This window comes from Enterococcus sp. HMSC072F02, from assembly GCF_001837725.1.
GTDB lineage: Bacteria > Bacillota > Bacilli > Lactobacillales > Enterococcaceae > Enterococcus_B > Enterococcus_B lactis.
Map to the genome: position 1 here is coordinate 57,933 of NZ_KV833963.1, position 57,671 is coordinate 115,603.

Consider the following 57,671-nt stretch of genomic DNA (forward strand, 5'->3'; position numbering starts at 1 on the left):
GATAGTAAAGTTGTCTTTTTCAATGCGCAAATCGGCCCTTACAAAGTAAGAGATAAAGTTGAAACTGTTTATTATGACAGTAGCCGAGTGTCGTACACACTGATCGATGCGTTTCTACAAAAGGTCGGTGAATTTGAAGCATGGTTCAGTTTCGCCGACAGCGAAGAACCGGAATCTGATTTATTTAGTACGATGCGCTTCAATTATCGAGTTCTTCCTGGTATTCGCAAAAACATTTGGGAAGGAAATTACTTTTGGGATTTGCAAGAGTTGGTCGAGTACTATAAGAGGTACAAATCTTTGATTTCAAGCATCGTGGAAAACAAAGATTTCAGTGGATTGATCGATGAACTTTCAGAAATCGATGGACGTACGAATCAACTAGATAATTTTGCGACAGCTTCAAAGACGGATGCAGAACAGGGAATCGCTACAAATAAATTTATGACCCCTCAACGCGTAACACAGCAAACTGATGCACGATTAGCAACCGATGAGGAAGCAAAGCTTGGAGTTAATAATACAAAGTTAATGACCCCAGAAACTGCCAAGAATTTTTACGATTCAAATAAAGTGACAAAACATTTTGCTACAGGTGACTTGTCAGAAGTGAAGTACGGCAATATTTATCTAGCACGCATGGGAGATATTGTGATTATGCACGGAGCCATGACAACCTTAGACGATGCAGTAGAAAAAAATAATAATACCTTTACACCACTTGTTATTCCTGACGGATTCAAGCCAACAGTAGAAACAGCAGTGCAAAATTATGTGCCGGCGATGTTCAATGTATATTTTGGCCGTGCTAAAGTCGATGGTTCGCTTGAATTGAAAGTCGCAATGGATGGCAGTCATTATCACAATATTGAATCATCATGGACAACGGCTGATGAATTTCCCAGATGAGGCCGGGGAGACGTTGCCTCGGCTGTATTTCGTGAAAGCACTAGAACAACTAAAAGAAAATTTAAATCCTAGTGCTTTTAATTTAGGTATTGTAACAGACTCGCATTTTGATGAAGGGACATGGCGAACTCAAGCTTTCCGTTCATTGAAAAATTTGAATAATATTCTGTACATTCAAAATGATTTAGATGCTATCGCTGCTTTAGGCGACAACGTGGATAGCGAACACAAAGACAAATCAGTGAATATTCGAAATTTAGAGCGTTACTGTGAGCGATTCTCGCAAGGTAATAATTCAAATAAATTTATCATACGTGGTAATCATGACGAGGGTTCAGCTGTATGGGATCCCTCAAACGAAGGGAATAAGGTGCTGTTAGAAAACATTTTGACCGGAGAAGAGCAACAAGAAATTTTTGATCAGTATCTAAGTCGAGAAGGGAAAAACTACAACCATGAAGGACAATATCACTATAAAGATTTTCCAGATAAAAAAGTACGGCTTGTGCTTATTGATACCCTAGATAATCCGTTGACTAAAAATATAAATGGAACACTTAAATATGTGGATCAATGGCATTATGGAATTCAAGAAACTCAATTAAAATGGATAGCAGAACAAGCGCTAGGAACATTGCCGGAAGATTATCATGTATTATTTACTTCGCACGTTCCGATTATGCCTGAAACAGTTACAACAGATCCGATTGTTAATGGTAACTTATTAAAGCAATTGATAAAAGCTTTCATCGAGAAGAAGGAAATTCAACTTACATCTAATGTAGAAGATTTTTCTGTCAATTTTTCGGTAGACTTCTCCAGCCGTGCAGAAAGTCTTTTAGTTGGATTTTTTGCAGGACATCGACATGCAGAATACTTCTATGCTGCTGATGAAATGGATGGCTTTTATTCTACTGTTTTGGATTGTGCGTTTGTTCGTGATGATGCCACTATCGGAACTGTTGAAGAAGATGCCTTTGTCGTTCTAGAACTCGATACAGAAAAGCGCAGAGTCAAATTGCATGGATTTGGACGAGCTACTGATCGAGAATATACTTATTAGGAGGGAGCGTATGAATAGGAAGACAGGAGAAATTGTAGTACCGACAGAACCAGCCAGTCATGCTACAAAAATCACTGGATTTACGTTTAAGTCTTACGACAAGAGCGCTGGTGTATTACAATTTCAAATTAAAAATCAAGACGGAAGTCCTACCGATTTAATCGATGCGACTGTTCGTCTTTTTATGTACATCTATCAAGGAGAAGAGAAAAAAGAATTTCCTATTTTTGATAACCAAATCATTACTGATAGCTATATGCAAGGTATTGTAAAATACCCGATTCCTGACATGTTACTTTCTTACGAAGGTAAAGTTGATGCGAATGTTTACATCGATTTTCCAGACGGCAGTCACACTGACAATTTAGGCTTTACATTCAATATCGAGAAATCAGTGATTGATGGCGATGTTCAATTAAATGGAGAATATTATTTAAAAGATTTCAAGCAATTACTCGATGGTGTACAACAAGAAGCGGACGAGGCAGTGGCAAAAGCTTTAGAAGGACTTGATCAAACCGTCAATGATGCCAAAGCAGATGTAGATAAATTTGTGCAAGAAGCAACAGGAACAGTTAACCAAACAATGGAAGACCTCAATGAAAAATTAAAAACGACTCAAGATCAAGTAGTAAAAGTCTCACAGACGGCAGAAACTATTCAAACGGATTTAGCTACTGTACAAGGTGAGCTTTCAGAGGCAGAAAAATATTTTGTTAAGCAAGAAACCCTTGAAAAAGGATCGATGATTTTCAAAGATACAATGCTAACTACTCAGGACTGGAATGACATAACAGAAAGCGGCATTTATTATTGTGCAGCTGCAACTGGTGAAAATATGCCTTACAGCGGTAAACTATACGGCTTTTTGACTGTCTACAATGAATTAGCGGTGATTATACAGAAGTATGAGTTCCAAGGCGCTGTATATATGAGAACTTTTGCCGGAAACCCTGCAACGTGGGGGAGTTGGCTTAAATTTGTAACTTCTAAAGAGATGAAAGAAACGTTAGAAGTGGAAATAAGCAAAGCAAAAAAAGATATCTATTCGTTGGGCGAGTGGAAAATATTGACATTGGCGAGTGGCTATAAAGGTGCGGAAGGAACAACTCCAAAATATAGAATTAACACGGTAAATGGGCGCCATAATGTAGTTTTTAATGGTGCTATTACTACCACAACTGAAACATTGCCAAGTCAAGGCCAACAGCACGTAATTGCAGTGTTACCTGATGAACTTATTCCCACTATTACAAAAATGGGGGTAGGTGCGACGGGTCTTTTTACAACAACGTGTAGAATAGCTGTTGCGACTAATGGAAATTTGTATATAGGAAATGATAGCGGTAAGGATGTTAAATACTGTTATTTAGATTTATTTCAATACTGGTTAGATTAATATTAGCGTACTCAAAGTAGCTTGTTTTTTAATACAAGAAAAGTTGGTGAATCATGGAAAAATTATTAGGATCGTTACTCTCAAACCCCGAACAAATCAGCTTCGCTGTTTTGTTTGTGGGTTTATTTATTTGGGTAATGCAGCAGAACAACGCACGAGAAAAAAGATATCAAAGTACTATTGATAAATTGACAAATGCATTGGGCGATGTGGAAGCAATCAAAAGCACTGTGGAGAAAATCCACGAAAAACTACAGTAGGAGGTGAAAGAAATGAAAAACATTAACTGGAAAGTACGAATGAAGAATAAATCATTTTGGCTGGCGATTGTGTCAGCAGGGCTATTACTATCACAAGTTATCGCCGTTCCATTCGGCTATAAATTTGAAATTGACGTAATCAATAAACAATTGCTAGATATTGTCAATGCAGCATTTGCATTTCTATCTATTCTAGGTGTTGTGACTGATCCAACAACTAGAGGTGTGTCTGACAGTGAACAAGCAATGACTTATAAAAAACCGAAAATTGACCCACTTCCGGATTATGGTGATGGTCAGGAATTTACAGAACGAAAGGATGTTAAATAATGAGTAAAGAAAATATGATTAAATGGATGCAGGCTCGCAAAGGAAAAGTCACTTATGATATGTACCATCGGCTTGGACCTAATTCTTACGATTGCAGTTCTGCAGTTTTTTACTCAATGATCGCTGGAGGTTTTTTACCGTCTGGATCAATGGGAAATACTGAAACCCTCTTCGGTATGGTTGGGACGAAACTGAAAAAAATTAGTCGTTCGGAAGTAAAACGAGGAGATATCTTTATTTCGGGTACTCCTGGAGGGTCAGATGGATCGGCTGGTCATACAGGCATTTTTCTAAGTAATGGATCATTTATCCACTGCTCTCATACGCATAACGGAATCGCGGTTGACACTAACGATGCTTATATGAGTACACGATTGCAACACAATTTCTATCGTATTATCGATGGCGGAACTGCTAACACAGACAATAAACCACAGATGATCCAATTGGCTCTTGATGGTCAGTTTGGCAATGCAACTGCTAGACGTCTGCAAGAATACTTTGACACAGCTGGCAAAGACGGAGTAATCAGTCATCAATTCAAACAAACATTTAATCAAAATATTTACGCTGCTCAATTTGACAATACGTTGACTGGGTCGAATGTCATCAGAGCTTTACAAGGTTTCTTAGGCATTGCTCAAGACGGATTGTGTGGGCAAGGTACAATCAAAGCATTACAAAGACATTTAGGCACCACGCAAGACGGAGGAGTAATCAGTCCTGTATCTAATGCAGTGAAAGAATTACAGCGGCGGTTAAATGCGAATAAACTATAAATTTAATATTGCAGAAATAAATCCTTCTTTCTAGAGAAGGATCTACATAGACTTGTATTACCCCATTAATTAGTAAAATAGTTTCAAACGACTTATAAAGTTATGCTATACTGATTACTGAAAATATTAAAAAGGAGTATAAAATGAATAATATCAAAAGAAAAATAATGCTGAATAGAGAATTAATTTTGCTGATAATAGGGATTTGGTTTGTTTTTTTTCTATTTAATTTTTACATGCCGACTGTCAGATCAGATGACTTAGTTTATGCAGAAAGGTTAGACAAGTGGGGTTATTTAGGAGCTTCTTTAGATCATTATAGAACTTGGAGTTCAAGAATTATTATTGAACTTTTTCTGATGTTTTTTTCAAAACATTTTACGCTGTGGAAATTATTAAATTCAACTGTTATGTTAGGAAACGTAATATTACTTTGTAAGTATGTTTTTGAAAAAATTGGTGTGAAGAATTTAATGATAGTTTCTTCTATTTATTGTCTGATACCGTTGACGGTAATGGGAGAAACAGGATGGCGGGCAACCACGTTAAATTATCAATGGCCAGTGACATTTTGCTTGTTAGTTTTTTACCCTTTTTACCAACTTTTAAGAGACGAGAAAATCAATATGAAAATATATTGGATTAGTATTCCTCTATTGATATTTTCAGCTAATCAAGAGCAAGTTAATGTATGTTTCTTTGCGTTGACGAGTATAGTTACTGTTTATTTACTGTTCAAAAAAAATTATAGTTATAAGTTGCTGGTTTTTTCTGTAATTAGTTTTATTGAATTAATTTTTTCCCTAACAACTCCTGGAAATTCCGTAAGAGCTACACAAGAAGTAGGTAGATGGTTTCCTCAATATGAACACTTTAATTTTTTAAATAAATTAGATTTGGGTATTTCTTCGTTCGGAAAACCCTTTTTCTTAGATACTAATATTTTATTTTTATTATTATTCTTTTTAACATTTACAATGACTTATATGAACTGCCATAATTATTATTTGAGACTAGTATCCGCATTACCTCTATTTTTAAATCTCATTATTTACTATGGTAATACAGTATCTACAGGGTTTATTAATGTAGGAGGGAATAGTAGATCTTTAATTTGGAGTAGTAGTAATTTAAATAATCTTTTTACTAAGACAGGTACTAAGCTATCATTTTCTTATCCTGGCACATGGGTAGCGACTTTACTAATTTTAGGTTTAATGATTTGTTTGCTCCTAGGAATTTATTTAAGTTTTACCAATAAAAAAATAGCTTTATTTTTATCTCTTTTAATGGTGATGGGATTCTGTTCAAGAGTAATTATGGGATTTTCTCCAACGGTTTGGGCTTCAGGAATGAGAACATATTATATACTTTATGTTGTTGTAGCCATAGTAGTGTTAATGTTTATCAGAGAATTGATAAAAAAATTAAATTATCAAAAGACTGAACTATTACAAATTAGCTTAACCATGCTAGGAATCTGTACTATCATATTGACAGTAATAAATAGATAACATATGAATTTGTAGATTAATTATTTACTCATTCTGTGCCAAATTATGTGCCAAATAGTTTTTGAAATCGTTCGAATTGTTTGAAGTCTCGGATTAGAAAAGCTTTATTTATTAATTAAATAGAATTAGTTAGAGCTATGATTAGTTCTCCTGTGACGCTAAAAAACCGTTAGAAACCTCAGTTTCTAACGGTTTTTCTTTGTTTTTTGTGCCAATATTGTTTGTTTTCAAAGGCAAATAAAATAAAAAAAACATCTTTATCTAGTACAATTATAGGAAGTAAAAATAAAATCCATCAGAAAGAGGAAGCAAATATGTCAATATTATCAAAAATTTTAGTCACTCTAGTGGCCATCGAATTTTTTTATATCATGTACATCGAAACAGTAAGAACTGATTCCGATACGACAAGCAGAGTTTTTAAAATGAATAAAGAAGAATTAAGCAGAAAATCTGTTCAAACATTATTTAAGAATCAAGGAGTATACAATGGACTATTAGGGGTGGGACTACTTTACGGAGCTTACCTTTCTTCCGCACCTAAAGAAATTACAAGTATGCTGTTGCTATCAATTTTTATTGTTGCATTGTATGGAAGTCTGACTAGCGATCGCTGGATTTTACTAAAACAAGGTGGGTTAGCTCTGTTGGCCTTGCTTTCTATTTTCTTCTAAATGTAGAAAAACAAGGATCTATTGGACAGGAAACTTTGTGAAAAATATTACTTTTTCTCATGAAATATGCTATTCTAATGAATGGTATTTTAGAAAATTTCATGAAAAGGAGTTAGATAGGTGTTCAAAAATTATGTTTTATCACTAAAAAAAGAATTTTTAGGTTATGATCTTTCAAGATTTCAGAAAGATCTTTTGGCTGGAATCACAGTAGCTGCTGTAGCATTGCCTTTAGCTTTGGCTTTTGGGGTATCAAGCGGAGCCGATGCGTCCGCAGGTTTGATTACGGCTATCATTGCCGGTCTCGTTATTGGCGGTTTATCAGGCGGTTTTTATCAAATATCAGGTCCGACAGGCGCAATGGCAGCTATTCTAATGTCCATTGCGGCAACAAAGGGAATGCAAGGTGTGTTGCTTGCTACTTTTTTGGCAGGTCTATTTTTACTTGCAGCAGGACTTTTCCGATTAGGAACACTAACTTCTTTTATCCCAGCACCAGTAATCACAGGATTTACTTCAGGTATTGCTATTATTATTGCATTAGGTCAGATCGATAATTTGTTTGGTGTTCATTCGGAAGGTACAAATGTTATTGAAAAGCTAAGTAGTTATCAAACACTAGGTTTTCCAATAAACATAGCATCTTTGATTATGGGAGGACTAGTCATTTTAGGGATGTTCATCTATCCGAAAAAATGGGCGAAACGAATGCCTAGTTCGCTGTTGGCCATCATTTTAGCAACAGTAGTTACGCTACTGTGTCATTTACCAGTAGACACTGTTGGTAACATCCCACAAACACTGATCAGCAGTAATCGCTTGGGCTTGGGAGATTTTAGCTTTTCTGCCTTGCAACAAGTAGCCGTTCCGGCCATTAGCATTGCTCTGTTAGGGATGATTGAGAGCTTATTATGTGGTGCTTCTGCTGGTCGAATGGCGAATAAGTCATTAGACAGTAACCAAGAATTAGTGGCACAAGGGGTGGGAAATCTATTGCTTCCTTTTTTTGGCGGGATTCCTGCTACTGCAGCCATTGCTCGTACAAGTGTGGCCATCAAATCTGGCGCACAAACCAGATTAGCTGGCATGATCCATGCAGTTGTCTTGTTGCTTTCCATGCTTGTTTTTGCGCCAGTGATGTCACAGATTCCGATGCCGGCACTTGCAGGTGTTTTGATCGTGACGGCTTGGCGTATGAATGAATGGAGAACGATTAAGGAGCTATTTGTTCATAAATATTGGTCAGCTATTCTATTGTTTGTTCTTACAATGATTTGTACAGTCATCTTTGATTTAAGTATTGCTATTGTAATTGGGATTATCGGCGGTTGTGTATTTTTTGTTGTAAAAAGTGCGGCTATCACGATTTCATTAGAAACAATCGATTGGCAAAGAATGGGGCTGCCAGAAACGGAAAAGCTGAATAATTGGACAGTAGTGTACATCAGCGGTCCGCTATTTTTCATGTCTTCAGAGAAACTAAAAAATAAATTGGAAGAACTAAACCATCACGACGGTGTCATCTTCTCCATGCGTGGCGTACCAAGTATTGATTTGACGGCACGCGCAGTTTTTGATGAATTTCAAGAAAAAGCAGAACAGAGAGGACAAACGATTATCTATACTTCCTTGCAGCCGGAAGTAGAAAAACAACTTTCTCACTTATGGGAATATACATCCACACATCAACATCAAACAGTTGCTCATGCGTTGACAGCATTGCATGCGAAATATACTGCAATGAGCCATTAAAACAATGAAAAAGAACAGACAAGACTGTAAACTAACAATTTCACCGTCTTGTCTGTTCTTTTTAATCTTGTTGTAAAAGTGAAGCTAGTACTTGCCAATCTTGATGGATAACAGGTACAAGGGAACGATTATAAAAAATAGCTGCTGGATGAAAAAGTGGAAGGATACGATAGTTTTTTTCTGACCATTCGTAGGCATCTTTTTGTTTTGTTAGCTGTAAGACGGGACCTGTATAGAGTTGACCATGGTTTTTGGTAACAGTATATTCTTTACCAAGTAATCGTTGCAGGCCAATATTTCCAAGTGTCGCAATTAATTTTGGCTGGACTTCCATCAGTTCGTAATCCAGTATCGGTGCGTGTGCAAATACTTCGGATCGCGTAGGTGTACGATTTGGATAAACAGTTTCTGTCTGTTGTGTCCGTTTATTGATCCGATGAGTCACGCGATACGGGCGACTCCGTACAGCACTGGTGATATAGACATCTTCTCGTGTTAAACCAGTGGAAGAAAGTGCCTGCATCAATTCTTTTCCAGCTTGTCCGCTAAAAGGGATGTGTGTATCAATCTCTGTTTTCCCTGGGGCTTCTCCTACAAGCATTAATTTAGGATGAAGAGGTCCTTGCCCAGTGACAAACCCTTCTACAGGACGGTCGTTCATCCTTAAAGAAGCCTCTTGTATCAATTCTGTTGGGTATTCCATTTGTGCTCCTCCTTTTTCTTTTATTATAAGAAGAAAAGAAACGCAATGCGACTATTTTATTTGGCAGAAACGAAGAGGAAAGAAAAGCAGGAGAACGATTGTTTAAATCTTTATTTCATTTTTTGACTTTAAATTTAGTTGACGAACAGCGGCTGTTCTGGTAAGCTAGTACTGTTGTAATTGTGGACTCCACAGCTACAACCGCTCAGAACAAGTAATAAGCACAGCAGATGCTGTCACTTCGGATGGCGAGTCTAAGTATATCAGAAGGAGGTGCTTTATAGCATGTACGCAATTATTAAAACTGGTGGTAAACAAGTAAAAGTTGAAGTTGGACAAGCAATCTATGTTGAAAAACTTGACGTTGAAGCAGGAGAAAAAGTTGTTTTTGACGAAGTTATCTTAGTAGGTGGCGAATCTACAAAAGTAGGCGCTCCAACTGTTGCAGGTGCAACTGTTGAAGGTACTGTTGAAAAACACGGCAAACAAAAGAAAGTCGTTACTTTCAAATACAAACCTAAAAAACATTCACACCGCAAACAAGGTCATCGTCAACCATATACAAAAGTGGTTATCGACGCGATCAACGCTTAATCAGCGTTTGAGAAAGAAGGCCTATATATGATCAAAGGAACATTTAAGCGAAATGACGCAGGTCAGATCGTTTCATTCACTTTGACCGGGCATGCTGATGCTGGTCCTTATGGAAGTGATATCGTTTGTGCAGGTGTTTCTGCGTTAGCGATCAGCACTGTCAACGGGATTGCCTCATTAGCCGGTTTTGAACCGATTGTTGAAATGAATGAAGAAGAAGGCGGTTATCTTTATACCGAAGTCACTTCAGGAATGACACAAGAACAAAACAATATTGCTGAGATTCTATTAGAAAATCTTTTATTAGGTTTACAATCAATAGAAGCTGAAAACTCAGAATATATCCAAATTAAAACAATCAATGATAAATAGGAGGTGCAGACCATGTTGTTATCTATGAATCTACAATTATTTGCCCACAAAAAAGGTGGCGGTTCTACATCTAACGGCCGTGACTCAGAATCAAAACGTCTAGGTGCTAAACGCGCTGATGGACAAACAGTTACAGGTGGATCAATTCTTTATCGTCAACGCGGTACAAAAATCTATCCAGGTGTAAACGTGGGTATCGGTGGAGACGACACTTTATTTGCAAAAGTTGATGGCGTAGTACGTTTCGAACGTAAAGGCCGTAACAAAAAACAAGTGTCTGTTTATCCAGTAGCTCAAGAAGCTTAATTGAAGCTTGCGATTAAAGAGGTTGTGACAAGATTTTTGTCACAACCTCTTTTTTGTTTATAAAAAAAGTTGGAATGAAGGATGCGAAGGTTGCCATGTCTTTTTACGCTTAAGATTTTTTTGCCATTTTGTAATCAGAATGTTTTGATAACTATTGTTTTTATTGATGAAAGCGATATCGTTTGCTATCAGCAGCATCATTGTAGGATAAATAGTGTTCTTTTTCTTGTTTCCGATATAAAAATGGAGTTGATATTTTGTGTTCTTTTATCTTCATTACGCTTGTCCCTTCGCTTGTTGTCAACGAAACAAAATCAGGTAAATAGTTGACGAAACGGAAATAAATACATAGTATTATGTTTTGAAGCCTAAGAACAACAGTCTATAGAAAAGGAGCGATACCATTGGCAAAACGCATGGACCGAATTTATATGTATGTCAAAGAAAAAACCGCTCATTTAACAAAGGCAGAATATGACCAAGGAGTAACGACACAAGAAATTGCTGAAGTGTTAGGAATCCAAAGAACGAATAGCAGTAAAGATCTGAATCAGCTAGTGCGCGAAGGAAAACTGATAAAGACAGATGGACGACCAGTACGTTACATATATCAAACACTCGCTACGCACGTAAAGCCAGCTGCAAAACATGTGGTCAGTTACAAAGAAACGCCGGTCTCTGAAGAAAAAAATACGCTCCAGATAGATACTAAGGATATCTTTGCAAAAATCATTGGAGCTAATGGTAGCATGAAAAACTCAGTGGAACAGGCAAAAGCTGCGATCTTGTATCCGCCAAGAGGATTAAATTGCTTGATTACAGGACCTACCGGATCAGGAAAGACTTATTTTGCGCACGCGATGTATCATTTTGCCAAAGCACATCATGTAATAGATGAGGAAACGGAACTGATTGTTTTCAATTGTGCTGATTACGCGAATAACCCTGAGCTTTTGATGAGCCATTTATTTGGGTATGCAAAAGGAGCCTTTACAGGTGCAGATGAAGAAAAAATGGGAATTATCGATCAAGCGGATGGTGGTATGTTATTTCTGGATGAAATTCACCGATTGCCTCCAGAAGGTCAAGAAATGATCTTTTACTTTATGGATCACGGGACTTACAGTCGACTTGGAGAAACAACGAAATCTCATGAAGCAAATGTACGAATCGTAGGTGCGACCACAGAAGATCCAGGCTCTTCGCTATTGGAAACTTTTGTTCGGCGTATCCCAATTAATATCAAACTTCCGGCTTTTGAAAAACGCCCTGCAAATGAGAAAGTCGATTTAGTAAAAATTATGATTGCCCACGAAGCGAACCGCACGCAACGAAAGATCTCTTTGACAGAAGATGTAGCAAAAGCACTGATTGGCAGTGTGACTTATGGGAATATAGGTCAATTGAAGTCGAATATCCAGTTAGTATGCGCACGAGGATTTCTAAATCATATGCAATCTCCCGAAATATCGATTACGATTGATGATTTGACAGAAGGGATTCGTAGCGGATTGATTCAATTAGCAAGCAACCGCAGTGCAATGGCAGAGCTTTCTAAAATATTGGAGCCAAAGATAACTGTAGCACCAAACGATACAATCATGAAAATCCAATCAGACTCCTATGAATTACCTTATAATCTATATGATATCATCGGAGATAAAGCAGCTTTGCTGAAGTCGGATGGGTTGGACCAAGAAGCAATCAATCACTTTATTTCTACAGATATCAACATCCATCTGAAGTCTTTTTATAAAGACCATGGGTTTTCTTTTAATGCAGATAGCAAATTAGCAGAATTTGTAGATCCAAAAATCATAGAAGTGACCAATCAGATTTATGTAATGGTCAAAAGATCTTTACCATATGACTTTCAGCAAAACTTTATTTATGCTATGAGCTTGCATATCAGTTCGTTTTTGAAAAAGATCAATTTAGGAGAAGAACGGCATACGAATGATAATATCCGTGAGATGGCATTTGATTTTCCAGATGAATATGCTGTTGCGAAAGAAGTGCGTAGTTATATAGAAACGTATTTTCAAGTGGATATTCCAGAAAGTGAAGACTACTACTTGACTGTTCTACTCGTCTCGTTACGGGCGAACCAAGCAAGCGGCAGAATCGGTGTAGTCGTTGCAGCTCACGGAAACAGTACAGCGAGCAGTATGGTTCAGGTTGTCCAACAGTTGTTAGATGCAGAGAACGTACGAGCAGTAGACATGCCGTTGGATATGGATCCGAAAACAGCTTTAGACCGCATTGAACGCAATGTACAAGAAGTAGATGAAGGAAGCGGGGTCATACTATTAGTGGATATGGGGTCCCTCGCCTCATTTAATTCGCAAATTCAGCGAGACACCGGGATACCTGTACGTACCGTTGACATGGTAACAACTTCTCTAGTTTTGGAAACTGTACGAAAGGTCTCTGTATTAGGGACAGATTTAGATATGTTGCATGAATCATTGAAGAATTTTCGAGGTTACGCAGAAATATCTTCTGTAGAACCTGTCCGGGAAACAAAACCTATCCATAAGAAAAAAGCTGTTTTGGCCATTTGTGCATCTGGCGAAGGTACAGCGCAAAGAATCAAAGAATTGATCGAACGAGCGGTAAATAAGCGTCAAGAAACAGAATTAGAAGTTCTAGCTTTGTCGATTGTGGAAGTGAAAGAAGAATTGCCAGTTATCCAAAAAGAATATCAGATCATAGCAACTACTGGAATTACTGATTTGAATATCCAAGCACCATTTATTCCTTTAGAGCGCTTCATTGATCAAAATATCGAAGTCATTTTGGATCAGTTGCTTATGGAATCAGAAATGGAAGAAACTGAATTCGTCTCGCTAGATGAAGAGACAGCTAAAAAAACATGTGTTGAATTTATCTCTGAGAACTTCATCTTTATCAATGGTAGTAAACTAATTGATCCAATGTGGCAATTTTCTACACAAATCTCTCAGACGATGGGAATTGGCAATGAAGAATATGGCTTTAAGATCAACTTAGTGATGCACACAGCAGGAATGATCGAACGGATTATTCGAAATGAAACGTTGATGGTGGAACAAAACGAATTGACGAATATAACGAGTGATCCTCTTTATAATCAATTAACAGCCTCGGTTGTCCTGCTAGAAGATAAGATAAAAGTAAAAGTGCCAATAGAAGAAATGTATTATCTGCTACGTCTAGTGCATAATCAGCTAGATAAAAAAGAATACACTATGCCTTAAATACACAAAAACGATACACTTTTATAGTGTATCGTTTTTGTGTATTGGTTAAGAATCCTTTAAATTCAATTAGTGTATCACAAAAAAATTGGCACGCTTTTTGCTTATAGTAGTGTGTGCTAGGAGGTGGTTGTTCACACAGAAATGATAGGGGTTTCTGTGAAGTAGTGAGGAAGAAGGAGTTTTGCAGATGGATATTCGATTGGCACGTATAGATGATCGTTTAATCCACGGGCAGGTCGCAACAGTTTGGTCGAAGCAAACAGGTGTTGAACGTATCATTGTGATCAGCGATGTAGTTGCTCAAGATAAATTGAGAAAGTTTCTATTAAAAGAAGCTGCACCGCCGGGAATCACAGCAAATGTAATAACCGTGCAGAAAATGATTCAAATCTATCATAGTGGACTATTATCACGAGCAAAAGTGATGCTTTTATTCACCAATCCTCAAGATGTTGAAGCGGTTGTCCGCTGCGGTGTACAGTTGAAGTCGTTGAATATCGGCGGTATGAGTTTTACTGAAGGCAAATCAATGATTACCAATTTTGTTTCAGTAAATCAACAAGATATTGATTCCTTTCGTTACTTGAACAGTCAAGAAGTGGAGTTAGAGATTCGAAAAGTACCTGCTGACAGGAAAATCCTTTTGATGGAACTACTAGCGAAAATCAAAAAGGTGTAACAAAAATGGTTGTTGGAAAAGGTCAAATAATTCTGTTGTAATGGTTAGCAATTATTAATATTTTTGAATTTGTTACAACAAAAGTAAATAGGAGGCATAAATATGGTAGGGATTATCCTAGCAAGTCATGGACAATTTGCTGAAGGAATCTTACAATCCGGTTCAATGATCTTTGGCGAACAAGAAAACGTCAAAGCTGTGATTTTGAAACCAAGTGAAGGTCCAGATGACTTGAGAGCCAAATTGGAAGAAGCGGTTGCTTCTTTTGATAATCAAGACGAAGTGTTATTCTTAGTTGATTTATGGGGCGGAACACCGTTCAATCAATCAAACACATTATTCGAAGAGCACAAAGATAAATGGGCAATCGTCAGCGGTTTGAATTTGCCAATGTTGATTGAAGCCTATGCATCACGCTTTTCAATGGAATCTGCTCATGAAATTGCAGCGCATATCATTGAAACAGCAAAAGATGGTGTAAAAGTGAAACCGGAAGAATTAGAACCGGCAGAAGCACCGAAAGCAGCAGTACAACAAACGTCAGCTGCAGGAGCTCCTGGTAAATTCAGTTATGTTTTAGCCCGTATCGATTCACGTCTGCTTCATGGACAAGTAGCAACAGCGTGGACAAAAGCAACGAATCCAACACGCATTATCGTTGTTTCTGATGCGGTAGCAAAAGACGATCTTCGTAAGAAATTGATCCAACAAGCTGCTCCTCCAGGTGTAAAAGCACACGTTGTTCCAGTTGAAAAAATGATCGAACTTGCGAAAGATGATCAACATTTTGGCGGACAACGCGCGTTACTGTTATTCGAAAATCCTCAAGATGTTTTAAGAGCAGTTGAAGGCGGCGTACCGTTGGAGACAGTGAATGTCGGATCAATGGCACACTCACCTGGTAAAGTACAACCAAATAAAGTGTTGGCGTTTAGCCAAGCTGATATTGATACTTTCAATAAATTAAAAGAAGCTGGAATCAATTTCGATGTACGTAAAGTACCAAATGATTCAAAAGGAAACATGGATGAAATTTTGAAGAAAGCACAAGATGAATTAAACAAACACGCATAGTAAAACTATCAGAAAAAATGGAGGATTAACATCATGGAATTAAACTTTATTCAAGTGATATTAGTCATTATCGTTGCATTTTTAGCTGGTATGGAAGGAATTCTTGATGAATTTCATTTCCATCAACCAGTAATCGCATGTACGTTAATTGGCTTAGTTACTGGGAACCTAATCCCTTGTCTTATCTTAGGTGGTACATTACAAATGATCGCTCTTGGTTGGGCAAACATCGGCGCTGCTGTGGCTCCTGATGCTGCTTTAGCATCTGTTGCATCTGCAATTATTTTAGTATTAGGTGGACAAGGAAGAGCTGGGGTTTCTTCAGCTATCGCTATTGCTGTACCTCTTGCTGTTGCTGGTTTATTATTAACAATCATCTGCCGTACAATCGCAACTGCATTCGTTCATTTAATGGATGCTGCTGCAAAAGAAGGTAACTTTAGAAAAGTTGAATTATGGCACATTATTGCTATCTGCATGCAAGGTATTCGTATTGCTATTCCTGCTGGATTGATCTTAGCTATCGGCGAAGGTCCAGTGAAAGGCTTGCTAGAATCTATGCCAGTCTGGTTAACAGACGGTCTTGCTATTGGTGGAGGTATGGTTGTTGCTGTAGGTTATGCAATGGTTATTAACATGATGGCAACTAAAGAAGTATGGCCATTCTTTGCAATTGGTTTTGTTTTAGCAACTGTTTCCGAAATTACACTTATCGGACTAGGGGCAATCGGTGTAGCTTTAGCTCTTATCTACTTGGCACTTTCTAAACAAGGTGGCGGTTCTGGTAATAATGGTGGAAGCTCAAATACTGGTGACCCACTGGGCGATATAATCGATAACTATTAAGGGAGGCGTACACGAAAATGGCAGAAGAAAGAATTCAATTATCTAAAAAAGATCGTGTTTCTGTTTGGTGGCGTTCGACTTTCCTTCAAGGATCTTGGAACTACGAACGTATGCAAAATGGTGGCTGGGCATTCTCTATGATTCCAGCAATTAAAAAATTATATAAAACAAAAGAAGATCGTGCGGCTGCATTGGAACGTCACTTAGAGTTCTTCAATACACATCCATATGTAGCATCTCCAATTATTGGGGTTACTCTAGCACTTGAAGAAGAACGGGCAAATGGTGCACCTGTTGATGACGTAACAATTCAAGGGGTTAAGGTTGGTATGATGGGGCCTTTAGCTGGTATCGGTGACCCAGTATTCTGGTTTACAGTAAAACCTATCCTTGGAGCGTTGGCTGCTTCTCTAGCGATGAGCGGGAACATCTTAGGACCTATCATTTACTTCCTAGGTTGGAACATCATCCGTATGGCATTTATGTGGTATACACAAGAATTTGGTTATAAAGCTGGTTCTAAAATTACAGAAGATTTATCTGGTGGATTATTGCAAGATATCACAAAAGGTGCTTCGATTCTAGGGATGTTTATTCTTGGATCGCTAGTTAATCGCTGGGTATCAATTAACTTTACTCCTGTTGTTTCAACAGTCAAACTTGATAAAGGTGCCTATATCGACTGGAATAACTTGCCTTCTGGTGCAGAAGGAATTAAAACTGCATTGGAACAACAAGCTGCTGGTTTGTCACTGTCATCTGAAAAAGTAACTACTTTACAAGATAACTTGAATAGTTTGATTCCTGGTCTAGCTGCTCTATGTTTAACATTATTCTGTATGTGGTTACTTAAGAAAAAAGTATCACCTATTGTCATTATCCTTGGATTATTTGTGGTTGGTATTGTCTTCCACTTGATTGGGTTAATGTAATCTTGAAAATATATGTAAGTTAAGTAATGGTTGAAACTACTTGTTTCTGAAAAAACGGTTACTTTGGAAAACTGTGCCAATTCCTATTGGCACAGTTTTTTTATCAGTACATTAGAAGATTCTTTGCTTAAATAGGTAAAAACATCTATAATTGATTCACTAGTTAATTTAAAGAATGGAGTAGAATAAATGGTACAATCAATCAATACGAAAGTCGATTTAACGATTAATGCTACTTCCTATCTGGGAATTGCTGAGTATGGAAAAATCATGATTGGCGATAAAGGTTTTGAATTTTACAATGAAAGAGATGCCCGAAAATTTGTTCAGATTCCATGGGAAGAAGTCGACTATGTGATTGCTTCCGTTATGTTCAAAGGAAAATGGATTCCTCGTTTTGCTATCCAAACAAAAAGAAATGGGACTTATTCTTTTTCTTCTAAAAAGCCCAAAATGGTGTTAAAAGCGATACGTGAATATGTAGAACCTAGTCATATGGTTAAATCATTAAGCTTAGTCGATGTTATCAAACGAGGGATCAAAGGGATTTTCAAACCCAAGTAAAAAATAAAAGTTGACCAAACCAATTATTTGTCCCCTTTAAATCCCTTATGCTAAAATTGATTAGCAAAGAAGGAGGTTATATTATGAGTTGGTTATGGACATTGATTGTTGGAGCTGTGATCGGAGCGATTGCAGGTGCAATCACCAGCAAAGGAAATTCGATGGGCTGTATCACGAATATCATTGCTGGATTAGTTGGTTCAAGTATTGGACAAGCGATTTTCGGCGAATGGGGACCAAAAGCTGCAGGTATGGCACTTATTCCATCTATTTTAGGTGCAGTGATTTTGGTAGCAGTTGTCTCGTTTTTCTTTGGAAAACGGTCATAAGTTTTTTACAAAATAGTAAACTAAAAGGAGTTGCAGCGAGACTGTGACTCCTTTTTGGCTTTCTTTCTTTAAAAGAAAAAGAAGTTTTCCGGAAATTTTTATTTAACTGTCGTGTACGAAGAAAAGTTTGCTATAATAGAAAAAAGCGTGCAAAGAAAGAGGGAGTTTCATTATGATGCTACGTGTAGAAAAATTGCGCAAAAAAATGCAAGAAGAAAATTTGGATTCATTTTTGGTTACCAGTCCGTACAATCTTCGTTACTTAACGAACTTTACAGGTACGACAGGATTAGCTGTTATTACTTTGGAAAATGCATTTTTTATTACTGATTTTCGTTATACCGAGCAGGCGGCAGCGCAGGCTCAAGGATTTGAAATTATTAAAAATGTCGGACCTATTTTTGATGAGGTAGCAAACTTAGTACGCAAAGAAGAACTGCACTCATTAGCTTTTGAGGAAACAACAGTCTCATTTTTAGAATATTCGGTTTTAGAAGAAATCATCGATGCGGAATTAGTACCTGTTTCACAGATGATTGAAGAACTTAGAGAAGTGAAAGATGAAGAAGAAATCGCCATTATCGAAAAAGCATGTAATATTGCGGATATGGCTTATGATCACATCCTGAAAATGATCCAACCGGGCATGACTGAGATTGAAGTCGCAAATCAACTAGACTTTTATATGCGTTCTCTTGGCGCTTCAGGTGTTTCTTTTGATACGATCGTTGCTAGCGGATTGCGTTCGGCTATGCCGCATGGTGTAGCAAGCAAGAAACTCATCGAACAAGGTGACTTGATCACGTTGGATTTTGGCTGCTATTACGAAGGATATGTTTCTGATATGACACGTACATTCGCTATTGGTGATCCTGGAGAAAAATTAAAAGAAATATATCAAGTAGTTCTAGATGCGCAATTAGCGGTTATTGATGCTGCGAAACCAGGAATGACTGGTGTACAATTAGACGCAGTTGCTAGAGATTATATTTCAAAACATGGTTACGGTGAAGCATTTGGACATTCTACAGGACATGGGATCGGTCTGGAGATCCACGAAGGACCGAATGTTTCTTCTCGTGCGGAAAAACAATTTGTACCAGGAAATGTAATTACTGACGAGCCAGGGATCTACTTACCAGGAATCGGTGGGGTACGTATTGAGGACGATTTGCTGATCACAGAAGATGGCAATCGTGTATTGACTCGTTCACCAAAAGAATTGATCATCTTATAGTCTCGTCCATAAAAGAAGTAAGCGTAAAAATCAGTGTTCACAGACTTTGTTATAGAAAATCGCTTGATTTAATGATACACTATAGAAGAACTTTTAAGCTGTAAGAGATAATAAAGTTGGATATTTTCTCCAATTCATAGCAATTTGCAGCTGATCGGCGGCAGTTTTTTTACCAAATGATCATTATAGCCGCATCATAGAGAATTCGGATGTATCTCGTGCTTAGGCAAAGGGAGGAATAAATAAATGGCAGATGAAAAAAATTTGATTTTAAACGCAAACCAAGATTTGGGAGAGATTGTGATTGCTCCTGAAGTCATCGAAGTAATCATCGGGATTGCTGCTTCTAAAGTAGAAGGCGTATACGGAATGCGCGGAACTTTTGCCAGCAATGTCACTGAATTATTAGGACGAGCAGCTCACGGAAAAGGTGTTTACTTGGCAAATGAGGAAGATGGCTTGAAAGTAGATCTTTACTGCTACCTGGAATATGGTGTTTCAGTTCCTAAAGTTGCAATGGAAATGCAAGAACGGGTTAGCCAGCAAGTCCTTTTCATGACAGATATCGATCTAGCTGAAGTCAATATCCATGTAGTAGCTGTTGTTCCTGAAAAATTAGAACAACCAACAATCGAAGAACTTTTTGAAGACGAAGAGGAAGAGAATGAATAAAGAATTATCAAGACACGAGATTCGGGAGATGGCATTGCAGGCTTTATTTCCGTTAGACTTCAATGCAGACCTAACAAAAGAAGATGCGATTTTCAACGCAATCGAATTAGACCACCGCGACATGATCAATGAAGATGAATCAGAGTTTGTTCCTGTTTATCTTGATACGCTAGTTGGCGGTGTCTGTGCAAAAAAAGATGAATTGGATAAAGTGATCGAAAAACATTTGAAAAACAATTGGCATATCAATCGGATCTCAAAAATGGATTTGGTGATCTTGCGTATCGCGATTTTTGAAATGACTTATGTGACAGATGTACCAGCGGCTGTTGCTTTAAATGAAGCAATTGAGTTGGCAAAAACATTTAGTGATGACCGTTCGCGTAAATTCGTCAACGGTGTTTTATCCAATGTATTAAAAGAATTAGAAGCTGGGGCGTAAGTCCTAGCTTTTTTCTGTGAATCATCATAAACCTGTTATAAATCGGGAAAATTCTATGGTAGAATGAAAACACAAAAAATATCTGGGAGTGGTTAGATGGCAGAATTGATTAACGGAAAAGAATTAGCTGAAAAAATGCAGGCAGACATTGCTGAAAAAATCCAAAAATTGAAAGATAATGGTATCCATCCCGGATTAGTTGTTTTATTGGTAGGGGAAAATCCAGCCAGTCAAATCTATGTAAGAAATAAAGAACGCGTAGCAAAAGAAATCGGAATCCATTCATCAGTAGAGCGTTATCCTGAGACGATTTCTGAAAACGAACTACTTGCAGAAATCGAAAAATACAATCAAGATCCTAGATTTCATGGTATATTGGTCCAATTACCATTGCCAAAGCATATAGATGAAGAAAAGATCCTGTTAGCTATCCGTCCTGAAAAAGACGTAGACGGTTTTCATCCAATGAATTTAGGCAGACTCCTTGCGGGTAAACCGGACAAGATTCCTTGTACGCCATACGGCATCATGAAAATGTTTGAAGCTTATTCTATCGATCCGGCGGGTAAACGAGCAGTAGTTATCGGACGAAGCAATATCGTCGGCAAACCGATGGCTCAGCTGCTCTTGATGGCAGATGCAACTGTTACTGTTGCTCATTCTAAAACCGAAAATCTGGCTGAACTGGCACAAGAAGCAGATATCTTAGTCGTAGCAATAGGACGTGGACATTTTGTCACAAAAGAATTCGTAAAACCAGGTGCTGTAGTGATCGATGTAGGGATGAACCGTGATGCTAACGGTAAGCTGATCGGTGATGTGAAATTTGATGAAGTGGAGCCTATTGCAGGCTGGATCACTCCTGTGCCAAAGGGTGTAGGGCCAATGACTATCACAATGCTGATGTATCAAACCGTAAAATCTGCCGAAGCTTTTGGAGCAGGTGAATAAATGGCACAAGAATATTTAACTGTCACTACATTAACGAGGTATTTGAAACGTAAATTTGATGCCGATCCTTATTTAGAACGGGTATATTTAACCGGTGAAATATCGAATTTCCGTTTACGCGCCAATGCCCATCAATATTTCAGCTTAAAAGATGATCATGCAAAAATATCTGCTATTATGTTCAAAGGTGCATTCCAAAAATTACGATTCCATCCAAAAGAAGGAATGAAAGTCCTTGTTGTTGGGCGTATTTCACTCTATGAAGCGGGAGGTTCGTATCAAATCTATGTAGAGCACATGGAGCCTGATGGAATAGGTGCTTTATATCAAGAATTGGAAGAACGAAAAGAAAAGCTGATGAAGGAAGGCCTTTTTCAAGGTCCTAAAAAAATGTTGCCGCGTTTCCCAAAGCGAATCGCGATTCTTACCAGTCCAAGCGGAGCGGTTATACGCGATATCATCACGACGGTGAAAAGAAGGTATCCAATTGTCCAATTGGTTTTGTTCCCAACCGTTGTACAAGGGAATCAAGCAGCGGACAATGTTGTCAAAAATATCCGACGAGTAGAAGAGATGGGCGATTTTGATACAATGATCATTGGTCGTGGGGGCGGATCGATTGAGGATTTGTGGCCGTTTAATGAAGAACGGGTTGCCCGAGCGATTTATCAAGCCAATACGCCGGTGATCTCATCTGTGGGACATGAAACAGATACCACGATCGCTGATTTAGTAGCAGATGTTCGGGCTGCTACTCCAACAGCAGCTGCAGAATTAGCTGTTCCTGTTTTGTCAGAAGAGTTGATGCGCATTCAAGAACGGCAAGCTAGATTGCAGCAGGCGTTTGTACGCCAGATCCAGCGCAAACAAGAACGGTTCGAGCGTGCTCGACGTTCCTATGTCTTTCGGCAGCCTGAAAGATTGTATGAAGGTCAGACCATCAAATTAGATCAATTGAAACAGCGATTATATCAAGCTACACAGCAGATTTATCATGCAAAAGAAAAGCAAACGATCGCGTTAAGCCACCAATTGGAACAAGTGGCTCCGCTTTATCGAGTCAAAGCAGCCCGCCAAGAAACTGCTTATCTAGAAAAACGTTTAGAAGAGAAAATCCAACAATATATGAAACAACAGCAGCAGCGTTTTGCTCAAGCTGTTCAATCTCTTGATTTGTTGAGTCCATTGAAAATCATGGGAAGAGGCTACAGCTATACGACGTTAAATGATCAAGTAGTAAAAAGTGTCTCCGAGATTCATCAAGGGGATTTGCTGACAATCCATTATCAAGATGGAATCGTTAAAGGACAAGTACAAGAGATAGATAAAGGAGAATAAGAATATGGAAAATCCAACTTTTGAAGAGTCACTGCAAGAATTAGAAAAAATCGTCATGCAGCTAGAACAAGGAGACGTTCCATTAGAATCAGCTCTAGATTCGTTTAAACGAGGAATGGAATTAAGCAAACATTGCCAAGATACCTTAGCTAAAGCAGAAGAAACTTTGACGAAAATGATGACAGAATCAAATGAAGAAGTTGATTTTGACGGAAACGAGGAAAGCTGAGATGAGATTAACTGACTTTTCAGCTATTCATCTACCTGCTGTAGAAAAAGAAATCTTGTCTTTTTTAGATGAACATACGACGGATAGAGCGCTCTGTGATGCGATGACTTATTCAGTGAAAGCAGGTGGAAAAAGAATCCGTCCCTTATTACTTTTAGCGGCCGTTGCTTCCTTTGATGAGCCTATCGATGTTCCCGTCTATCAAGTAGCAGCTGCTTTAGAAATGGTGCATACGTATTCCTTGATCCACGATGATTTGCCTGCGATGGACAATGATGATCTTCGAAGGGGAAAACCTACCAATCACAAAGTATTCGGCGAAGCGTTAGCTATATTGGCTGGAGATGGTTTACTGACAGGCGCATTCCAGCTGATCAGTATGGCACACTTGGGTCATTCTCCTAAGCTTCTGTTGCTTCAGCAATTAGCTGTTTGTGCGGGGGCACAAGGTATGGTGGCTGGACAAGCTGCAGATATCGAAGGAGAATCAAAAAAGCTTTCATTAGAGGAATTAGCATTTATTCATGAAAGAAAGACAGGACGTTTGATTCGTTATGCCTTGCTAGCTGGAGGTATATTAGCGAAGCAACCTGAAGAAATCTTATTGCTACTTCAACGATTAGCCGAACATTTAGGTTTGGCTTTCCAGATAAGAGATGATCTACTTGATGTGATTGGTACAACGAAAACGTTAGGGAAAACAGCTGGCAAAGATGAACGTATGGAAAAAAACACTTACCCGCGTTTATTAGGACTAGAAAAGACACATGAGGCGTTGGAGATTGAGTTGTTATCCGCTAATAAGATCATAGACAAATTAGAAGAGGACGTTTTTTCTTTTGATGGCAGGCTGATGCGCCAGATGATCAAGCAATTTGATGTGGAGAAATGAGGGAAAGAATGGAAAAAGAACGCGTAGATGTATTAGCGGTCAAACAAGGATTATTTGAAACAAGAGAACAAGCCAAACGTTCAGTTATGGCTGGTTTGATTTACAACGAAAAAAACGAGCGGTTTGATAAACCGGGAGAAAAAATTCCAGTAAGTAGTGAATTAAGAGTCAAAGGTAAAAAACTTCCTTATGTTTCTCGGGGTGGATTAAAATTAGAAAAAGCGCTCAAAGCATTTGATCTATCTGTTGAAGGAAAAACATTGTTAGATATCGGTGCTTCCACTGGCGGATTTACTGATGCAGCTTTGCAAAATGGCGCTAAAATGAGCTATGCTTTAGATGTCGGTTACAATCAGCTAGCTTGGAAAATCAGACAAGATCCTAGAGTCGTCGTAATGGAAAGAGTGAATTTTCGTTATGCAAAACCCGAAGACTTTACCTTAGGGATTCCAGAAGTTGCTGTCATCGATGTTTCTTTTATTTCACTAAAACTGATGCTGCCTCCATTACATGCTATTTTAAAAGAAGAGGGAGAAGTGATTGCCTTAATCAAACCCCAATTCGAAGCAGGCAGAGAAGCTGTAGGGAAAAACGGAATTGTTCGTGACGCACAGACCCATCAAAAAATTTTAGAAGACATTTTGTCATTTGCGGCACAAGGTGGATATGATGTGCTGGAAGTAAGTTATTCTCCAATCACGGGGGGAGAAGGAAATATCGAGTTCTTGGCTCACTTGAGGAAGGTACCTGAAAGCGGCACGATCAATCCAGCTATTAATATGGCAGAAGTGGTTTCAAACGCACACGAACAGTTTGACCATAAATAAATTGTAACTGTGAAAATCAAGTGAGAAGTATGCGGATTCTTCTTTATTATACCAAGGAAATAAGCTATCATTGGTTAAGAAGAATAAGCTAAGGAGCGAAGACGTAATGAGAAAAAAAGATCGGCATCGTTTGATTACTCGATTGTTGAGTGAGCAAGATATCCGAAAGCAGGAAGAATTTGTTGAAATCCTGAAAAGCAAAGGAATATCTGTTACTCAAGCTACGATTTCCAGAGATATAAAGGAACTAAAACTGATTAAGGTACCGGCCTCAGATGGCGGCTACCGTTATAGTATACCAGCTGAAACAAATGAAGATGTAAATACTAAATTGGAAAAACTGTTAAAAGACGCTTTCGTAGCAGTTGACCAAATGGAAAAATTTGTTACTTTGAAAACTTTGCCGGGGAATGCTTCGGCAGCAGCGAATTTGATCGATAAGCGCTACAAGAAAGAATTATTTTCGATTATCAATGATGACGATAATGTTTTGATGATTACACGAACTGAAGACCAGGCAGTTTTACTAAAGAAAGACTTCCTGCATTACCTTTAAGTTGAGGAGCGAATGTGATGCTACAAGAAATCAGTATTACTAACTTTGCGATTATTCCGGAATTGCGGCTTTCTTTTCACGAAGGAATGACCGCGCTGACCGGAGAGACTGGTGCGGGTAAATCCATCATTATCGATGCTTTAGGTTTGTTAGCAGGAGGAAGAGGTTCAAGCGATTATATACGTCAAGGCGCAGAAAAATGCATTCTTGAAGGATTGTTTGAACTTCCGAAACAAGAAGGATTCTCTGAATTGATGGTTGAATTAGGTATCGAAACGGATGAAGACAATCTGATCGTTCGACGAGATATGTCGTTGACTGGAAAAAATGTTTGCCGAGTGAATGGTCACATCATCACGCTAGCTAATCTAAGGAAAATCGGCAGTTATTTAGTGGATATCCAAGGGCAAAACGAACATCAGGAACTGCTCCAGCCTGAATCACATCTTGCTTTATTGGATCGTTTTGGAGATGCAGCTTTCCAACAGAAGAAAAAGAGTTATCAGCAAGAATATACCTCTTATCGTGAGCTGGAAAAAAGGGTACGAAAAGTGCAGCAAAATGAAAAATCCTATGTTCAGAGAATAGATATGCTCCATTTCCAGCAAGAAGAAATAGCTGCTGCTGATTTGCAAGTCGGAGAAGAAGAGAAATTAAAAGAAGAAAGAGAAAAACTTAGCAATTATCAAAAAATTGCTGATGGATTAGCTGCAGGCTACGGAGCACTGACGAATAATGAACAAAACAGTGTAGATGGCATTGGCTTGGCCGTTGCAGAATTGCAAGGGATCGCACATCTAGATGTGGAGTATGAAGCAATTTATGAAAATATCCAAAGTGCTTACTATTTGTTACAAGATGCAATCGGAGACATGAGTCGTCAAATCGATTTGTTGGAGTTAGATGAGAACCGTTTAGAAGAAGTGACTCAACGTCTAGAGTTAATCCGACAGTTGAAACGCAAATATGGCGAATCCATTGAGTCGATATTGGCTTACTATGACGAAATCACCGAAGAGCTAGCTTCTTCTGATTTTTCAGAAGGTCAATTGGACAAAATGAAAGAGGAACTAGAGCAAAAAGAGCTTCTACTTCAGCAACAAGCCGCAGATCTTCATGAAGCGCGTAAAAAAATCGCAAAAGAATTGGAAAAATCCATTCTGCATGAATTAAAAAGTCTGTATATGGAAAACACTGAGTTTGAAGTACGTTTCTTAAAAGAAGAAAACAGACAATTGAATCATGATGGGTTTGACCAAATCGAATTCTACATTACGACCAATCCAGGAGAGCCGCTGAAGCCTTTAGTGAAAGTCGCTTCTGGTGGCGAATTATCTCGGATGTTACTGGCTTTGAAAACGATTTTTTCTTCTGAGCAAGGTGTGACAAGTATTATCTTTGATGAAGTGGATACAGGTGTAAGTGGAAGAGTTGCACAAGCCATCGCGGATAAAATTTCTCAAATATCGAAATACTCTCAAGTTTTGTGCATCACTCATCTACCGCAAGTCGCCGCAGTCGCCGACTATCAATATTATATCGTGAAAGCAGTGATTGATGGTCGTACGCAAACTTCTGTTTCAGAATTGAAAACAAAAGAAAGAGAAGAAGAAATTGCACGCATGCTAGCTGGAAGTGAGATTACAAAACTGACACTCGAACATGCAAAAGAACTATTGCAACTCGCAAGAAGGACCTGATCCACCTCGTAGTGGTTCAGGTCCTTTTTAGCAGCTGATAGCTATATTTTATTTTTTACATGACACTCATGACAGCAGTCAATACAACAGACCCAATCGTTAAAATCAGCATCGTCCAAATGACAAATTTTGTTACTTTAGCAAAAGTACTTGTTTGTTTTTTTTCACGCATTGTTTTCAACCTCGTAATTAATTAGTTAATCCAAGTGTACAATCTTTTTGTCTTTTCTACAAGAGGTCTTTTTTATAAAAACTTCCCTTTTTTTAAATAATAGGTAGTTACGATACAAATAAATAATGTTAATAGGACTAGCCAGATAAACGCATCATCTCTTTCAGCAATGGGTAGCTTGATGTTCATCCCATAGATACTTCCGATGATTGTTGGTATAGTTAATATAATCGTTAAAGAAGTTAAAATTTTCATAATATTATTCAAATTATTCGATACAATTGCTGAAAAAGTCTGATTCATTTGTTCTACTAGTTTTAATTGAATGCGAGAAGTAGTCATTGCTTGCTCTGTTTCTACCAATACATCACGCAGATGGTTTTTCAACGCATGATTTTCTTGGAAAAGTTTATTTTGCGCTAATTCTTTCAATGCATCTAAATTAGCAGAAGTCGCTTCTCTGAAATAAACAAGGCTTTTTTGGATATCCATGATTTGATAAAGTTGTTTGTTTTCAGTTGATACTTGAAGTTTGGCTTCCAAAGTATCGCATTGAGATTGAAGCGTAGCTAAATAACTGTTATAAGACAGTGTAACCTGCCAGATGAATTGAAAGAAGATATTGAGATTGGGTGAAACATCGCTTTTTGGAAAGGTTTGACTAAAGACTTTCTTTAAAAATAGTGGTTCATGATTCGTAATTGTGATAAGCTTCTTTTTGGGCGTCAAAATGATAGAGAGCGGGTATGTATCCACTTGAAAATAACCGCTAGGACTTGTTTTAGCAAACGGATATTGTAACAATAATAACGCTGGTTTTGTCAACTTTGATTGATTGAATTCTTCTGTACGGGAATTTTCTGCATCGTCCAATATGGAAGTGATGTAATCTGACGGAATTTCAAATTGATGTGTCAGCTGATGAATCTCTTCTTGATTGGGACGTTCTACACAATACCAGATCGTTTGGTCAGTTTCCTTTCCGGTATTACGCAGTTTCTCATTATCTAATGTAAAATATTTGATCATGATTTTCCTCCTGTTGCCTGTTTCTTTTATTATAACGGATAGGGGATTGGAATACATGGAATGTGTTTGTAAGATATAGAATATAACTGCATAAATTTAAATAAAATGAAACAGTTGTGTAAAGTATATACAGTATACTTGAAGCAACGATAAAAAAGGAGTTTACGTTCATGGGCACATTCACACCACTTATCTTGTTTTGGTATATTTACCCGGTAATCGTTTTGTTTGGTTGCCAATTTCTTGTAAAATTATTTTCGTTAAATCGTCGTTTTAAAATAAAAGCCCCTGATTTGGCGATTCCTTTTTTGTGGGGCGGTATGCATGCGTTGTCTAGAAACACAGCGACAATTTCTATCCTGCCGTTTTTCTTTATTTCTGTTTTACTACTGGGCATCTGTATTGCTATTTTTCAAGCATATTATTATGAAGAAATCATTTATTCGCGTTATTTCAAGATGACTTGGCGTTTGGTTTTTCTGCTGACAATCGTCTTGTACGCGGTCTTGATTATTGTGAATATACTTTCTTACCTATGAAAAAAGCAGAAAAGCTGCAAAAAGTCTTTTAAAAGGCTTTTTGCAGCTTGATTCTTAAAAAAATGTTTATGAATAAAAAAAGTTGTTCCCGGATTTCCTAGAAAAGGTGGTAGAAAGTGGGGGATTGTGGTAGACTAATTTTAGTTAGTGGAGGAATGGGGGGCTTTCAATGTTGATGGGTGAATTCCAACATAATATTGATGCAAAAGGACGTTTAATCGTTCCCTCAAAACTTCGTGAAGAACTTGGCGAAAAGTTTGTTCTGACACGCGGATTGGATGGTTGTCTTTTCGGCTATCCGATGAGCGAATGGGAAAATCTGGAAGCTAAGCTGAACGAAATGCCGTTGGCTAAAAAAGACGCACGTACATTTGTGCGATTCTTCTATTCGGCTGCCACTGAATGCGAACTTGATAAACAAGGACGGATCAATATACCAAGCACGTTAAGAAATTATGCAGCTTTGACAAAAGGGTGCGTAATCATCGGCGTATCTAACCGAATTGAAATTTGGGATGAGACACGATGGGAAGATTTTTCTGCAGAAGCAGAAGAGAATTTTGACGAAATTGCTGAAAATATGATTGATTTCGGACTATAAGAATAGGAAGAGGCTGACTAATGACTGAAACATTTCAACACTATACAGTCATGTTGAAAGAAACGGTAGATGGATTGAACATCAAACCGGATGGCGTTTATGTAGACTGTACACTCGGCGGTGCCGGACATAGTGAATATTTATTGAGCCAACTAAGTTCTAAAGGGCACCTGTATGCGTTTGACCAAGATCAAAAAGCAATCGATCACGCCAAGCTGCGTTTAGCTTCTTATGTCGAACAAGGGATGGTCACATTTATCAAAGCGAATTTCAGAGAATTAGAAGAACGCTTGAGTGAGTATGTAGATAAGGTAGATGGTATTTTGTATGACTTAGGGGTTTCCTCTCCTCAACTAGATGAAGCAGAACGTGGATTTAGTTATCATCAAGATGCACCCTTGGATATGCGTATGGATCAGTCAGCTCCTTTAACCGCTTATCACGTAATTAATGAATATTCCTACCATGAATTAGTAAAGATTTTCTTCCGCTATGGCGAGGAGAAATTTTCCAAACAAATTGCTCGTGAAATCGAACGAGTACGAAAAACAAAACCAATCCAAACAACTGGTGAGCTTGTCGAAATCATTAAACAAGTCATCCCAGCTCCCGCAAGAAGAAAAGGCGGGCATCCTGCAAAAAGAATTTTTCAAGCTGTGCGGATTGCAGTAAATGACGAACTTGGTGCCGAAGAGACCTCTTTAGAACAGGCAATCCGGTTGTTGAAAGTCAATGGAAGAATCAGTGTGATCACATTTCACTCATTAGAAGACAGAATTGTCAAAAGTATGTTTAAAGAATATAGTACGGTACAAGATTTACCACCGGGACTTCCTGTCATACCTGACGAATTTCAACCGGAACTGAAAGTTATTACTCGTAAACCAATCCTTCCTTCAGAGGAAGAGTTAGCAGAAAACAATCGATCACGCAGTGCAAAGTTACGTATTGCAGAAAAAATAAGAATGAAAGAGGAGTAGAATGATGGCAGAATTAAAGAAAATGCAAGAGTACGAATATGATTTACCTGAATTGGTGGATCAGCCAGAACAACAAATGCCAGATTCTTCTTCGAATCAAGAAATCATTCTTCCACAATCACCAGCAAAACGATTGAAGCAGATTTCTGCTTTGGAAAAAATTGCTGTGGCAAGCGTGGCGATTGCTATTGTTGCTTTATGTGTTTTAACAGTCATGTTGCGTACAAATATCAGCGGAGCTGAAAAAGAAATCACATCAATACAAACAGAAATCAATGATAAAAAGCAAGAAAAAACGAGTTTAGAACAAGAAAAAAATGAACTTTCTCGTACTGAACGGATTAAACAAATCGCAGAAGAAAAAGGATTGTCTATTAATGACGACAATTTAAGGAAAGTGAAGTAAATGAGTCTTAAAAATAAAATTCGGCGGTTTATGGAAAAGAAAAATCTAAATCCGATGAACAATCGCAAAAAAGTAGGTATCATTTTATTTGCTACGAGTATTGGATTGTTCTTTTTATTTGCCGTCCGTTTCTCGTATATCGTTATTGGAGGTCATGTTGCTGGTACCTCATTAGCTGAAAAAACAAAACAGTTGTACCAAGGAAGTGAAGTAGTAAAAGCAAAAAGAGGAACGATTTATGATCGTAACGGTGTGGCGCTCGCAGAAGATGCCTCCTCTTATTCAATTAAAGCGATACTCTCAAAAACATATACTTCTGGGGATAAAAAACTGTATGTCGAAGAAAAGAATTTTGATAAAATAGCAGAAATCCTGCATAAGAATCTTTCTATAGACAAAAAAGATGCACTGAATATTTTAGAAGATGGCGCAAAAAAAGAGCTGTATCAAGTTGAATTTGGTAGCTATGGGAAAAATATCTCCCAAGAAACCAAGCAAAACATCGAAGCAGATATGAAAAAAGAAGGTGTCGCTGGTCTTTACTTTGTCGACCATCAGGCTCGGATGTATCCAAATGGCGTCTTTTCTTCTCATTTTATCGGATATGCAGTTCCAGACAAAGATGAGAATGGCTTAGTTGGTAAACTAGGTTTGGAGTCTGCTTACAATGATATTTTGAGCGGTAAAGATGGTAAGATTATTTATCAAAAAGATAATTTTCAAAATCCTCTGCCAGGTACAGTAGCAGAAGAAGAAAAAGCTGTTGATGGACAAGATATCTACACGACTTTGGACAGTAGACTACAAAGTTATTTGGAAACACTGATGGATCAAGTAAATGAAGAATATCAACCGGAAGAATTGACAGTAGTCTTGATGAAAGCAAAAACTGGAGAGATTTTGGCGATGGGGCAGCGTCCTACTTTCAATCCCGAAACAATGGAAGGTTTGACTGGAGAAGATGCTATCTGGCGTAATTTCTTGGTACAAGATAGTTATGAGCCAGGATCAACCATGAAGGTTTTCACTACTGCAGCCGCTATCGAAGAAGGAGAATTCAACGAGAATGAAACCTTCCAATCTGGAAAAATCCAAGTAGAAGATGCGACGATCAATGACCATGACTTTGGTGAAAAAGGTGTGCTGACCATGCGACAAGCTCTTTCATGGTCAAGTAACGTCGGGATGGTCATACTGGAACAGCGATTAGGCGGACGATGGTACAATTATTTACAAAAACTAGGATTTGGACAAAGTACCTATTCTGGATTAGATGACGAAGTAAATGGTGCTTTGCCTACATCAAATATTGTCGACCGAGCAATGAGTGCTTATGGACAAGCGGTAGGTGTGACGAATTTCCAAATGATGAAAGCTTTCACTTCTATTGCGAATAACGGTACAATGATTCAACCTCGATATATCAGCAAAGTAGTGGATCCTCAAACTGGAGAAGAGCGAACAACTCAAACAGAAGTTCTAGGACAACCTTTTTCAAAAGAAACAACAGAAAAAGTCCGTGAATATATGAGAGATGTTGTCGAAAGCGAAAACTACGGTAGTGCTTATGGCGTATATAGTGTACCTGGATACAATGTATCGGCAAAAACCGGAACAGCCCAAATCGCTTCTGATACAGGGGGATACCAAACAGGAGATACAGCCTACCTGTATTCGATTGTGGAGATGGTTCCTTCTGAAGATCCAGACTATGTCTTGTATCTAACAATGAAACACCCTAAGACATATGATCGAATGGCTTTGGCTAAAATCGCAAATCCATTGATGAAACGGGCAATGGATTTTAAAGAAACTGAAGAAGATACGGATACAGAAACCAAAACAGAAAAAGTATCTGTAGCCGATTATCGTAATCTAGAAGCAGATGTTGCAGCAGCGGATGCTCAAAAAAGCGGACTGCAACCTGTCGTTATCGGTAACGGGAAAAAAGTACAAAAACAATCTACTGCCAACGGTGATCAGTTGATCTCTGGAGAAAAACTGATTCTATATACTGGCGGCGACAAGCTGATGCCTGATGTAACTGGATGGTCAAAAGCAGATATCATGAAGCTAGGGAAAATCCTTGGTATCGAAGTTAGTTTTGATGGGGATGGTTATTGTGTCAAACAAGAACTTGCTCCATATGAAAAAATCACAAAAGAAAAACTTAATTTTACTTTAGAAGAATAAGAAGAGAAATAGGAGAGAAAAGAGCATGGAATGGACACAAGCATTGATTCCCATTGTCAGCAGTTGTGCAATGACGATTGCCGCAATGCCGCTATTTATTGGTTACTTTCAAATGAAAAAGCAAGGTCAGGCGATTCGCGAGGAGGGACCAAAGTGGCACAATATCAAAGCCGGAACTCCTACAATGGGCGGCTTAGTGTTTCTGATCGGCTCTATTTTGACAGGGATTTGGGTTGGAGCTTGGCAAAAACAGCTGACTCCTACTCTTTTCATCTTGCTTTTTGTATTAGCATTATATGGAGTAATTGGTTTTCTTGATGATTTTATAAAGATCTTCAAGAAAAGAAACATGGGGCTGAACTCGAAACAGAAACTGATTGGACAGGTTCTAGGGGGAATCATCTTTTATCTTGTTTACCGTTCTGAAGGCTATCCAGGTGTATTGAATTTCTTTGGGTTGGATCTGCCTTTAGGAATCATTTATGGGGTTTTCGCTATCTTCTGGCTTGTTGGATTTTCAAATGCGGTCAATCTGACGGATGGTATCGATGGATTAGTTGCTGGCTTAGGCAGCATCTCTTTTGCAGCTTACGGTCTGATTGCTTGGCATCAGCATCAGTATGATGTATTAATCATTTGTCTCAGTGTTTTAGGTGGCTTACTTGGATTCTTCGTCTATAACCGGAAACCTGCCAAGATTTTTATGGGAGATGTCGGTTCATTAGCTTTGGGCGGACTTTTAGCGGCAATTTCTATGATGCTGAACCAAGAGTGGACATTGCTTTTGATTGGCTTGATTTATGTTATGGAAACTGCAAGTGTGATGCTTCAAGTTACATCCTTTAAACTTACGGGAAAACGAATTTTTAAAATGTCTCCAATCCACCATCATTTTGAAATGTGCGGATGGTCGGAGTGGAAGATTGATACAGTTTTTTGGTTGATCAGCATTGTGACTTCATTGATCACATTATGGATCGTTTGGTAGGAGATGACAGGAAATGAAAAAAATATCAACATGTGAAAATAAAAAAGTGCTTGTCTTAGGACTCGCAAAAAGCGGAGTAAGTGCGGCCAAATTATTACATGAATTGGGCGCACTTGTCACCGTTAATGACGGAAAACCTTTTGATGAAAATCCGGAAGCACAAGAATTGCTTTCTTTAGGGATAAAAGTAATAACAGGCAGTCATCCAATCGAATTACTAGATGAAGAATTTTCGTTGATGGTCAAAAATCCTGGGATTCCCTACAGCCATCCTTTAGTAGCAAAAGCCCAAGAAATGGGTATTCCGGTAATTACGGAAGTGGAGCTAGCTTACGAAGTAGCGGAATGCCCAATTATTGGGATTACAGGAACGAATGGAAAAACCACGACAACAACAATGACTGGACTACTACTGAATGCAGGCGTAGACAAAGGAGTTGCACGTTTAGCAGGAAATATTGGGTATCCAGCAAGTGGTGTCGCGCAAGAAGCGAAACCAGAAGATAAAATCGTGATGGAGTTATCTAGTTTTCAACTCATGGGAATCACAGATTTCCATCCTCATATAGCGGTGATCACCAATATTTATGAAGCACATATTGATTATCATGGCACAAGAAAAGAATACGTCAAAGCTAAATGGAACCTTCAAAAAAATATGACAGCTGAAGATTATCTGGTTCTTAACTGGAATCAGTCAGAACTACAAGAATTAGCACAAAGAACAAAAGCACGCGTCCTACCTTTTTCGACAAAAGAAGTGTTGGAAGACGGTGCGTATGCTGACGATCACGCAATTTATTATAGAAAAGAAAAAATAATGGAAATCTCTGAACTTGGCGTACCTGGTACGCATAATGTAGAAAATGCGCTAGCTGCTATTACTGTAGCAAAATTGTATGGTATATCAAATGAAGCTATACGACAAACGTTGCATTTATTCCATGGCGTGCCGCATCGTACGCAATATGTAGGAGAGATTCAAGGCAGAAAATTTTATAATGATTCAAAAGCAACCAATATTTTAGCGACTAAAATGGCTCTAAGCGGATTTGAAACGGCTAAGGTCGTGTTATTGGCAGGCGGATTAGATAGAGGAAATACATTTGATGAATTGGTTCCTTCACTAAAAGGAATCAAAGCAATGATCGTATTTGGTCAAACAAAAGAAAAATTGATCGATGCTGGAAAAAAAGCAGGCATCGAGACGATAGTAACAGCCGATTCTGTAGAACAAGCAGTTCCTTTAGCATTAGAAAACAGTACAGATGGTGATGTGATTTTATTATCACCAGCGAATGCCAGCTGGGATCAATACCCTAATTTTGAAACTAGAGGAAACCGATTCATGGAAGCTGTGAATCAATTAAAATAGAAAAAGTAGAAGCGAGCGATAAAAAATGAAAATTTTGGTTACAGGCGGAGGAACGGGAGGACATATTTATCCAGCTCTTGCCTTTGTCAATTATGTGAAGACACAAGTACCGAATGCGGAATTCATGTATGTGGGGGCAAAACGTGGTCTGGAAAATAAAATTGTCCCTGATACAGGAATGCCTTTCCATACTTTGGAGATTCAAGGCTTTAAACGAAAAATTTCCATGCATAATATCAAGACAATCCGATTGTTTCTTAAGAGTATCCGTCAAGCAAAAAAAATCCTCAGTGATTTTCAACCAGATATCGTTATCGGTACTGGAGGATATGTATCCGGAGCGGTAGTGTATGCTGCATCAAAAATGGGAATTCCAACTATTATCCATGAACAAAACAGTGTACCAGGTGTTACCAATAAATTTTTAAGCCGATATGTGGATCGGATCGCTCTTTCATTCAAAGATGCGGCTCCTTTTTTTCCTGAAAACAAATCAGTCCTTGTAGGTAATCCTCGAGCACAAGAAGTAGCAGATACTAAAAAATCAGATATTTTGAAAACATTTGGGTTGGATCCAGAAAAGAAAACAGTCTTGATTTTTGGCGGCAGTCAAGGAGCACTTAAAATCAATCAAGCGGTATCGGTTTTTTTAAGTGAATATATTCCTTCCTCTTATCAAGTCTTGTATGCTTCAGGAGAAAGATATTATGAAGAAATCCTAAATAAAATAAATCCTGAAATACAAAACATTAGTGTCCAACCTTACATCAAAAATATGGCAGAAGTCATGGCTTCGAGCGATCTGCTAGTGGGACGTGCTGGTGCAACTTCGATCGCAGAATTTACAGCTTTGGGGCTTCCGGCAGTGCTGGTTCCTAGTCCATATGTTACGAATGATCATCAGACTAAAAATGCAATGAGTCTTGTTCATGCAGGAGCAGCAAAAATGATTGCGGATAATGAGCTAACGGGTGAATCACTAAGTCAGACAATTAACGAAATCATGGATGATGAAGAATTGCAAAAGCAAATGTGCCGAGCTTCTAAAGAACAAGGCATCCCTGATGCTTCAAAACGTCTTTATGACGTAGTGAATCAAATAATCAAAAAATAAAGGCGGTGGTCTTAGTGAGTAAGAAAAAAGAACCTAAAAAATTGTCTCATCCGTCTTCTGATGAAAACAATTTGACTCCTTGGCAAAAGGCTAACCGAAAATATCTGGCAGAACAAGGGATGAAAAACCAAGAGCCAAAAAAAGAAGACACACCATTAGATACACCCCTTTCAGATTCTGAAGAAGAAAGAACGGTTCAAGAGGAACAGCAAGAAATAAGCCAGTCAGAAAGCCAGTCCGAGAAAAAAATCGAATTTTTTGAAGAGATCAAGCAAAAGAAAAACGGTGGCCCGTATAACGGTTCTTTTTTGAATCGTCTCCCCAATTTAAAAAGTCAAAGGCATAAAGTACTGTTTCGTCGGTTAGCATTGATTATTACTGTATTGGGCATACCGCTGATTTTTTTGATCTATTATGTTTCTCCTTATAGCAAGCTACAAGCAGTTGCAGTGTCAGGTAATAAGGTAGTCAACAGTCAGGAAATCATCTCTGATACCAAATTGTCATTGGGAGAAAATGTCTGGGGGCAGTATTTCGATCGATCCACTTATATCGAACGGCTAAAAAAAGCACAGCCGAGAATCGAAAAAGCAACTATACACTTCAAAGGGATAAATGAGTTCGATTTGGATGTGACAGAATATAAAGAAATCGCTTTGATTGCAAAAGATAACCAATACTATCCAGTAATTGAAAATGGAACAGTATTAGATGAAAAAGTAGCAAATCCTACAAAAAATCTCCCTATCTTGGAAGAGTTCAAAGATTCAGCAAAAATCAAAGAATTAACAAAGCAATACAATCAGTTATCATCAGAATTGCAAAAAGCAATCTCTGAAATCAAGTATACACCAAGAGCAAGTAATAAAAACCTGATCCAATTGAACATGAATGATGGCAATCAAGTCATTGTAAATATCAATAATCTTGCGAACCAAATGAAATATTATTCGCAAGTAGCCAAAGACATGGATGAAAAAGGTGTAATCGACATGGAAGTTGGCATCTACTCATATCCTTACAGCAGTACTCAAGAAACGGCAGAATCGGACCAAACGGAAGAAACAACTGGAAGTGAAGAAAACGCGGATCAAATAAATGGGTCAAGTGAAGAGTCAGAAACGCAAGCAGCAGATACACCTGAATCGTCTGATACAAACGGCTCATCTGATTCAAATAATTCAAGTGAAACAAGTCAAATAGAAGACAATCCAAGTACAACTCCGTCAAGTTTAAATGAAAATTGATAAAACAACTTTAAAAAGTAAGAATGTACTTTCTAAAAACCAGTAATTTATGGTAGAATTGAAAGCAGTGAATATATCTATTAATAAGTATATTTTAAAACGGACGCTAGTTGTTCGCTTGTATATGGAATAGTAAGTAGGAGGGAATCCCATTCATGGCAAAAACAGGAATGTATGTAGGCCTTGATATTGGAACGACATCTGTTAAAGTTGTCGTGGCTGAATATATCGACAGCCAAATGAATATTATTGGAGTAGGAAACGCAAAATCAGAAGGGATTAACCGAGGCATTATCGTTGATATCGATAAAACGGTCCAAGCGATACAACGAGCAGTACGACAAGCAGAAGAAAAAGCAGGTATCCAGATCAAAGGCGTAAGTGTCGGTTTGCCAGCAAACATGCTTGAAGTAGAAAATTGCCAGGGAATGATTGCAGTTAACGGAGATTCAAAGGAAATCACCGATGAAGATGTCAGAAATGTGGCTTCTGCTGCCCTTGTTCGTTCAATACCTCCTGAACGTCAAATCGTGTCAATTTTGCCACAAGATTTTACTGTCGATGGATTCGAGGGGATCAAAGACCCTCGTGGAATGATCGGCGTAAGATTAGAAATGTACGGTCTGTTGTTTACCGGACCAAAAACGATCATCCATAACATACGTAAATGCGTGGAAAATGCCGGATTAATCGTCAATGAAATGGTGATTACTCCTTTAGCGCTGACAGAATCAATTCTTTCTGACGGAGAAAAAGATTTTGGTACGATCGTTATTGATATGGGTGGTGGCCAAACGACAACAGCTGTTATGCATGATAAGCAATTGAAGTTTACCAGTCTCGACCAAGAAGGTGGCGAATTTGTCACTAAAGATATCTCTATTGTATTAAATACGTCTTTTAACAATGCAGAAGCGTTGAAAATAAATTACGGGGATGCATATCCGGAACGGACATCACCAGATGAAGAGTTTCCAGTAGATGTAATTGGCCAGTCAGAACCAGTGAAAGTCGATGAACGCTATTTGTCAGAAATTATTTCAGCTCGTATGGAACAGATTTTCAACAAAGCAAAAGATGCATTGGACCAAATCGAAGCATTAGAGTTGCCAGGTGGCGTCGTATTGACAGGCGGAGCTGCTAGTCTTCCAGGTGTTGTGGACTTGGCGCAAGAAATCTTCGGCGTAAATGTGAAACTGTATGTTCCAAATCACATGGGACTGAGAAACCCGGTATTTACAAATGTAATAAGTATCGTTGATTATTCAGCAAACTTGAGCGAAGTGTATCAATTGGCAAAAATTGCTGTTACAGGTGAGACCTCAGCAGCTCGTCAAATGGTAGTTGAACAAGAAACAACAAACACATATGAAAGCTATGAAGCACCTGAAGAAACAGTCTACGATGAGCCGGAACCAAAAGAATCCGGAGAAAATGTAAAAAATAAAATCAAGGGTTTCTTTACAAATATTTTTGATTAATTCATCCTGGGAGGAATAAGATATGGAATTCTCAATTGATAATAATATCAATGACGGCGCAGTAATCAAAGTCATCGGAGTCGGCGGTGGCGGTGGAAATGCTGTGAACCGAATGATTGAAGAAAACGTCAAAGGTGTTGAATTCATTACGGCCAACACAGACGTGCAAGCGTTAAAAAATTCAAAAGCTGAAACAGTTATCCAATTAGGACCAAAATATACTCGTGGTTTAGGGGCTGGTTCTCAACCAGAAGTTGGACAAAAAGCGGCAGAAGAAAGTGAACAATCCTTACGAGAAGCTTTAGACGGTGCAGATATGATTTTCATCACTGCAGGAATGGGTGGAGGAACTGGTACAGGTGCTGCGCCAATCGTTGCAGGGATCGCTAGAGAACTGGGCGCATTGACCGTTGGTGTCGTTACACGTCCGTTCACTTTTGAAGGACCTAAACGTGGCCGTTTTGCTGCAGAAGGTATCGCTCGTTTGAAAGAAAATGTCGATACATTATTGATTATCTCAAATAACCGTTTACTAGAAGTTGTAGATAAAAAGACACCAATGCTTGAAGCTTTCCGTGAAGCAGATAACGTTTTACGTCAAGGTGTACAAGGTATCTCTGACTTGATTACGGCACCAGGTTACGTTAACCTTGACTTTGCTGACGTGAAAACAGTGATGGAAAACCAAGGTACAGCATTGATGGGAATCGGTGTAGCTAGTGGAGAAGATCGCGTAGTAGAAGCAACGAAAAAAGCAATCTCCTCTCCATTGCTTGAAACATCTATTGATGGAGCGGAACAAGTACTTCTTAACATCACAGGCGGTTTGGATATGACATTGTTTGAAGCACAAGATGCTTCAGATATCGTAGCAAATGCAGCAACTGGCGATGTAAATATTATTCTAGGTACATCTATCAATGAAGAAATGGGCGATGAAATCCGCGTGACGGTCATCGCAACAGGTATCGATGAATCAAAAAAGGAGCGCAAGTCTAGCCGTCCAGCTAGACAAGCACAAATGCAATCACCTGCTCAAAAGACTGTATTAGATATGGATCAAGCTAAACCAACTTCTGCAGAAGAAGAAAACAGTTTTGGCGATTGGGATATCAGACGTGAACAAAATGTTCGTCCTAGAGTTGATGATTCCAATTTTGACAATATCGAAAAAAAAGAATTTGATACATTCAACCGCGAAGAAACAAAATCTCATGGCGATGATGAATTAAATACGCCACCGTTTTTCCGTCGTAAAAAATAAAGGAGAGGAAGAGCACATGATTGCTGACAACTTGCAGAAAATCAAGCAAGAAATTCAGGATTCGTGTGCTCTTGTTCATCGTGATCCGAAAGAAGTTACATTAGTAGCTGTAACAAAATCTGTTGAATCAGCTCAAGCTGAAGAATTGGTCAGAGCTGGCGTTATGAATTGTGCAGAAAACCGAGTAGATAAACTATTACAAAAGAAACAAGATTTATTTGATTTTCCCGAAATAAAGTGGCATTTAATTGGTAATTTACAGCGCAGAAAGGTAAAATTGATTGTAAATGAAATTGATTACTTTCATGCGTTGGACAGTTTAAGATTAGCAGAAGAAATCCAGAAGCGGTTAGAAAAAGAATTATCCTGTTTTATTGAAGTAAATGTTTCTGGTGAGGAATCAAAACATGGAATTTCACCAGATGAGCTTTTACCGTTTGTGGAATCTTTAGCTGCCTGCACAAAAATCAAGGTTGTTGGGTTAATGACTATGGCGCCTAAAGAAGCTTCTGATGAGCAAATCCATAAAGTGTTTGGTACGCTGAAAGAATTGCGTGATCTTGTTCAAGCAAAAGGTTATGCCCATGCACCATGTAATGAATTAAGCATGGGGATGAGTCAGGATTTTCAAATTGCGATTGAAGAAGGTGCAACATTTATCCGTGTAGGAACAGCGCTATTCAAAGACGAATAAAGGAGGAACAAAAATGCCGCTTTTAAACAGAGGAGCAATTGCTAATTTTTTCGGATTAGCTGATGAGGAAGAGTACGAATACCAAGATTATCCTGAAACAACAAAAAAGGCTGTACAGCCAACTAAAAAAATTATAACACAGAATCAACCAACTCATTCTGTATCTGCTGCGAATACTCATGAGAAACAAAAAACGGCGACTTCACGTCCTGTAACGCATGAAAGTATTCAGCCGGCTGAAAAGAAAAAAGTAATTGAACTACATCAATCACCTACAAAAACTGTAGCGAAAGAAAGAACAGCTTCAAGAACGTCTACACAACCTAAAGCAAATCTTGCGGGAAAAATCACTGTGATGGAACCAAGAGCTTATTCTGAAGCGATGGCGATTGCTAAAAGAATCATCGCTGGAGAAGCAACCTTAGTGAATTTTCATTTAGTGGAAGAAAAGCAAGCGAGAAGAATTGTTGATTTTCTAACAGGAACAGTTTATGCATTAGATGGAGATATCAAACGCGTTGGAGATGAGATTTTTCTTTGTACACCGACAGGGATGGAGATTGACAGTTCAACCGCTCAATCTTTTGCAGATGCGAATTTGTTTGATCTGTAAGAGGAGGAACTACGATTTATATTATTGCGCTATTACTTCATTTAATTCAACGGGCAGCCTATTTCTATAGCATTATCTTGATGGTATATGCTTTGCTCTCTTGGTTTCCAGGCGGTTATCAATCAGGATTAGGACGGTTTTTAGCTAAGATCTGTGAACCGTATATCAGTTTATTCGATCGTCTGCCTTTAAGGATCGGTCCTTTGGATTTCACGATTTTAGGGGCCATTCTAATCTTGAACTTAGCCGTACAAGGATTAGCACAGATCGTAATATGGATAACTATCCATTTAGTTTATTGATTCAAGCAACAAAATCTTTATTCTCAGAATAGATAGGAGGGGAAAATTTTGGTTGCAAATGTATACCAGCACTTTCGGGCAGATGAACGTGCATTTATCGACTCAGTAGGTGATTGGATTGAACAAGTTCAAGGACAATATGCGCCATATCTGACTGAATTTCTTGACCCCAGACAATCCTATATTTTAGAAACACTGATTCGGCAAAGTAGTGATTTGCGTTTCATGTTTTATGGTGGATATGAACAGGCAGAAAGAAAAAGATGTTTGATTTTCCCCGATTATTACGAACCTGTAGAGGAAGATTTTGAAACAGCATTGTATGAAATCCATTATCCTAGCAAATTTGCCAGTCTAAGTCATGGAAAAATCCTTGGAACTTTAGTGGGAACAGGTATCAAACGCTCTTACTTTGGCGATATCATCTCAGATGGCGATCGCTGGCAAGTATTTATTGCAAATGAGGTGGATCATTTTGTTGCTGCACAAGTAACAAAGATTGGAAAAGTTGCTGTACGCTTGGAACCAATCAAATACACAGAAATGATTTTGCCGAAAGACAGCTGGACACAAGAAAGAGGGACTGTTAGTTCTATGCGACTGGACAATGTGATCTCTGAGATTTATAATATTTCCAGACAGCGGTCCAAGCAGCTGATCGAAGCTGGTAAAGTAAAAGTGAATTGGACAGAAAATACAAGACCTGATTTTGTACTTGAACTATTAGATATTATTTCAGTCAGGGGTTACGGCAGAGTCCAGATCCAAGAACTTGAGGGGAAGACGAAAAAAGAAAAGTACAGGGTGTTGTTCGGTGTATTACGTAAATAAAATAAAAAGGTGGTTTACTCATGGCTTTAACTCCATTAGATATCCAAAATAAGACATTCCCAACAAAAATGCGGGGATATAATCAAGACGAAGTAGATGATTTCTTAGATTTAGTTGTTCGTGACTACGAAGAATTGACTCAAAGAAATCGTGAATTAGAAAAAGCAGTCAAACATTCAGAAGAAAAACTTGAGTATTTCAATGAATTGAAAGATGCATTGAACCAATCGATCATCGTAGCTCAAGACACAGCGGATAAAGTAAAAACAAGTGCAAGTAAAGAATCTGAAGTGATCGTTACTTCTGCACAAAACAAAGCAGATGAGTTAGTTGCGAATGCTGAAAAACGTGCACACCAATTAACAACTGATGCAGAAGAAAAAGCAAGAAAAATCTTGACAGATGCAACAGAAAAAGCAAGACAGCTTGCGACAGAAACAGAAGATCTTAAGAAAAAGACACGAGTATTCCATCAACGTATCAGCTTGATGCTTGAATCTCAATTGGAACAAGTGAAAAGTCCAGAATGGGACGAAATTTTACAACCATTCTCTAGCTATGTGACTGACAGCCATGAAGTGATCAAAGAAGTTTTAGCAAAACAGCTTGACAACGAAAATGATACTGATGTAAACTCAGACACAGGAGTCATAGAAGCACCTATGACGGCATTTGATACACAGGCTATCGATATCTCAATCGTACCTGGTGAACATGAAAACGAGTAGAACAGAAAAGCACTTTGTTATTCTTAAAGCGAGCCGATGAGAGTGGAAGATCGGTAAGACACTGCATCGTGAAAGATCCTCTACTTGAGACTGCTTTTCTGAAACTAGAGTAAGAAGCAGCGGCTGACCTCGTTATTGGTCACAGAGAGTTTGCATTAGATAGATGCAACTAAATTTGGGTGGTACCACGGCATGTTCGTCCCTTGCGGCTGAACATGCCTTTTTGTGTCCGGAAAATAAACGAAGGAGTGAATGGTTGAATGAAAATGAAAGAAACCTTGCAATTAGGAAAAACAAAATTCCCTATGCGTGGTAATTTGCCAAACCGAGAAGGCGAATGGCAAAAAGAATGGGAAGAAAATCAAATCTATCAAAAAAGACAAGAATTGAACGAAGGAAAACCTAGCTTTGTTCTTCATGATGGACCTCCTTATGCCAATGGAAATATCCATTTAGGGCACTCATTGAATAAAATCAGTAAAGACATTATCATTCGTTCAAAATCAATGTCTGGCTATCGCGCACCATATGTTCCAGGCTGGGATACACATGGATTGCCAATCGAACAAGTATTGGCTAATAAAGGCGTGAAACGTAAAGAAATGTCCATGGCAGAATATTTGGAAAAATGTCGTGAATATGCACTTTCCCAAGTAGATAAGCAACGAGAAGATTTCAAACGCCTAGGGGTTGCAGGAGATTGGGAACATCCCTATGTCACATTAGACCCTTCGTATGAAGCTGCACAAGTACGCGTATTTGGTAAAATGGCTGAAAAAGGCTATATTTACAAAGGATTGAAACCCATTTACTGGTCTCCGTCAAGTGAGTCTTCTTTAGCGGAAGCTGAAATTGAATATAAAGATGTAAAATCTCCATCTATTTTTGTAGCTTTCAATGTCAAAGACGGCAAAGGCATCCTTGATGAAGATACAGCTTTCGTCATTTGGACGACAACACCATGGACATTGCCAGCAAACCAAGGTATTGCTGTAAATCCCAAATTTACGTATGTACTGGTCGAAGCTGATGGCCGTAAGTTTGTTGTAGCAAAAGATTTGCTAGAAACAGTTCAAACAGAAATCGGTTGGGAAAATGTAACGATTCTAAAAGAATTTGCTGGCCAAGAAATGGAATATATGACTGCAAGTCATCCATTCTATGACCGTGAATCGCTCGTAATTTTAGGTGACCATGTTACTTTAGACGCTGGTACTGGATTAGTCCATACTGCTCCAGGACACGGGGAAGATGACTATATCGCCGGTAGCAAATATAAACTATCTGTAGTGTCACCTGTAGACTCAAAAGGGTTGTTTACAGAAGAAGCTCCTGGATTTGAAGGAATCTTTTATGATAAAGCAAATCCTATGATTACTGATTTATTAAAGGAAAAAGGAGCTTTGCTGAAACTAGATTTCTTTACCCATAGTTATCCTCACGATTGGCGGACGAAAAAACCTGTGATTTATCGTGCAACTCCACAATGGTTTGCATCTATCGATAAATTCCGTCAGAATATTTTGGATGAAGTAGAAAAAGTAGATTGGGTTATTCCATGGGGAAAAACACGTTTATATAATATGATCCGTGATCGCGGCGACTGGGTCATTTCTCGTCAACGTGCATGGGGAGTGCCGCTTCCGATTTTCTATGCTGAAAATGGTGAAGCAATCATCACGCCAGAAACAATCGAACATGTAGCAAAATTATTCGCTGAACATGGATCAATCATCTGGTTTGAAAAAGAAGCAAAAGAACTTCTTCCTGAAGGATTTACTCACCCAGGTTCTCCTAATGGCGAATTTACAAAAGAAAAAGATATCATGGATGTCTGGTTTGATTCTGGTTCTTCTCATGAAGCTGTTTTACGTCAACGACCAGAATTATCATTCCCAGCAGATATGTACTTAGAAGGATCAGACCAATATCGTGGCTGGTTCAACTCAAGTATCACGACAAGTGTGGCTATCAATGGCGTAGCACCATATAAATCAGTTATTTCTCAAGGATTTGCTTTAGATGGCGAAGGCCGTAAGATGAGTAAATCTTTAGGAAATATCATTGCACCAGAAAAAGTGATCAAACAATTTGGTGCAGATATCCTTCGCTTGTGGGTATCTAGTGTCGATTATGAAGCAGATGTTCGTGTATCGATGGATATCTTAAGTCAAGTGGCAGAGGTATATCGTAAGATCAGAAATACGATGCGTTTCTTATTAGCGAATACAGAAGATTTCGATCCTAAAAAAGATACTGTTTCGTACAATGATTTACGCTCTGTAGACAAATACATGATCGTACGATTGAACCAAGTAATCAAAGAAATCAGAGAAGAAGGATATGACAAATATAATTTCATGCATATTTACCGTACAGTTATGAACTTCTTGACTGTTGATCTATCGTCCTTCTACCTGGATTTTGCTAAAGATGTGGTTTATATCGAAGCAGAAGATGATTATCAACGTCGTTGCATGCAAACTGTTTTCTATCAAACAGCTGTAGCTTTGACGAAACTATTGACGCCTATCATTCCACATACGGCGGAAGAAATCTGGTCATTCCTAAAAGAAGAAGAAGCATACGTTCAGTTAAGTGAGTTTCCTGGCTATGAAGAGTTTGCGAACCAAGAGGAATTGATGGACACTTGGGCTGCTTTCATGGATTTCCGTGACAAGGTCTTAAAAGCATTGGAAGAAGCAAGAAATAGCAAATTGATTGGTAAATCATTGGAAGCAAAACTAACTGTTTATCCAAAACAACAAGTTCGTGAAATGTTAAAAGCTTTGGATGCAGATATTGCACAATTGCTGATCGTTTCCCCAGACTACTTTGAAGTAATGGAAGCAGATGTGCAAGTGCCAGATAATGCTGTGGTATTTGATGATGTTGCTATTACAGTAGAAAAAGCAGACGGAGAAACGTGCGATCGCTGTCGTCAAGTTCGTAAAGATGTAGGAGTAGATGAAAAACTTCCTCATCTATGCGGACGTTGTGCAAAAATCGTTGAAGCATTCTATCCTGAAGCTGTAGCTGAAGGATTCGAAGAAAAGTAAAATGGAAAAGGGGTTGTGACATGTTTTTTGTCACAACCCCTTTTGTTATCAATCGATTAATTTCCCACGTTCGCGATACCAGTTATCTGGTTGCCAGATCCATTCGAATCCGTCTTTTTCAAGTAGTTCGAAAGCTGCTTTAGGCCCCATTGATCCGGCTTTGTAGTTTGGAAAGTCCGGTTGTGTTTGGTCCCAAGCTTTACGAATGACATCCACGATATGCCAAGATTGAGCGACTTCTTCCCAATGAGAGAAATTCGTTCCATCACCATTCAACGCATCTAGCAGTAATTTTTCGTAAGCTTCTGGGCTATTTTCAACCATCTCTGCACTATTTCGAAATTCTAATTTGATTGGTTCCGTTTCAAACCCTTGACCTACTTCTTTTCCATTCAGGGATAAAGAAAATCCTTCAGTTGGCTGGATATAGATCGTTAGAACATTCGGTGGGAGTGTCGTATCGTCACATGGTTCATCGACAGATGTTTTGAATACATTAACAGGAACCTGTTTGAATACGATATTGATCCGAGTACCTTTTTCAGTCAAACGTTTGCCTGTACGCACATAGAAGGGAACACCAGACCAACGGAAGTTGTCGATAGTGAATTTTCCTGCGACGAAGGTTTCGGTCTCTGATTGAGCATCCACTTTGTCTTCTTCTCGATAACCTTTGAATTGTACGCCATCTAATTCACCTTGAGCATATTGTCCACGAACGAAGTTTTCTAACACTTCTTCTTCGTTATAGATGCGGATTGCTTTCAATGCTTTAATCTTTTCTGTACGGATTTCTTTTTCGGAAAATGCTACTGGTGGTTCCATTGCAAGTAATGCTACAACTTGCAGAATATGATTTTGCACCATGTCTTTCAGTGCGCCACTGTGATCGTAGTAGCCCCCGCGATCTTCTACGCCAAGGTTTTCACCAAAAGTGATTTGGATATTATCGATATAACGATTATTCCATTGAGCCTCAAAAATATTATTGGCAAAACGGATAGCTGAAATGTTTTGGATCATTTCTTTCCCTAAATAATGATCAATCCTGAAAATATCTTGCTCTGGGAATACTTCTCTGATTTGCTGATTCAATTCGAAAGCAGACTGGTAATCCGATCCAAACGGTTTTTCTATAATCAAACGATTGAAGCCATTTTTTGTCATAATGTTTTGTGATTTTAAATGAGAAACGATCGTTCCGAAAAATTGAGGTGCCATGGCCAAATAATAGACGCGATTGCCGTTTAACTGATAGTGTCCATCTAATCGGTCAGACAATTCTTTTAATGTTTGATAATGTGTTGAATCATTTACATCATGGGATTGGTAGTAAAAATGACTAGCAAAAGTAGTTGCTTCTTCATCAGAAGGATTCAATGCACGAATCGTTTCTTTGACAACTTCACGATAGTGTTCATCGCTCCAAGGACGGCGAGCGGTCCCAATCACGGCAAAATGCTCGCCTAAATTTCCTTTTCTGTAAAGGCGGAACAAAGACGGGTACAATTTACGTTGGGCTAGGTCACCTGTGCCGCCGAATATCGTAAACAATACATTTTTTTCATTAGACATGTAGATACACTCCTTTATATTTTATCGACAAAAATCGTGCTGGCCGCCTTGAAGCTGACGGGTATTTTCTTTCTATCATTTTGGATAGTGATTGGTCCTTCATAAGCTGCGATGTCAACGATCTCATACTCTTCGTTGATATTCAGGTCAATTGTGACTAAGTAATCCAACAATTCTTTTTCATCAAGCACTCGTGCGATACGCACTTTTGTACCGACAGGATAAGATTCTAGTGTTTGCCGGCGTTCTTCATGGACGACTTCCTCTTTTTTAGGAATCGATCCTCCATGAGGACAATGTTCAGGATGATTCAAATAGTTTTCTAAATGATCTGCAAGATGTTCTGAAGTCACATGTTCCAATACTTCAGCATCATCGTGGACTTCATTCCAGCTATAGTCTAAATGTTCAACTAAAAAAACTTCCCATAAACGATGTTTGCGAATCAAACTGCTAGCTTTTTGCAGTCCGCTTGCAGTCAATTGTACACCTTGATAAGGGGAATGTTCTACAAGCTCTTCTTTCACAAGTTTAGAAATCATTTCACTGACAGATGCAGCCGAGACATCTAGGCTAGATACGATTTGTTTATTGTTGACTTTCGTTGTATCTCCGCCTAGTTCTAAAATGATTTTCAAATAATCTTCTCGATTTGGTGTCATATTCGATCATCCTTTCATGGTAAAAACCATCATTAGTAAGTGTAACAAAAAAAACGTTAATTGACTATTTTTCTAAATAAAAAACAAAGGATTTTTGGACGTTTTTACAACAAAAAACGAAAGACGAGAAAGAAGACTCATACTTTCGTTTATAGATATATATTGGGAGGTGTCTATTTTTCAGATGTCAACTTATACGAGACATCTGCAGATTCATCATAAAGAGTTTGTTCGGGATAAGAAAAGACAAGATAAAAACCGTATTGATCACGTACGACTAAACGCTGTTCATCTATTTCTACTACAGATGTGCCAAGTGACTGACCGTTGATCAAAAACGTGTAATCAGATGTAATCTGTAATTGTTGTTTTTGCTGGCTATCACTGAAGAACCATGTACCTTGATACCTCGAGAGTCTTTCAGATTTTTCCGCTTGTTTTTTCTTTTTCAAGTAAATCCAACTTGAGAGAACGGCAACGAGTGAACCAAGAAAATAGATCATTTTTTTTATCACCAAATCACTCCTTTATGAGAAAATCATCGTATAGAAACATTCTTCCTTCTTTATTTCATTGTACCGAATAAAAACTAAAATTTCTCTAAGACTTTCGACTGGTTTTTTTACTGTTTTTCCACAAATTATGATAGGATACATAGTAGGAAGACAGGTGACATAATTTGAAGTATCAGCAAGTTGAAACAGCTTTTTTTATTGACCGCCCGAATCGGTTTATTGCACATTGCATGAAAAAAGACGGAGAAATGATTATCGCGCATGTCAAAAATACAGGCAGAGGAAAAGAGGTCCTGATACCGGGCGCTGAAGTGGCTATTGTATTTGCTCCTGGACCTAAAAGGAAAACCGACTATGATCTGATTGCTGTAAAAAAGAAGGGTGATTGGTTCAATATCGATAGTCAATTGCCTAATCAGTTAGCAACTGACGGTATTTTAGACGGCACGATCCTTTTACCAGGATTAACTGGTCCATTTACAGCATACAAGCGGGAAGTAACTTATCTTCACTCCAAATTTGATATTTATTTGGAGACGGCGGCCGGACGAAAAGCATTTGTTGAAGTCAAAGGTATGACACTTGAAAATAAAGCAATTGGTGCTTTTCCTGATGCGCCTACACTCAGAGGATTGAAACATGTTGGAGAATTAGCATATGCCGCACAAGATGGTTATGCCGCTTATGTCTTGTTTATTGCTCAATTCGAACATCTTCATTTCGCAACGATCCATGAAGAAATGCAACCAGCACTAGCTGATATGGTTCGACATGCGCAGCAAAGTGGAGTGCAAATCCTCGCCTATAATTGTCAAGTAACGGCAGATGAGGTAACTGTCAAGCAGGCTATCCCGTTTGATGTAGCTATCCCGTTTGAAGATCCTATACAATAGAAAGAAGGTAAAAAAATGATCAACTTAGGTATTATTGGAACAAATTGGATCACTCATCAATTTGTCCAAGCAGCTTTGAGCACAAAAAAATATGAATTGACAGCGGTATATTCTAGACATTTGGAAAAAGCACAGGAATTTGGTTCTCATTATGAAGGGGATATCGAATTTGCAACAGATTTGAAGACTTTTTTCAATATTGCTCATATGGACACTGTTTATATAGCTTCTCCAAATAGTCTTCATTTTAGTCAGACTAAGCAAGCAATTTTGGCAGGTAAAAATGTAATAGTGGAAAAGCCAGCTTTTTCGACGCCAAAAGAAATGGATGAAATCATCCATTTGGCAAATGAACACAATGTGTATTTTTTTGAAGCAGCAAGAAATATCCATGAATCAGGTTTTAAAAAGATTGCCGATTACTTACCATTAAAAGACGAGATAATCGGTGCAAATTTCAGCTATATGAAATATTCTTCGCGTTATGACCAAGTATTAGATGGAGAAGAACCAAATATCTTCTCGACTCATTTCTCAGGTGGTGCATTGATGGATTTAGGTGTTTACCTTGTGTATGCAACTGTCGCTTGGTTTGGAATGCCAAAAGAAGTCCATTATTTCCCAAGAAAGATTTCTACTGGTGTGGATGGTCTTGGATGGGGAATCTTGCGTTATGATACTTTCGATGTATCGATCCAACCAGGTAAAATCGGTGATTCTTATCTGCCATCAGAGATCTATTTTGACTCAGGAACGCTAGTGATGAATGGCGTCAATGCAATCGAACAAGCAGAGTTTCATGATCGGGTACACGAAGAAATCATTGACTTAGCAGTAACAGCTGCAGAAAATCCAATGGCAGATGAAGCAGAGGATTTTGCCAATGTCATGACTCATCCGAAAGATCCAGCTTGGGGATTATTGTATGAAGAGTGGATCGAGCTAGCTAGAAATGTGAACCAAGTGATTTATGATTTAAGAAAAAATGGTGGCATCAAATTCGATGCAGATAATGAGGAAGATTTTTAATGAACGAATTTGTACAAGTATTTCCCGAAAATTGGCAGAAAAATTATGAGAATAAAGGATTTATTACACCTTCTCTTATTCAACAGGCAGTTTTTCAGCCATTAAGCAATAAACAAAGCATAGTAGCCATCTCTCCAACAGGTTCAGGTAAAACACTGGCTTATCTTTGGCCGTTACTACTAAACGTAGAACCAGGTGAAGCAAGTGCGTTGGTTATCTTTGCATCTTCTCAAGAACTAGCTATTCAAGTAGCAGATGTTGCACGTGAATGGGGAAAAGACAAAGAATTGAAAGTCCAATCTTTGGTGGGCGGAGCAAACGTTAAACGACAAATTGAAGGTTTGAAGAAAAAACCAGAAATCTTGATTGGTACACCAGGAAGAATATTGGAATTGATGAAAGCTAAAAAAATAAAAGCACATCAAGTGAAAACAATGGTATTTGATGAAGCAGACCAGCTATTTGATGCGGGGAACAGCCAAATCATTGATCAGATTCTTCATCAAGCTCCGACAGAATATCAGCTAGCCTTTTTTTCAGCAACAGCAGATCGTTCCCTTGAAAGCATTGAAAAAATCACTGGGAAAACGTTTGAGACGATCGACGTGACAGCAGAAGATGATTCTCGAAAAGGCTTGAGACATTACTTTTTACGAGTGCCAATACGAAAGAAAGATGAATATCTAAGACGTCTCACTCACATAGAAGATTTTCAAGGTCTGATTTTCTTTAATCAACTGACTGAATTAGGTGTGATGGAAGAAAAATTGCTGTATAGAGGGGTACCTGTAGGAAGCCTGGCCTCTGATCAAAACAAGCTGCTCCGAAAAGCGGCGTTGGAACAATTCAAAAAGAAAAAGATCAGCGCACTTTTGACCACAGATGTGGCGGCTAGAGGTTTAGATATTACAGGACTTCCTTATGTCGTGAATGCAGAAGTGCCGTTAAGTGAAGAAGCTTACTTGCATCGTTCTGGAAGAACTGGACGAATGGGCAATGAAGGAACAGTGATCACACTCGTACAAGATAACAATTTAAGAGATTTGAAACGACTTTTACGTCCGACAAACATAACACTTGAAGAGATTTTTCTGCACGGAGGAAAGTTACAAACGGATCAACCAATCAAAGAAGATGTAGCTACCGCAGCGAATAACAAGTATAAGAAATCTTTTCCTGGGAAAGAACAAAATCCAGAGCATAACAAAAACAAATCAAGAAAAAAAGTTAAAAATAAATCAAAAAAAGAGAGAAATAAAGGAGCAAGGCGCAAATAAGCGCCTTTTTATGCTATGATTATGAAAACGGGAACAAAATTGGTTGCCAGAGGAGGGATTATGTGAAAGAACGTCAAGAAGAGATCTTGCATCTATTGACAGAAAACCAACAAGGATTGACAGCAAGTGATGTAGCTGAGCGCTTGAATATTGATCGAAGCAATGCAAGCCGATATTTAAGCGAACTGTATAAGGCTCATCATATTGTAAAAACCGCTGGCCGACCAGTCGTTTACTCCTTGCCAACGGAAAAATCAAAATCTGATGAAGTACATGTCGACTCTTCTACGCAAGTGACTTTTGAAACGCTCGTTGGAGAAAATGATTCTTTAAAAGTCAGCATACAGCAGGCAAAAGCAGCGATTCTTTATCCGCCGCGGGGGCTACATACCATTATTTTTGGAGAAACTGGTACAGGGAAGTCGATGTTTGCGGAATGTATGTATCATTTTGCAATCGAATCTGAAATGCTTTCAGCCGATGCGCCATTTGTTTCTTTCAATTGTGCGGATTATGCTCAAAATCCCCAACTGCTCTTTGGACACATCTTTGGGATCAAAAAAGGGGCTTACACAGGAGCAGCGCAAGACAGTCCTGGTCTAATCGCCAAAGCAGACGGCGGTATATTGTTTTTAGATGAGATCCACCGTTTACCACCGGAAGGGCAGGAAATGCTGTTTACTTTCATCGATAAAGGTATCTATCGTCCACTTGGAGAAAGTGCACAAGTACATGAAGCATCAGTTCAGATCATTGGGGCAACGACTGAATCTTCAGAAAGCTTCTTGACTACCTTCAACCGACGGATCCCTATGGCTATCACCTTGCCAAACCTTGCTTCGCGTTCATTGGATGAGCGTTATGAGATCATCTCTCTTTTTATCAAACAAGAAGCGAACCGTTTGAATCAACGTATCGATATCGAAAAAGAAGCGATTCTTGCCTTCATGCTTTATGATGCGGAAGGGAATATCGGTCAAGTGAAACGAGACCTGAAATTAGTCTGTGCAAAATCTTTTTTACATTACCGAACGCATCATGAGAAAAAGCTGATTATTCGAAAAGAAGAACTTTCCCTTCAAGTACAAAAAGGACTACTGAAAATCAAGGAAATACCAGAACGCCTCGACCGATTCATGGACAGTAAGAGCCAGTATTTGACATTTGAACCAGGGTTTGCTGATGTCGTCTGGTCACAAGATCCAGAAAGAAACATGCAAGTCTACAACGATATTGAGGAAAAAGTTACTTCTCTTTCTGAAACCGGTGTGGAGAACATCGATTTGGAGATGCTCATTTCAAAAGATGTGGATGCTTATTTTCAGACATATGTCAAAGAATTGACTAAAAGTTCAATCCCAAAAGATCTTTTGCCAGATGAAATCTGGCGGTTAACCAATCAATTGTATGATGTGGCTGAAAAACGGTTAGACCGTATTTATAATGAAAAAGCTCGTTTTGCTTTTGCTTTGCATTTGCAAAGTACATTGGATCGTGTGAGAGAAGGACATATGATTGTCCATCCAGATTTGAATAATGTACGAAAAAATTTTAAGAGGGAATTCCAGGTAGCAATCGATCTTTCGACAATCATCGAAGAAGAAGAACAAGTCGAGATTCCTTTTGATGAAATTGGCTTTATCAGTATGTTTCTTTCTATCAATTTAGGAGAAAGTGAGCCCGTTAAAGAAAACAAAGTAGATGTTCTTGTACTGATGCACGGCAGACAGACCGCTTCAAGTATGTTGGAGATGGCGCAAGAACTATTAGGAACAAAAGTAGGGAAAGCTTTTAATATGCCACTGGTTATGGAAGTTCAAACAATGTATGAAGAGGTCCTACAATATGTCAAAAATTATCAGGGGCATTTGACGAATGGCTTGCTTTTGTTAACAGATATGGGATCATTAAACACCTTCAGTGATTTGATTTATGAAGAGACTGGCATTCGGACGAAAGCTATCACAATGACAAGTACGATGATTGTGATAGAAGCGATACGGATGGCAAGTGTTGGAAGAAGCTTAGAAGACATCTATCAAAATATTCAGCTCTCCTTTGAATCAATCGTACGTGATCAGTTCAAAGCGGAAAAATCTGAAACTTTACAGCGTAAAAAAGCCGTCATCGTGACATGCTTTACTGGTGAGGGAGTAGCTGCCAAATTGTATCAACGGATTATGCCGGTGATTAATCAAGACAAAGTAGAACTGATCCAGATGCAGTTTTTAGAACGCGAATCATTCAAAAAACACATTGATGCCTTATTGGAAGAATACGAGATCAAAGCAATTGCAGGAACGGTTGACGTTGATTATCAAAATATCCCATTTTTTTCCGCCTATGACGTTTTTGATGATGAAAAATTGAATGTTTTAAAGCGTATAGCTGATGATGAGATTCCAACAGCTAAAATTGTTGATTCGCTTTCAGGATCATTAAGTGATGTCTTTTCTATTGATGAATTGATCCGCTCATTGCAAAAAACAGTTCAGCAGATCCAGACAGATTTGTCGATTATCGTAGAACCAGGAGTAGATACTGGAATTGTCATCCATTTAGCCTTCATGCTAGACGGATTGATCAAAAAAGAAACGCATCGGCAATTTGAGAAACTATCTATTTTCTCAAAAATTTACCGTTTGGAAATGGATATCATTCGAGCAAACTTGATGGCACTGGAACGGAAATATCAGGTAAAAATTTCAGAAGATGATATCGCGTTTCTTACACAAATGTTTCTTGAAAACAAAATAAAAAAATAAACACACTAATCATACTGTTTACACACTGGATATCAGTGTGCGCACTATATAAAAGAGCTAAAAAGCATGAAAACGCTATTTTAGCTCTTTTTTTCTTGGCATGCTTCTTGCATTATATAAAAGTGTAAAAAAAATAAAAGGAGTGTTAAAAATGGCAAAAAAAACAATTATGTTAGTTTGTTCAGCAGGGATGAGTACGAGTTTATTGGTCACAAAAATGCAAAAAGCAGCGGAAGAAAAAGGAATGGAAGCTGATATTTTTGCTGTTTCTGCCTCAGATGCAGATAATAATTTAGAATCTAAGAATGTCGATGTTTTATTATTAGGTCCTCAAGTACGTTTCATGAAAGCTCAATTCGAACAAAAACTTGCGCCTAAAGGTATTCCGTTAGATGTCATCAATATGCAAGACTATGGCATGATGAATGGAGAAAAAGTACTTGCACAAGCAGAAAATCTAATGAAATAAATCAAGTATGCAGTTGGGGGATAACAACGTGGAAGATCAACAAAATCTAGAAGCCATCATGGGACTCATCATGTTTGGCGGTAATGCAAAGAGCGACGCAATGGAAGCGATTGCGGCTGCTAAAATCGGTGATTTCGAGTTAGCGGATAGAAAAATCGCTGATGCAGAAGAATCACTTATACAAGCACATCATGCACAAACAGACATGTTGACACAAGAAGCACAAGGAAATCATATGCAAGTGACGTTATTGACTGTTCATAGTCAAGATCATTTAATGACGTCTATTGCGTTTACTGATTTAGCAAAAGAAATCATCGAACTTTATCGTCGCGTATACAGCGAATAAATACAACTTCTTTTTTGAACGGAAGAAGAAAAATTTTTGAACGGATTTTTTATTTTGTTATAAAGAGAACTCTCTTTATATAAAAAACTTATAGGAGGAAGTAAAAAATGAACGGACTAACAAGTTGGATGGAGAAATACATCCTGCCGGTTGCCGCAAAAATCGGAGCGCAAAAACATTTAGTTGCTTTGCGTGATGCTTTTATCGGCACACTGCCCGCAACAATGGCGGGATCAGTCGCTGTAATGATCAATGCAATTATTCGAGATTTACCGCAACAGTTTAACAGTACCTACGCTGACAGTTTAGCAGCAGACAAAGGAATCTTTGCCGTATTGAATGTCATCATCGGAATCAATGGTTTTGTCTGGAACGGTACACTAGCAATCGCCGGATTGATTTTTGCCTTTTCTTGGGGGTATAATCTTGCCCGAGCTTACGGAGTAAATGATCTAGCTGGGGGGATCGTTGGTCTAGCTACCTTGATTCAAGGTATTTCCTTTGGTCCAGCATTATCAGCAGCATTAGATGTGAATGTCCCTTCAAATGTCGCAGATGCAATCAATAGTTCTGAGATTGGTGCAACGATTGCAGATGGCACACTGTCAGTTGGATTATGGGGTTGGCTGAAACTAGATCATTTGAATGGAAACGCTTATTTTACAGTTATGATCATGGGGGCAATTTCAGTCATTATTTTTTGTAAATTGATGCTTGCTAACATTACGATCAAAATGCCTGATTCAGTACCACCAGCAGTATCTAAAGCATTTGCAGCCATTTTACCAGCGACGATCGCTTTATACGTCATTGCTATTATCAATTATATCGTAGGTCGTGTAGCTGATGGGCAACTAATCATTGATTTGGTACAAAAATATATTGCAGAACCATTCCTAGGATTATCCCAAGGGTTGGGAGCAGTATTGATCGTCACAGTGTTTGTTCAAGTATTCTGGTTCTTTGGTATTCATGGACCAAATGTATTGGCACCAGTGCTAGAGGGAATCTGGGGACAAGCACAACTAATCAATATTGATATTTTCCAAAAAGGTTATAACGGAAAAACTGGTACACCAGCCGTGTTAGACGCAATCGAAGATGGAAAAGCTTATATGTGGGTCCGTGGATCGTTCGATGCTTTTGCATGGTTTGGCGGATCAGGTGGAACGATCGTCTTACTGATAGCTATCTTGATTTTCTCTAAACGAGCGGATTATTTAACAGTAGCTAAATTATCCATTGGACCTGGTATTTTCAATATCAACGAGCCAGTGATGTTTGGTCTGCCGATCGTATTGAATGCCATCATGTTCATCCCATTCTTGATTGCTCCAGTAGTTGCGACAGCTATCG

At 38.4% G+C, this 57,671-nt stretch carries 58 protein-coding genes, 1 pseudogene and 1 other annotated feature (1 of these 60 only partly in view); of the genes and pseudogenes, 53 read left to right on the top strand and 6 right to left on the bottom strand.

Annotated elements, in window-relative coordinates:
- The 9 genes and pseudogenes from HMPREF2731_RS14505 to HMPREF2731_RS08825 all read left to right on the top strand — a co-directional run.
- The coding region (locus tag HMPREF2731_RS14505; RefSeq protein WP_256337595.1) for a phage baseplate upper protein at positions 1-909 on the top strand (909 nt) is incomplete at its 5' end.
- The gene (locus HMPREF2731_RS08790) at positions 848-1,972 is read left to right on the top strand and encodes a metallophosphoesterase (protein WP_070872796.1); all 1,125 of its coding nucleotides are present in this window, start codon (positions 848-850) and stop codon (positions 1,970-1,972) included. The genes HMPREF2731_RS14505 and HMPREF2731_RS08790, both read left to right, overlap by 62 nt.
- A 10-nt stretch (positions 1,973-1,982) precedes the next feature.
- Positions 1,983-2,475: pseudogene (locus tag HMPREF2731_RS15355) on the top strand (BppU family phage baseplate upper protein); the annotation flags it as partial.
- A 949-nt stretch (positions 2,476-3,424) separates the two neighbouring features.
- Positions 3,425-3,631 carry a BhlA/UviB family holin-like peptide gene (locus tag HMPREF2731_RS08800; RefSeq protein ID WP_070872800.1) on the top strand — a complete coding sequence of 69 codons (207 nt, stop codon included), beginning with the start codon at positions 3,425-3,427 and terminating at the stop codon, positions 3,629-3,631.
- A gap of 12 nt (positions 3,632-3,643) precedes the next feature.
- Complete coding sequence (locus HMPREF2731_RS08805) at positions 3,644-3,961, top strand: phage holin (protein WP_083325485.1); 318 nt, start codon at positions 3,644-3,646, stop codon at positions 3,959-3,961.
- Positions 3,958-4,740, top strand: a complete 783-nt coding sequence (locus HMPREF2731_RS08810; RefSeq protein ID WP_070872801.1) for a peptidoglycan amidohydrolase family protein — start codon at positions 3,958-3,960, stop codon at positions 4,738-4,740. Before HMPREF2731_RS08805 ends, HMPREF2731_RS08810 begins: the two co-directional genes overlap by 4 nt.
- Before the next feature lie 143 nt (positions 4,741-4,883).
- Positions 4,884-6,254, top strand: a complete 1,371-nt coding sequence (locus HMPREF2731_RS08815) for a DUF6056 family protein (protein WP_070872803.1) — start codon at positions 4,884-4,886, stop codon at positions 6,252-6,254.
- Between the two features lie 314 nt (positions 6,255-6,568).
- Complete coding sequence (locus tag HMPREF2731_RS08820) at positions 6,569-6,928, top strand: DUF1304 domain-containing protein (RefSeq protein WP_002329013.1); 360 nt, start codon at positions 6,569-6,571, stop codon at positions 6,926-6,928.
- Positions 6,929-7,048: 120 nt separating this feature from the next.
- On the top strand, positions 7,049-8,680 hold the full coding sequence (locus HMPREF2731_RS08825) for a SulP family inorganic anion transporter (protein WP_070872805.1): 1,632 nt from the start codon (positions 7,049-7,051) through the stop codon (positions 8,678-8,680).
- A 61-nt stretch (positions 8,681-8,741) separates the two neighbouring features.
- Here the strand turns inward: HMPREF2731_RS08825 and HMPREF2731_RS08830 are convergent, their stop codons facing one another.
- The gene (locus HMPREF2731_RS08830) at positions 8,742-9,383 is read right to left on the bottom strand and encodes a uracil-DNA glycosylase (RefSeq protein ID WP_070872807.1); all 642 of its coding nucleotides are present in this window, start codon (positions 9,381-9,383) and stop codon (positions 8,742-8,744) included.
- Positions 9,384-9,572: 189 nt separating this feature from the next.
- Positions 9,573-9,649, top strand: a sequence feature (ribosomal protein L21 leader region).
- Between the two features lie 19 nt (positions 9,650-9,668).
- Between HMPREF2731_RS08830 and rplU the strand changes: the two genes are divergently transcribed.
- From rplU to recN, 20 genes are all read left to right on the top strand, one after another.
- Entirely contained in the window at positions 9,669-9,977 is a 309-nt protein-coding gene (gene rplU / locus HMPREF2731_RS08835; protein WP_002289450.1) for a 50S ribosomal protein L21, read from the top strand.
- A gap of 27 nt (positions 9,978-10,004) precedes the next feature.
- Entirely contained in the window at positions 10,005-10,349 is a 345-nt protein-coding gene (locus HMPREF2731_RS08840; RefSeq protein WP_002289451.1) for a ribosomal-processing cysteine protease Prp, read from the top strand.
- A gap of 12 nt (positions 10,350-10,361) precedes the next feature.
- Entirely contained in the window at positions 10,362-10,655 is a 294-nt protein-coding gene (gene rpmA / locus HMPREF2731_RS08845) for a 50S ribosomal protein L27 (protein WP_002289452.1), read from the top strand.
- 431 nt (positions 10,656-11,086) lie between these two features.
- Complete coding sequence (locus HMPREF2731_RS08850; protein WP_172401376.1) at positions 11,087-13,894, top strand: sigma-54-dependent transcriptional regulator; 2,808 nt, start codon at positions 11,087-11,089, stop codon at positions 13,892-13,894.
- A 190-nt stretch (positions 13,895-14,084) separates the two neighbouring features.
- Positions 14,085-14,576, top strand: coding sequence for a mannose/fructose/sorbose PTS transporter subunit IIB (locus HMPREF2731_RS08855; RefSeq protein ID WP_002289455.1), 492 nt, complete (start codon positions 14,085-14,087; stop codon positions 14,574-14,576).
- Between the two features lie 102 nt (positions 14,577-14,678).
- Positions 14,679-15,650 carry a mannose/fructose/sorbose PTS transporter subunit IIA gene (locus tag HMPREF2731_RS08860; protein WP_002291900.1) on the top strand — a complete coding sequence of 324 codons (972 nt, stop codon included), beginning with the start codon at positions 14,679-14,681 and terminating at the stop codon, positions 15,648-15,650.
- 33 nt (positions 15,651-15,683) lie between these two features.
- Entirely contained in the window at positions 15,684-16,496 is an 813-nt protein-coding gene (locus tag HMPREF2731_RS08865) for a PTS mannose/fructose/sorbose transporter subunit IIC (RefSeq protein WP_002291898.1), read from the top strand.
- A 17-nt stretch (positions 16,497-16,513) separates the two neighbouring features.
- Entirely contained in the window at positions 16,514-17,428 is a 915-nt protein-coding gene (locus tag HMPREF2731_RS08870; RefSeq protein WP_002291896.1) for a PTS system mannose/fructose/sorbose family transporter subunit IID, read from the top strand.
- A 189-nt stretch (positions 17,429-17,617) separates the two neighbouring features.
- The gene (locus HMPREF2731_RS08875) at positions 17,618-17,992 is read left to right on the top strand and encodes a DUF956 family protein (protein ID WP_002291894.1); all 375 of its coding nucleotides are present in this window, start codon (positions 17,618-17,620) and stop codon (positions 17,990-17,992) included.
- 83 nt (positions 17,993-18,075) lie between these two features.
- The gene (locus tag HMPREF2731_RS08880; protein WP_002291892.1) at positions 18,076-18,321 is read left to right on the top strand and encodes a GlsB/YeaQ/YmgE family stress response membrane protein; all 246 of its coding nucleotides are present in this window, start codon (positions 18,076-18,078) and stop codon (positions 18,319-18,321) included.
- Between the two features lie 172 nt (positions 18,322-18,493).
- A complete protein-coding gene (locus HMPREF2731_RS08885; protein WP_002291890.1) occupies positions 18,494-19,558 on the top strand; it encodes a M24 family metallopeptidase in 1,065 nt (354 codons plus the stop codon).
- 246 nt (positions 19,559-19,804) lie between these two features.
- Positions 19,805-20,230 (top strand): Asp23/Gls24 family envelope stress response protein, encoded by a 426-nt coding sequence (locus HMPREF2731_RS08890; protein ID WP_002291889.1) that lies wholly within the window; start codon positions 19,805-19,807, stop codon positions 20,228-20,230.
- Positions 20,223-20,672: a transcription antitermination factor NusB gene (nusB, locus tag HMPREF2731_RS08895; protein WP_002286662.1), complete on the top strand. Its 450-nt coding sequence runs from the start codon at positions 20,223-20,225 to the stop codon at positions 20,670-20,672. The genes HMPREF2731_RS08890 and nusB overlap by 8 nt, the downstream gene beginning before the upstream one ends.
- Before the next feature lie 96 nt (positions 20,673-20,768).
- A complete protein-coding gene (locus HMPREF2731_RS08900) occupies positions 20,769-21,623 on the top strand; it encodes a bifunctional methylenetetrahydrofolate dehydrogenase/methenyltetrahydrofolate cyclohydrolase (RefSeq protein ID WP_002291887.1) in 855 nt (284 codons plus the stop codon).
- The gene (gene xseA / locus HMPREF2731_RS08905) at positions 21,624-22,961 is read left to right on the top strand and encodes an exodeoxyribonuclease VII large subunit (protein WP_002291885.1); all 1,338 of its coding nucleotides are present in this window, start codon (positions 21,624-21,626) and stop codon (positions 22,959-22,961) included.
- Positions 22,962-22,965: 4 nt separating this feature from the next.
- On the top strand, positions 22,966-23,190 hold the full coding sequence (locus tag HMPREF2731_RS08910; RefSeq protein ID WP_002286657.1) for an exodeoxyribonuclease VII small subunit: 225 nt from the start codon (positions 22,966-22,968) through the stop codon (positions 23,188-23,190).
- Between the two features lies 1 nt (position 23,191).
- The gene (locus HMPREF2731_RS08915) at positions 23,192-24,082 is read left to right on the top strand and encodes a polyprenyl synthetase family protein (protein WP_002329021.1); all 891 of its coding nucleotides are present in this window, start codon (positions 23,192-23,194) and stop codon (positions 24,080-24,082) included.
- 8 nt (positions 24,083-24,090) lie between these two features.
- Positions 24,091-24,909, top strand: coding sequence for a TlyA family RNA methyltransferase (locus HMPREF2731_RS08920; protein ID WP_002291881.1), 819 nt, complete (start codon positions 24,091-24,093; stop codon positions 24,907-24,909).
- Positions 24,910-25,015: 106 nt separating this feature from the next.
- Complete coding sequence (locus tag HMPREF2731_RS08925) at positions 25,016-25,465, top strand: arginine repressor (protein WP_002291879.1); 450 nt, start codon at positions 25,016-25,018, stop codon at positions 25,463-25,465.
- Between the two features lie 17 nt (positions 25,466-25,482).
- Entirely contained in the window at positions 25,483-27,165 is a 1,683-nt protein-coding gene (recN, locus tag HMPREF2731_RS08930; RefSeq protein ID WP_070872810.1) for a DNA repair protein RecN, read from the top strand.
- A 55-nt stretch (positions 27,166-27,220) separates the two neighbouring features.
- On the opposite strand, the gene HMPREF2731_RS08935 is transcribed toward recN, so the two are convergent.
- Together HMPREF2731_RS08935 and HMPREF2731_RS08940 are read right to left on the bottom strand one after the other, a co-directional pair.
- Positions 27,221-27,337: a DUF4044 domain-containing protein gene (locus HMPREF2731_RS08935; RefSeq protein ID WP_002291876.1), complete on the bottom strand. Its 117-nt coding sequence runs from the start codon at positions 27,335-27,337 to the stop codon at positions 27,221-27,223.
- Positions 27,338-27,409: 72 nt separating this feature from the next.
- On the bottom strand, positions 27,410-28,366 hold the full coding sequence (locus HMPREF2731_RS08940) for a magnesium transporter CorA family protein (RefSeq protein ID WP_002291874.1): 957 nt from the start codon (positions 28,364-28,366) through the stop codon (positions 27,410-27,412).
- Between the two features lie 170 nt (positions 28,367-28,536).
- On the opposite strand from HMPREF2731_RS08940, the gene HMPREF2731_RS08945 reads away from it, so the two are divergent.
- The 17 genes from HMPREF2731_RS08945 (at position 28,537) to ileS (ending at position 46,781) form a co-directional block, all read left to right on the top strand.
- Positions 28,537-28,905, top strand: coding sequence for a DUF3397 domain-containing protein (locus HMPREF2731_RS08945; protein ID WP_002310272.1), 369 nt, complete (start codon positions 28,537-28,539; stop codon positions 28,903-28,905).
- Between the two features lie 169 nt (positions 28,906-29,074).
- Positions 29,075-29,506, top strand: a complete 432-nt coding sequence (mraZ, locus tag HMPREF2731_RS08950) for a division/cell wall cluster transcriptional repressor MraZ (RefSeq protein WP_002291870.1) — start codon at positions 29,075-29,077, stop codon at positions 29,504-29,506.
- 20 nt (positions 29,507-29,526) lie between these two features.
- The gene (rsmH, locus tag HMPREF2731_RS08955; RefSeq protein ID WP_002345577.1) at positions 29,527-30,486 is read left to right on the top strand and encodes a 16S rRNA (cytosine(1402)-N(4))-methyltransferase RsmH; all 960 of its coding nucleotides are present in this window, start codon (positions 29,527-29,529) and stop codon (positions 30,484-30,486) included.
- A 4-nt stretch (positions 30,487-30,490) separates the two neighbouring features.
- Positions 30,491-30,892, top strand: coding sequence for a cell division protein FtsL (gene ftsL, locus HMPREF2731_RS08960; RefSeq protein WP_002297992.1), 402 nt, complete (start codon positions 30,491-30,493; stop codon positions 30,890-30,892).
- The gene (locus HMPREF2731_RS08965; protein WP_070872812.1) at positions 30,893-33,085 is read left to right on the top strand and encodes a penicillin-binding transpeptidase domain-containing protein; all 2,193 of its coding nucleotides are present in this window, start codon (positions 30,893-30,895) and stop codon (positions 33,083-33,085) included. It begins immediately after the preceding gene.
- A gap of 25 nt (positions 33,086-33,110) precedes the next feature.
- Positions 33,111-34,073 carry a phospho-N-acetylmuramoyl-pentapeptide-transferase gene (gene mraY, locus HMPREF2731_RS08970; protein WP_002291862.1) on the top strand — a complete coding sequence of 321 codons (963 nt, stop codon included), beginning with the start codon at positions 33,111-33,113 and terminating at the stop codon, positions 34,071-34,073.
- A 13-nt stretch (positions 34,074-34,086) separates the two neighbouring features.
- The gene (gene murD, locus HMPREF2731_RS08975; protein ID WP_070872814.1) at positions 34,087-35,448 is read left to right on the top strand and encodes a UDP-N-acetylmuramoyl-L-alanine--D-glutamate ligase; all 1,362 of its coding nucleotides are present in this window, start codon (positions 34,087-34,089) and stop codon (positions 35,446-35,448) included.
- Between the two features lie 25 nt (positions 35,449-35,473).
- Positions 35,474-36,562: an undecaprenyldiphospho-muramoylpentapeptide beta-N-acetylglucosaminyltransferase gene (gene murG / locus HMPREF2731_RS08980; RefSeq protein ID WP_002310278.1), complete on the top strand. Its 1,089-nt coding sequence runs from the start codon at positions 35,474-35,476 to the stop codon at positions 36,560-36,562.
- 14 nt (positions 36,563-36,576) lie between these two features.
- Positions 36,577-37,809, top strand: coding sequence for a cell division protein FtsQ/DivIB (locus HMPREF2731_RS08985; protein ID WP_002316940.1), 1,233 nt, complete (start codon positions 36,577-36,579; stop codon positions 37,807-37,809).
- Positions 37,810-37,964: 155 nt separating this feature from the next.
- On the top strand, positions 37,965-39,290 hold the full coding sequence (ftsA, locus tag HMPREF2731_RS08990; protein WP_002291855.1) for a cell division protein FtsA: 1,326 nt from the start codon (positions 37,965-37,967) through the stop codon (positions 39,288-39,290).
- A gap of 22 nt (positions 39,291-39,312) precedes the next feature.
- Positions 39,313-40,554 (top strand): cell division protein FtsZ, encoded by a 1,242-nt coding sequence (gene ftsZ, locus HMPREF2731_RS08995; protein ID WP_002291854.1) that lies wholly within the window; start codon positions 39,313-39,315, stop codon positions 40,552-40,554.
- A 16-nt stretch (positions 40,555-40,570) separates the two neighbouring features.
- Positions 40,571-41,248: a YggS family pyridoxal phosphate-dependent enzyme gene (locus tag HMPREF2731_RS09000; protein ID WP_002310280.1), complete on the top strand. Its 678-nt coding sequence runs from the start codon at positions 40,571-40,573 to the stop codon at positions 41,246-41,248.
- A 13-nt stretch (positions 41,249-41,261) separates the two neighbouring features.
- A complete protein-coding gene (locus HMPREF2731_RS09005; RefSeq protein WP_070872816.1) occupies positions 41,262-41,861 on the top strand; it encodes a cell division protein SepF in 600 nt (199 codons plus the stop codon).
- Positions 41,862-41,884: 23 nt separating this feature from the next.
- The gene (locus tag HMPREF2731_RS09010; RefSeq protein WP_033583228.1) at positions 41,885-42,163 is read left to right on the top strand and encodes a YggT family protein; all 279 of its coding nucleotides are present in this window, start codon (positions 41,885-41,887) and stop codon (positions 42,161-42,163) included.
- Between the two features lie 48 nt (positions 42,164-42,211).
- Entirely contained in the window at positions 42,212-42,994 is a 783-nt protein-coding gene (locus HMPREF2731_RS09015; protein WP_070872818.1) for a YlmH family RNA-binding protein, read from the top strand.
- A gap of 20 nt (positions 42,995-43,014) precedes the next feature.
- Positions 43,015-43,722, top strand: a complete 708-nt coding sequence (locus HMPREF2731_RS09020; protein ID WP_002291846.1) for a DivIVA domain-containing protein — start codon at positions 43,015-43,017, stop codon at positions 43,720-43,722.
- A 260-nt stretch (positions 43,723-43,982) separates the two neighbouring features.
- A complete protein-coding gene (gene ileS, locus HMPREF2731_RS09025; RefSeq protein ID WP_070872820.1) occupies positions 43,983-46,781 on the top strand; it encodes an isoleucine--tRNA ligase in 2,799 nt (932 codons plus the stop codon).
- Between the two features lie 48 nt (positions 46,782-46,829).
- Here ileS and zwf read toward each other — a convergent pair whose 3' ends face one another.
- The 3 genes from zwf to HMPREF2731_RS09040 form a co-directional block, all read right to left on the bottom strand.
- A complete protein-coding gene (gene zwf, locus HMPREF2731_RS09030) occupies positions 46,830-48,356 on the bottom strand; it encodes a glucose-6-phosphate dehydrogenase (protein ID WP_002291842.1) in 1,527 nt (508 codons plus the stop codon).
- Positions 48,357-48,370: 14 nt separating this feature from the next.
- Positions 48,371-49,018 carry a transcriptional regulator EfaR gene (locus HMPREF2731_RS09035; RefSeq protein ID WP_002286616.1) on the bottom strand — a complete coding sequence of 216 codons (648 nt, stop codon included), beginning with the start codon at positions 49,016-49,018 and terminating at the stop codon, positions 48,371-48,373.
- 173 nt (positions 49,019-49,191) lie between these two features.
- On the bottom strand, positions 49,192-49,521 hold the full coding sequence (locus HMPREF2731_RS09040) for a DUF4828 domain-containing protein (protein ID WP_002375263.1): 330 nt from the start codon (positions 49,519-49,521) through the stop codon (positions 49,192-49,194).
- A gap of 176 nt (positions 49,522-49,697) precedes the next feature.
- Here HMPREF2731_RS09040 and sfsA point away from each other — a divergent pair, with 176 nt between their 5' ends.
- From sfsA to HMPREF2731_RS09075, 7 genes are all read left to right on the top strand, one after another.
- Positions 49,698-50,426, top strand: coding sequence for a DNA/RNA nuclease SfsA (sfsA, locus tag HMPREF2731_RS09045; protein ID WP_047937369.1), 729 nt, complete (start codon positions 49,698-49,700; stop codon positions 50,424-50,426).
- 15 nt (positions 50,427-50,441) lie between these two features.
- Positions 50,442-51,455, top strand: a complete 1,014-nt coding sequence (locus HMPREF2731_RS09050) for a Gfo/Idh/MocA family protein (protein ID WP_002315401.1) — start codon at positions 50,442-50,444, stop codon at positions 51,453-51,455.
- On the top strand, positions 51,455-52,732 hold the full coding sequence (locus HMPREF2731_RS09055) for a DEAD/DEAH box helicase (protein ID WP_002291838.1): 1,278 nt from the start codon (positions 51,455-51,457) through the stop codon (positions 52,730-52,732). The genes HMPREF2731_RS09050 and HMPREF2731_RS09055 overlap by 1 nt, the downstream gene beginning before the upstream one ends.
- A gap of 62 nt (positions 52,733-52,794) precedes the next feature.
- The gene (locus tag HMPREF2731_RS09060; RefSeq protein ID WP_002335537.1) at positions 52,795-55,497 is read left to right on the top strand and encodes a sigma-54-dependent transcriptional regulator; all 2,703 of its coding nucleotides are present in this window, start codon (positions 52,795-52,797) and stop codon (positions 55,495-55,497) included.
- Between the two features lie 151 nt (positions 55,498-55,648).
- Positions 55,649-55,966: a PTS sugar transporter subunit IIB gene (locus HMPREF2731_RS09065; RefSeq protein WP_002286606.1), complete on the top strand. Its 318-nt coding sequence runs from the start codon at positions 55,649-55,651 to the stop codon at positions 55,964-55,966.
- A 28-nt stretch (positions 55,967-55,994) separates the two neighbouring features.
- Positions 55,995-56,315, top strand: coding sequence for a PTS lactose/cellobiose transporter subunit IIA (locus tag HMPREF2731_RS09070; RefSeq protein WP_002286604.1), 321 nt, complete (start codon positions 55,995-55,997; stop codon positions 56,313-56,315).
- 107 nt (positions 56,316-56,422) lie between these two features.
- Positions 56,423-57,671, top strand: the 5' portion of a protein-coding gene (locus HMPREF2731_RS09075; RefSeq protein WP_002292902.1) for a PTS sugar transporter subunit IIC. It continues 212 nt past the right edge of the window; only the first 1,249 of its 1,461 coding nucleotides appear in the window; its start codon is at positions 56,423-56,425; its stop codon lies off the right edge, out of view.

Excerpts from the sequence above, each read along its gene's own strand:
- HMPREF2731_RS08790 (WP_070872796.1), top strand. The coding sequence starts at position 848 with ATGGCAGTCATTATCACAATATTGAATCATCATGGACAACGGCTGATG.
- HMPREF2731_RS08800 (WP_070872800.1), top strand. The coding sequence starts at position 3,425 with ATGGAAAAATTATTAGGATCGTTACTCTCAAACCCCGAACAAATCAGC.
- HMPREF2731_RS08805 (WP_083325485.1), top strand. The coding sequence starts at position 3,644 with ATGAAAAACATTAACTGGAAAGTACGAATGAAGAATAAATCATTTTGG.
- HMPREF2731_RS08815 (WP_070872803.1), top strand. The coding sequence starts at position 4,884 with ATGAATAATATCAAAAGAAAAATAATGCTGAATAGAGAATTAATTTTG.
- HMPREF2731_RS08820 (WP_002329013.1), top strand. The coding sequence starts at position 6,569 with ATGTCAATATTATCAAAAATTTTAGTCACTCTAGTGGCCATCGAATTT.
- HMPREF2731_RS08830 (WP_070872807.1), bottom strand. The coding sequence starts at position 9,383 with ATGGAATACCCAACAGAATTGATACAAGAGGCTTCTTTAAGGATGAAC.
- rplU (WP_002289450.1), top strand. The coding sequence starts at position 9,669 with ATGTACGCAATTATTAAAACTGGTGGTAAACAAGTAAAAGTTGAAGTT.
- HMPREF2731_RS08840 (WP_002289451.1), top strand. The coding sequence starts at position 10,005 with ATGATCAAAGGAACATTTAAGCGAAATGACGCAGGTCAGATCGTTTCA.
- rpmA (WP_002289452.1), top strand. The coding sequence starts at position 10,362 with ATGTTGTTATCTATGAATCTACAATTATTTGCCCACAAAAAAGGTGGC.
- HMPREF2731_RS08850 (WP_172401376.1), top strand. The coding sequence starts at position 11,087 with ATGTATGTCAAAGAAAAAACCGCTCATTTAACAAAGGCAGAATATGAC.
- HMPREF2731_RS08855 (WP_002289455.1), top strand. The coding sequence starts at position 14,085 with ATGGATATTCGATTGGCACGTATAGATGATCGTTTAATCCACGGGCAG.
- HMPREF2731_RS08860 (WP_002291900.1), top strand. The coding sequence starts at position 14,679 with ATGGTAGGGATTATCCTAGCAAGTCATGGACAATTTGCTGAAGGAATC.
- HMPREF2731_RS08865 (WP_002291898.1), top strand. The coding sequence starts at position 15,684 with ATGGAATTAAACTTTATTCAAGTGATATTAGTCATTATCGTTGCATTT.
- HMPREF2731_RS08870 (WP_002291896.1), top strand. The coding sequence starts at position 16,514 with ATGGCAGAAGAAAGAATTCAATTATCTAAAAAAGATCGTGTTTCTGTT.
- HMPREF2731_RS08875 (WP_002291894.1), top strand. The coding sequence starts at position 17,618 with ATGGTACAATCAATCAATACGAAAGTCGATTTAACGATTAATGCTACT.
- HMPREF2731_RS08880 (WP_002291892.1), top strand. The coding sequence starts at position 18,076 with ATGAGTTGGTTATGGACATTGATTGTTGGAGCTGTGATCGGAGCGATT.
- HMPREF2731_RS08885 (WP_002291890.1), top strand. The coding sequence starts at position 18,494 with ATGATGCTACGTGTAGAAAAATTGCGCAAAAAAATGCAAGAAGAAAAT.
- HMPREF2731_RS08890 (WP_002291889.1), top strand. The coding sequence starts at position 19,805 with ATGGCAGATGAAAAAAATTTGATTTTAAACGCAAACCAAGATTTGGGA.
- nusB (WP_002286662.1), top strand. The coding sequence starts at position 20,223 with ATGAATAAAGAATTATCAAGACACGAGATTCGGGAGATGGCATTGCAG.
- HMPREF2731_RS08900 (WP_002291887.1), top strand. The coding sequence starts at position 20,769 with ATGGCAGAATTGATTAACGGAAAAGAATTAGCTGAAAAAATGCAGGCA.
- xseA (WP_002291885.1), top strand. The coding sequence starts at position 21,624 with ATGGCACAAGAATATTTAACTGTCACTACATTAACGAGGTATTTGAAA.
- HMPREF2731_RS08910 (WP_002286657.1), top strand. The coding sequence starts at position 22,966 with ATGGAAAATCCAACTTTTGAAGAGTCACTGCAAGAATTAGAAAAAATC.
- HMPREF2731_RS08915 (WP_002329021.1), top strand. The coding sequence starts at position 23,192 with ATGAGATTAACTGACTTTTCAGCTATTCATCTACCTGCTGTAGAAAAA.
- HMPREF2731_RS08920 (WP_002291881.1), top strand. The coding sequence starts at position 24,091 with ATGGAAAAAGAACGCGTAGATGTATTAGCGGTCAAACAAGGATTATTT.
- HMPREF2731_RS08925 (WP_002291879.1), top strand. The coding sequence starts at position 25,016 with ATGAGAAAAAAAGATCGGCATCGTTTGATTACTCGATTGTTGAGTGAG.
- recN (WP_070872810.1), top strand. The coding sequence starts at position 25,483 with ATGCTACAAGAAATCAGTATTACTAACTTTGCGATTATTCCGGAATTG.
- HMPREF2731_RS08935 (WP_002291876.1), bottom strand. The coding sequence starts at position 27,337 with ATGCGTGAAAAAAAACAAACAAGTACTTTTGCTAAAGTAACAAAATTT.
- HMPREF2731_RS08940 (WP_002291874.1), bottom strand. The coding sequence starts at position 28,366 with ATGATCAAATATTTTACATTAGATAATGAGAAACTGCGTAATACCGGA.
- HMPREF2731_RS08945 (WP_002310272.1), top strand. The coding sequence starts at position 28,537 with ATGGGCACATTCACACCACTTATCTTGTTTTGGTATATTTACCCGGTA.
- mraZ (WP_002291870.1), top strand. The coding sequence starts at position 29,075 with ATGTTGATGGGTGAATTCCAACATAATATTGATGCAAAAGGACGTTTA.
- rsmH (WP_002345577.1), top strand. The coding sequence starts at position 29,527 with ATGACTGAAACATTTCAACACTATACAGTCATGTTGAAAGAAACGGTA.
- ftsL (WP_002297992.1), top strand. The coding sequence starts at position 30,491 with ATGGCAGAATTAAAGAAAATGCAAGAGTACGAATATGATTTACCTGAA.
- HMPREF2731_RS08965 (WP_070872812.1), top strand. The coding sequence starts at position 30,893 with ATGAGTCTTAAAAATAAAATTCGGCGGTTTATGGAAAAGAAAAATCTA.
- mraY (WP_002291862.1), top strand. The coding sequence starts at position 33,111 with ATGGAATGGACACAAGCATTGATTCCCATTGTCAGCAGTTGTGCAATG.
- murD (WP_070872814.1), top strand. The coding sequence starts at position 34,087 with ATGAAAAAAATATCAACATGTGAAAATAAAAAAGTGCTTGTCTTAGGA.
- murG (WP_002310278.1), top strand. The coding sequence starts at position 35,474 with ATGAAAATTTTGGTTACAGGCGGAGGAACGGGAGGACATATTTATCCA.
- ftsA (WP_002291855.1), top strand. The coding sequence starts at position 37,965 with ATGGCAAAAACAGGAATGTATGTAGGCCTTGATATTGGAACGACATCT.
- ftsZ (WP_002291854.1), top strand. The coding sequence starts at position 39,313 with ATGGAATTCTCAATTGATAATAATATCAATGACGGCGCAGTAATCAAA.
- HMPREF2731_RS09000 (WP_002310280.1), top strand. The coding sequence starts at position 40,571 with ATGATTGCTGACAACTTGCAGAAAATCAAGCAAGAAATTCAGGATTCG.
- HMPREF2731_RS09005 (WP_070872816.1), top strand. The coding sequence starts at position 41,262 with ATGCCGCTTTTAAACAGAGGAGCAATTGCTAATTTTTTCGGATTAGCT.
- HMPREF2731_RS09020 (WP_002291846.1), top strand. The coding sequence starts at position 43,015 with ATGGCTTTAACTCCATTAGATATCCAAAATAAGACATTCCCAACAAAA.
- ileS (WP_070872820.1), top strand. The coding sequence starts at position 43,983 with ATGAAAATGAAAGAAACCTTGCAATTAGGAAAAACAAAATTCCCTATG.
- zwf (WP_002291842.1), bottom strand. The coding sequence starts at position 48,356 with ATGTCTAATGAAAAAAATGTATTGTTTACGATATTCGGCGGCACAGGT.
- HMPREF2731_RS09035 (WP_002286616.1), bottom strand. The coding sequence starts at position 49,018 with ATGACACCAAATCGAGAAGATTATTTGAAAATCATTTTAGAACTAGGC.
- HMPREF2731_RS09040 (WP_002375263.1), bottom strand. The coding sequence starts at position 49,521 with ATGATCTATTTTCTTGGTTCACTCGTTGCCGTTCTCTCAAGTTGGATT.
- HMPREF2731_RS09050 (WP_002315401.1), top strand. The coding sequence starts at position 50,442 with ATGATCAACTTAGGTATTATTGGAACAAATTGGATCACTCATCAATTT.
- HMPREF2731_RS09055 (WP_002291838.1), top strand. The coding sequence starts at position 51,455 with ATGAACGAATTTGTACAAGTATTTCCCGAAAATTGGCAGAAAAATTAT.
- HMPREF2731_RS09065 (WP_002286606.1), top strand. The coding sequence starts at position 55,649 with ATGGCAAAAAAAACAATTATGTTAGTTTGTTCAGCAGGGATGAGTACG.